Here is a 51,398-nt window from a genome sequence, read left to right on the forward strand (position 1 = left end):
ACCTGTAAAGTTAATATTTTATCAGTTACTCCCCAGCTTTTTTACCTGACCCGAGATTACCCCTGTTCGGTTAGTTTATGAAGAAATAAAAAAAAAGAGTCCTGATTACAAAGTAATCAGGACTCTTTTGCAAAGAAATACGTTTGTATTATACGATATCAGATTTTTTGAATACAGCTGTTTTAGCAACCATATCATGAATTGCTTGTTTTTTTGCACCTAAAACCATGAAGCAACCAACAAATATGATTAACCCGACATAGCCACCAATTGAACCAAGTATAGAAATACCTAAAATAGTACCAAGTATGGTTAAAATGTTACCACTAGATTTTACCGCCCAACGTGTCATTAATGTACCTACTGGAGCAGCCGTACCATCTTGGTTGGCAACTTTAATTCCTAAAATTAACTTTCCTAATGTAAGTCCTGTTAATCCTTCAATTAAATAATAAACCACATAAATTGTAGGTACAACGACCATTAATGCCATTAAGGATCCTAAAAATCCACCAACTGCTGCTGCTGCTGCTGGGTCTGTACCTCCCATAGTTTCAGCACCTGCTGTAGCTACAGCAGCGCCTAAAAATCCACCAATAATTGGTGCAGCTACAAATGAAATACCGAAAATAATTAGTACATCTAATAAGAGTGCTGCTAATCGAGTGCCAAAATCTACGCGTGTTACTTCTGTTGTGTTTTCCATTTTTGAAATAAAAGTTAAAAGTTAAAATTGAATATCTATGTGCTTAAAACGTAAGAAATGAAATTTTGTTTTGTAATTATGTTTTGCTCTAATCCAATAGCCAATAAAAGAGTAAAATATTTTAATTATTTTTCAGCTTCTTCTTTCAACTTTTGATTCATAGCATCAAAACCGCACTTGGTATCTGTATCTAATTTTTTATGAAATAGCGGAACAAGAATACCATTAAATGTTTCACGTTGGATGAACGTTGTTGTACCATTTCCATTATCAAAGATTAAGAATGTATGTTCTCCATCAAACAAACCTGGGAATAATAATTGGCCGATCCAGCGAAATTCTTTACAATTATCATAGACAAGAACTTTGGGTTTAAACTTCATTCCATCAAGGCTTACGTTGATTTTATTGCCTACCTGAACATCACCTTTAATAGATTTGATAAACGGATTCCAGCTTAAATAATTATTGAAGTCAGTAAGAATAGCCCAGATTTTTTCAGGAGTAGCGTTTATCATAATTTCGCTTGTGATTTCTTTTGCCATAACTGTAGTGGTTAAAACGGTGCATACTATGAATGTGAAAAACGTTTTCATTGTGTTGTTGAATAAAATGAACAACACAAAAATGCGAAAGAAAGGAATGATTGGTCTTGATAAAAATCAAGAATTTTTCTTTTTGCGTATGCGACTAAAGGTTTCGGGAGTCATGCCGAGCATAGATGCAATGTATTGTAAAGGCACTTGATTGAAGAGTTCTGGATTCGATTCAAAAAAAGTATCGTACCGTTCTTCGGCAGATAAAGAAAGCAAGTTAAATACGCGATCTTCTAACATTAAAAAACAACGGGCAATAAAAAGTTTTTCTAGGCTTATCCAATTGGTTACAAGCGTATGAATGCTTGCATAGTTTTCTTTATCAATGGTATAAAGAGTGCAGTCGGTTAAGGATTGTATGTTCCAACGTGCAGGAGTTTCAAAAACCAAACTCGACAAATCAGTTACGAAATAACCTTTGCTAGAAATCCATTGTGTAATATCTTTGTTACCAGATTCAGCATACATCCGAATGATTCCTGTTTGGACAAAACTTAATTTTTCACATAATAGTCCTTTCTTTACAAAATATTCTCCTTTAGCTAATTTCGTTTCGGTAAAAAGAGAAACGATTTTTTGTAAGTCCTCAGTGTTGACTCCAAAGTATGATTTAATGTAGTTTTCAAGTTCAGTCATTAGCTTCAGTTTTGAGATTTTTTTTATCTAAAAATTCCAAATATGTTCGTATGTTATATTCAATTTGGTCTGGCTCATTATCACGATGCGTTTGATAAATAACAGCAATTTTTTTATTTTCATCAAAGATAGACAATACAGGTATACGAGTTCGACTTGCTTTTGCCCACCGTAGAAATAGTTTAATATTTTTTACTCTAATTTCTATAATCTCAAGCTTTTCTTTCTTTAGAATATGAAAAGTGAAAGTGCCATTTGAAAATGTTATTAAAGAAATTTTTATTGACTCAAATTTATAATGCATTCTAAAAAGTCTAAAAATAGAAAATATAATAATTGAATACCAAACCATTATAAAGCTAAAAAATAGAGAGGAAGTATCTACATTCTTAAAAACAGAAAAAGAATATATAATAAGAATAAAAAATACAGCTGATTCGATAGCAAAAGATTTAAATACTCTTTTGCTGAAGGGGCTAATTTCTTTTTGAAAAATAATTTCTTTTTTCGATGACATAATTTCAATAATAATGGCATTATTATATTTAGTGCTTAGCTTATAATGCTTTCCGCCAACATAATATAAAACATCACCTAAAGCAAAAAAGCCAACGAATTGTAAATGCGTTGGCTTTTTAAATATTTAATAAATAATTTCTTATTCATCATCAGAAACAGCTTGTTCAATTTCAGCTAATTTTGCTGCTGTGTATTTGCCTTTTGTGACATGTGCAATAATGCCACGTTCATCTAAAATGAAAAAGTAAGGCTCATCTTTTTCTGTAATGTTCAACATCGTTTTATACGAGGCAAACTCACCGATATAGGTTAATACGTAAGCTTGCAATTCTTTTTGCGTATTTTGTTTAATTTTTTTAACGATGGCATCGCCAGAAACTTTGTTGCTTCCTGTAACAACAGCAACAAAATAGGTATTTACATTATATACCTCAGAAGCAAACATCGTTTTCTTTTTTTGTATGAATGTTTGGTATGCTGGCTCATACCAGGTCACTAAACTTTCTTCTGCTTTTGCAGAAAATGCAATTCCGATAATTGTGAATTTCCCTTTAACGCTGTCTGGCAAAGTAAAGGATTGCCCCGTTAATTTTTTTGTCTGAAAATTTGGGAAGGGCTTACCTGTTTGTGCTAAAGCCGAAGAGGCAGCGAAGACAATGCTTATAAATACGATTAGATGTTTCATAATAGATTATTTAATACTTTTAATTAACGTTTGAATGCAGTAATCTATTTCTTCTTTGGTATTATTTCTTCCAAACGAGAAACGTACATAACCCCAGTCGTCTTTGGCGCCAATGGCTTCTAATACATGAGAGCCAATATTCGTGCCACTTGTACAAGCACTACCAGCAGAAGCAGAAATTTTTGCTATATCCAAGTTCATTACCAACATTTCATTGTTTTCCGATGGAGGCAAACTTACATTCAACACATGCATTAAACTGGTATCAACATTCGCAGATTCGCCATTGAATAATAAACCTGGGATGCCATTCAGTTCTCCGATCATGTATTTTTTCAAAGCCGTGATGAGCACACGATCTTCTTCCATACGTTGATAGGAAAGCTCTAAAGCTTTTGCCATGCCGACTATTGCGGCGGTATTTTCCGTACCTCCACGCATGTTGCGTTCTTGTGCACCACCGTGTAGATATGGGTTAATGCTGGATCCTGATTTTAGATATAATAAACCAATGCCTTTGGGTCCGTGGAATTTGTGTGCTGAACCTGCAATAAAGTCAATGGGTAATGAATACAAATGCAAAGGATAATGTCCGATGGTTTGGACGGTATCGCTATGAAATAAAGCATTGTAACTGTGACACAGCGCACCTACTTTATTAAGATCTAGCATGTTTCCGATTTCATTATTGCCATGCATCAAACTTACCAAGGCCTTGGGAAATTCTTGTAACAAGGATTCTAGATGTGCTACATCAATAATGCCGAGTTCATTTACGTTTACATAATGGACCGATACTCGATTTAGTTTTTCTAAATATTGAGCCGTATGCAATACGGCATGATGTTCCAGTTTGCTGGTAATGATGTGTTTGATGCTGTGATTTTCAACAGCACCAATAATTGCCGTGTTATCTGCTTCTGTTCCTCCAGAAGTAAAGAAGATTTCAGCTGCTGTGGTATTTAATAAATCGGCAATTTTTTTGCGTGCAATTTCTATGGCCGAACGTGTTTCGCGTCCATGACCATGTATCGAAGATGCATTGCCAAAGTGCGTCGTAAAATACGGCATCATCGCTTCAAGAACCAATGGATCTAGAGCGGTGGTGGCTGCATTATCTAGATATACACGCATTGGTATCGAGAACTTCTTTGATATCGCTAATGATTTTATGTGCTAAATTATCTGCAATGGCATGTGTTTCAGCCTCTGCATAAATTCGAATGATGGGCTCGGTATTGGATTTACGTAAATGTACCCAGCCTGCATCAAAATCGAGACGTACTCCATCTACTGTAATCATAGGAGTTTTGGAATAGTGTTCTTTGATTTTTTCTATTACACAATCAACATCTATTTCGGAAGTTAATTCAATTTTGTTTTTTGACATAACATAGTTGGGATAACTTGCACGCATCATGGAAATAGATTTTCCATATTTTGCTAAATGAGAAAGAAATAATGCAATACCCACTAAGGCATCTCTACCGTAGTGTAGTTCTGGATAAATAACGCCACCGTTGCCTTCTCCCCCAATTACAGCTTTATTTTTTTTCATAGCAGTAACCACATTTACTTCACCTACTGCTGAGGCTACGTATTGTTTGCCATGTTTTTCTGTAACGTCTTTTAATGCTCTGGTTGACGACAAGTTTGATACAGTATTGCCTGGCGTATGCTTTAATACATAATCAGAAATAGCAACTAAGGTATATTCTTCTCCAAACATGCTTCCGTCTTCGTTGATGAAGCATAAGCGATCTACATCAGGATCAACCACAATTCCCAAATCGTACTGTCCTTTTTCAATTTCATTTGAAATGAACGAAAGATTTTCTGCTAATGGTTCAGGATTGTGTGGGAAGTGTCCATCGGGTTCACAATAAAATTCTGCTACGTCTTTCACGCCCAATGCTTTTAATAAAATTGGAAGAGCAATACCGCCTGTAGAGTTTACACAATCAATTGCAATCTTAAAGTTTTTATCACGAATTGCTTGTACATCAACCAATGGCAAAGTCAATATGGCATCTATGTGTTTTTGAATATAGGTGTCGTCTTTGCGGTATGCGCCAAAGTGTTTTACGTCAACAAATTCGATGTTTTCTTTTTTTGCAAGCGTAAGGATTTTTTTGCCATCACGTTCAGATATAAATTCTCCTTCGGCATTTAATAATTTTAAGGCGTTCCAATTACCTGGGTTGTGACTTGCCGTGATAATGATTCCGCCAGCTGCCTTTTCCCAAACAACAGCCATTTCAACAGTTGGTGTAGTTGACAAGCCTAAATCAACAACATCAAAACCCAAACAACGTAATGTTTCAGTTACAATGGATGACACCCAAGGGCCAGATAAACGTGCATCACGACCAATAACGATGGTATTACTGGCAGAATTTGATTTTGCCCAGGTACCATACGCAGCAGCAAATTTTGCTACATCTATGGGTGTTAGTGAATCGCCTGGTTTTCCACCAATTGTACCCCGAATTCCAGAAATAGATTTAATTAAAGTCACAGATAAAAAGAGTTTGTTCTAATCAAATTTACAAAAATGTAATGGGATACAGACTTTTCTTATTAAAATTTATCCGAATTAAAATTTTATCAACATCACATGAAATTATTCGCTGCAAAAACGCATATAAGTAAATAGAATATAGTTATTTGTTGTGTTAAACGTCTTATTACCTATGAATTCGAGAGCAGAACAATTAAAAGCATTTGATCGATTATTAACCATCATGGATGAATTGCGTGAACAATGTCCTTGGGATAAAAAGCAAACCATCGAAAGTTTACGCTATTTAACGATTGAAGAAACCTTTGAACTCTCAGATGCCATTGTTGAAAAAGACATGGTTGAAATCAAAAAGGAGCTGGGTGATGTGATGTTGCATTTGGTTTTTTACGCCCGCATTGCCTCCGAGACAAACACCTTTGATATAGGAGATGTATTGAATTCACTTTCTGAAAAAATGATTCGTAGACATCCGCATATTTATGGAGATGCAGTAGCTGAAGACGAAGAAGCAGTGAAACGCAATTGGGAACAAATAAAAATGACGGAAAAATCCAAAGAAGAATCCATTTTGAGCGGTGTTCCGAAATCGTTGCCGGCTATGATTAAAGCAACCCGTATACAAGAAAAAGCTCGTGGAGCAGGATTTGATTGGGATGAAAAAAAACAAGTGTGGGAAAAAGTAGAAGAAGAACTTGCAGAATTTAAAGCAGAATTTAATATTGAAGACGAAAATAATATTGATGTAGATAAAGCAGAAGGTGAACTGGGCGATTTATTTTTCTCACTGATTAATTATGCACGATTCTTAAACATCAATCCCGAAGATGCATTGGAGCGAACCAATAAAAAATTTATTAAACGATTTCAATATTTAGAAGTTGAATCTAAAAAAGATGGCAAGCAATTGAATAAAATGACTTTGGCGGAGATGGATGAATATTGGAACGAAGCGAAGAAGGTGTGATTTCAAATATTTATATGGCAATTCATTTTGTCAACAAAACTGAAACGATTAAGATTTTAACTATCCACCTAAAAAGTATAACTTCTTGTACACCTAACAAGAAGTTATACATATACTTAACCAACAGTTAACATACCTCCATTCACTTGAATGGTTTGCCCAGTAATATATGAAGCTAAATCAGAAGCTAAATATACTGCTGTATTGGCTACATCTTCACCAGTTCCAAATCGATTTAATGGAATTTCTTTTTTCCATTCTTCCATCAATTTTTCATCTAACTCAGCGGTCATATCCGATTCGATAAATCCTGGTGCTATAACATTAGATCGGATATTTCTACTTCCTAATTCTAATGCTACTGATTTGGAAAAACCTATAATTCCAGCATTAGAAGCTGCATAATTTGCTTGTCCGGCATTTCCTCTAATACCAATTACAGATGAAATATTATAATAGATGCCGATCGTTGTTTTATCATTGTACGAAGGGCTGCCTTTACAATATTAAAACAAGAGCCTAAATTAACAGTTATTACTTGCTCCCAAGATTCTGGGGTCATACGCATCAATAAACTGTCTTTAGTAATTCCTGCATTATTTACAATAATGTCAATACCTCCAAAATTATTTACTAATTCATTAATCAAATCTTGAGCAGAATCAAAATTTGAAGCATCTGAACGATACCCTTTTGCCTGGACACCTAATGCTTTAAGCTCATTTTCAAAAGCAATTCCTTTTTCAATATTTGATAAATAGGTGAATGCAACATTTGCTCCTTCTTGTGAAAATTTAAAAGCAATTGCTTTACCTATACCCTTGACGCACCTGTAACCAATGCAATTTTTCCTTCAAGAAATTTCATTCAATTTTAATTTAATTTTTTTTATTTATTATATGCATGATGAGATTAAACAAATAGTATAATTTGCATTATAGTATATGTCTGAATGTGGTTTGATATATTAAGAATCTTGATAATGCAATTCAAAAAAAATGGTTTATCTAATATTATAATGATTCATTATAATAGTTTCAAATATTTTTCCTGATACAATCTTTTTCACCTGCACAGATAACTTTTGTATAAATGGTCCTATCCGATAGCGGACCTGAGGAGATTTTTTATTTAATATTTTTAAGATCTCTTCTCCAAGAACACTTGGATCTGCAGCTTCAATCATCTCCGAATTTACCTGATCATTTATTTTATCAAATATGTCTTTGTACGCCGAATCAGCAGTTAACGTAGCGGTAGGTCTGTTAGCACTAATGTTGGTTGCAAAATCACCAGGCTGCACAATACTCACGCGCACATTGAAATTTTTTACTTCCATGCGTAACGCCTCTGTAAACATTTCAACTGCCGCTTTTGATGCAGAATAATATCCCCTCAAAGGCAAACCAAATTCACCTGCAAATGAGCTGATATTTATAATAAACCCCGTTTTCACTTCCCTCATGTGAGGTAATACGCTTTGTGTTGTTCTAACGATACCAAAAAAATTTGTCTCAAAAACATCTTTAATCATTTCTATTGGAGTTTCTTCAATCGGACCGTTAAGTCCAAGTCCTGCACAATTAATCAAAACGTCAATTCTTCCTTCATCTTCGATTACTTTTTTAATAGCATCTTTAACAGAAGCATCATCCCGTACATCCATTTTTAAGAAAATGAATGCATCATTTTCTTTTTCTTTTTTAGGATTTCTACTCGTTGCATATACTTTATAGCCATTTTCAGAAAGAGTATAAGCAATCGCTTCGCCGATTCCAGAACTTCCTCCTGTTATTATCGCAATTCGTTTTATCATTGAATTCAATTCGTTTTTAAATATTCAAGATACCACCAATGTGTTATAAAACGTATTTGTGGTATCTGAGCAAATTAGTTATATGAAGGATATTTCTCCTTCATTATTGCTAAGATTTTTCTCTCGTCGCCTTCATGTGGGTTTTTTCCATGAAAACAAAGCATATTATCAAGCACCATAAAATCACCTTTTTCCCATATAAAGCCAACTTTCTCTTGTGAAAATATTTCACATATTTCTTCTATAATATCATGTTCAATAATAGAGCCGTCTCCATAATACGTATTTGTAGGTAAATCAGTATGCTCTAAACTTAAGAGTTGTTTTATTTTTTCTGGGCCAAAAGAAACTTCAGCCATTTTTAATGTAGGTGTAAGCTCACCCTGTTTGCCACAAAACAAATTATAAACATGCGCATGATTGTGCCAGACTTTTTCTTTTGTAAATGGATGAAACGCTACTCCTTGAGCAACATTTTTGGTTTTCAGCTTTTCTCCATTCCATTGAAATTCGAATCCCATATTGCGTACAATGTCTTCTACTACACGTTTGTCTGTAGTATCATAGGATTTTTGCCAAGAAGAATTAATACCCTCAATATAATTTCTGACATACGATACCTCTCTCTTTTCAAATGTATTCAGGATTGCAGGGTCTAGTCTTTTATGGAAAGTTCTGGTGCTTACCAATGTTGTTTCTCCTCCGCTCAGTGATGGCTCTGCACAATAGAAGAAAATTTTCATAGGCCAATTTCTGAAATAAGACATCTCGTGATGTTGCGGTATTTCACATCGTTTATCAATTGTTGTAGATAAATAAACACCCGTGCTATGCTTTTCACGCGGTGCAATTCCAGCTGTATAATCTAAAGATTCATCTGTGGAAATAAGATCAGAAATTTTTTGAAACTCTTCTTGAGAAAAAGAAAACCCTCTGAATACAATACCGCAGTAGTCTAAAAGAGATTTTTCAATGAAGCTTAAATTATTTTCTAACCATTTAAAAACTAAACCCGGATCATTTTTAGGTCGAACTTCAAGAATAAAATTTTGATCTGGAAACATAATTTCCAAATTCACATAATCATTTTGTATTTTCATAGTTATTGATAAAAAACAGTTTTTATAGGATTTTTTTCTGAGTACTCTTTTGAAATTTTATCTGGAAAAATGTGTATTTCATCTAGTAATAAACTTTCAATAATTTCGCGAGCTACATTAATCGGCTCTTCTTTTTCATAAGCTACTTTTTCCGGAACCATTTTCGTATTGACATAGCCCATGTACACACCACTTACTAAAATATTTTTTTCTAAAAGTTCCTGACGTATTGATTCAGTTAAAACATGTGCGGCTGTTTTTGTTGCACAATAAGTAGCTAATCTTTTTACTATGACTAAACTAGCCATAGAAAGAATATTGACAATTTTGGCTTTTTTATTCTGTTCAAGAATCGGTAAAAACTCAATGATCATATCAATCATACCAAAATAATTAACCCTCATTTCTAAGGCGCCAGCTTCACTCGCGCCTTCATCTAAAAATGATTTCTTTAATTCTATACCTGCATTATTAATCAGAATAGATACATCTTTAGCAATTTCCGCGCATTTCTTGATTTGTACTTTATCTGTAATGTCCAATTGTACCGGAATTATTTTATCTGGAGATAATTCTTTAATTACTTGAAGCCTATCCATATTTAGTCCTGTGGCATAAATTTTATTTACACCTTTTTCCAATAAAATATTGATAAGCGCTAAGCCAATTCCACCATCTGATCCGGTTATTAGTACATTTTCATTTTCTATCATATTTTGAATGTTAAATTATAGGTTCCATAGTGATTTCCTTCATTGTCAGTAATTATAGAAGTAAACATGTGGTAATTATTTTTAAAAGATTTAACATCTGTACAAATCGTTACGGAAGTAGCTGGACTTAATGGTAAGTCTGCAAAAGCCAGCATTTCTTTTAAAATAAATTCTTTTTTATTGTATTCTTCGGTTATCCATTGTTTGTTATGAAAAAATATTTTTTCAATAATCTCAACTGCCGGAACAATTGGAATACCTTTAAAATGCCCATCACAGTTCTTAAAAGCATACCTGTCTAAATAAATTTCAAACTTTGTGTCACTCAATTTATTAAACCTGTTTGTATACTCATGATCTAAACAAGCAGGATTTGTTTTAGCTTCAAAATGTTTGAATCTGTTTTTGAACAAAGCTTCATTCATGATTGTACACTCTAATTTAAACGTATACACTAGCGTTTTTTCACTGAATACTTCGCAATACATCAAAGCTGTTCTCTTCCCTTTAAATTGAGGTCTAATTTTTACCTCTATCTTATCTGAAGTTAATAAATTTTCAAAGTTAATTTTATTCAATACCAGATAAGAGCCTAAACAAACAATTTTTTCGTCTATGTCAAACTCCATGGCTATAGAATAACTGCCTAGTAAGGCTAGTCTTTTAATAAGTATCGAGACATTGTCATTATAGAAATCCTGACTATTAGGTATTAAAAATTTGTAGAAACTATCTTCTTTTTGTAAAAATTCAAACGAATCTATATATGGTCTTGACTCAAGAATTTTTTCTTCGATATCAACCATTATTTCTATTTATTATAGTGTAAATACATTTTGTTTCTCCAGTTTCTTTCATATAAACAAGATCCGAAATAAATTCAAAATTATTTTCTAACTGATCTATAATGCCTTTTAAAAATTGTCTCTGAGCTGGCCATTGTATGTATTGATCAATATTAAGCTCTTTACAAACTTTGTAATAACGGTCTATTCCAGTAATTTCAATGCTCGATTCTTCCTTGCTTAATTTTTTGACATTAAATACAAAATCCGGACTTGCAGAAAATATGGAGTAAATAATTATTTCAATGACGTTAATAGTTCCTCTATCTTCCATTCCAATGTTGGATTGATAGTCCATTGCTTTCATTTTTCCAATCCTATAATTTAAAGAAGAGGAAATTAAGTCTATTTTGTCTTTTCCAAAATTATCTCCAATAAGATCCATGGTAATCCCATAAAAAGCGGCTGTAACATTGGATAGTCCATTCACTAATTCTCCTAGTTCAGATGGAAAAGACCCCTTGATTTCATCTTCAAACTCATTACAACAAAAAATGTCGTTTTTTCTTAATTCAATTACATTCATACTTTATTTTTATTTTAAATAAAACAACTTTCAAACTTTACTTCAACGAAACGACAAAACGTTTGAATTCCCAATAAAAATGTAACTATATTTTTAATTTTTATCATATTTATACGTTGTAATACAATAAACTTGCTATTTTAAAGGATTATAAACAATTGTATTCTAAATCAAAAATTCAACATATTGAAAATATGCACTTTTAATTTCACAAAAATGAATTATTTTATTATTAATAGCAAATATTTAACAATTTTATTACAACAAGTTCTTGGTGGTAAACATGTAAGGGTTAATAAATTTAATTCGTTTCAGTTAAGCTAATGTGTACTATTCTAGCGTTAAAATCAGGCAAAAAAAATTTTAAAATACCTTGACTAACATGTTGCCTTCAACTTCAGGCTAAAACAAATTCAACTCTGATAACAAATTATTGTTTGTTCTTAAACAGCATATTCAACAACATCCCCAACACAACCAGTCCAATACCAATCGACGATTCCCAGCTGATGTATTCATCAAAGAAGAAAATCGTATAGAAAAAAGATAAGACAATGCCTAAGTAATACACGAAGGAAACATTTTTAACTTCTTCGTATTTATAGGCTTTGGTTAAGAATAATTGTCCGATGTGTGTGCTAATACCAATCAACAACAAATACATCCATTCGCGTGCATCCGGCGTTTTCCATTGTAGGATGCTGAGTGGTAACATGAACGGAATGGTAATAAGCGGGAAATAAAACATGATCACCGCTGTGTGGTCGGTATCGCGGAGTTTACGTACCACAAAGTGTGCCGTTGCTGTAAAGAATGCAGCACCTAAACCCAAAAGAATTCCGAGTGTATTTACTTCAACATCTAATCCTTTTATGACTAATACACCACAAAACGAAATGCCAAAATAGACCCATTTTAGTAGCGGCACTTTTTCTTGTAAGAATAAAAAAGCCAATACCAATGTGAAGAAAGGAATAAGGTTGCCTATTGTTACTGCTGTGGCAAGGGGAAGTAATTGTATGGAATAGAAAAAACAAATCAGCGATAACATACCAACAATACCACGCAATATCAAGATTGGTTTGTTGTTTCCCCATAAGTTTACTTTGGCTTGTTTAATGGCAATCCAACAGAATACAATTGAAAAAATCGATCGCAGGAAAATCGTTTGTACTACGGGAATCTCCGGTATCGCTTTCACACACAAATGCATGAGTGAAAACGATAGGATAGAAAAGAGCATGTAACGAACGCCTTTTGACATAGTAGTACGGAGTATATAGTACTAAGTACTTAGTACAAAAATCTTTTGATAATTATGGATGCGTTTAATACGTGAAACCATTTGTACTATATACTATGTACTCCGTACTCTATACTTTTTTATTTTTCCTCCCCCACATAACGTTCCCACTTATCCAACACGGCTTGCATATCGGCAGGTATTTCGCTATCGAATTTCATAAACTCTTTTGTTGTTGGATGTATGAAACCTAATGTTTTTGCGTGTAGTGCTTGACGGGGTAAAAGCTTGAAACAATTTTCAACAAACTGCTTGTACTTGCCTGTAACGGTGCCTTTTACAACCGAATTTCCACCATAACTCATATCGTTAAATAAGGAGTGACCAATGGATTTCATGTGTGCACGGATTTGATGCGTACGACCTGTTTCCAAGTTACACTGTATCAATGCTACATAATGGTAAGCTGCAAGGGTTTTGAAATGTGTGATGGCAAGTTTTCCATCTTCTTCGCTTTCGTAGGTTGTTACGAGTTTGCGATCTTTTACACTTCTACCTAAATAATTTTGTATGGTGCCACTTCTTGGATCGGGAACGCCCCAACATATGGCATAGTAGGTACGCTCAATGCTGTGGTCTGCAAATTGTTTTGCCATAAACGTCATGGCATAATCTGTTTTTGCAATCACCAATAAACCAGAAGTATCTTTATCGATACGGTGTATCAAACCCGGACGGATTCTACCGTTTACATGCGTAGGTAAATTTTCGAAGTGAAACGCCAATGCATTCACAAGCGTGCCAGTCCAGTTGCCGTGTGCAGGGTGCACCACCATGCCCGGTTTTTTATTTACAATCAGAATCTGGTCGTCTTCATATACTATGTCCAGCGGAATATCTTCCGGAATCAATACATCTTCTCTTGGCGGATGCGGTAGCGAAATAGTAATGACATCGCCCGGTTTAACTTTATAACTTGCTTTGGTAGACTTGTCGTTTACTTTAACAGAATCGATTTCAATACCATATTGTATGCGCGAACGTGTTGCGTATTGTATACGCGACATTAAAAATACATCGATACGGATAGGAGATTGCCCCGGATCACAAACTACTCGGTGATGCTCAAATAATTCGTCTTCACTAAAGCCGTCTTCTAATTCTTCTGAAATGTCATTTTCTGCCATAGGTGCAAAGATACGGAAACCCTTTGGTTAAACGAACTGTTTGGGTTTTTGATACAGTAGAGGGTTGTCATATAAAATTCCAAATTCCAAAAAACAAATTCCAAACGGCTGTCTCTAAGGTTGGGCTAATATTACAAATGAGCAGTTTATCTTTTTCAAGCAGGAGCACTATAATAGCCAAAATCCCAAAAAACAAAAAACAAATTCCAAACGGCTGAAAACACAATAAGACTTAATCTGTTGCTTTTAAATTTTTGAAAAAAATGAATGTCAAATTCTAATTCTTTGGTTTGTAGAGTAGTTTGGAATTTATACACCAATCTATGCTCTCTGGCGCTAGTCTGAGCGCAGCGGGGACTAGTGTCTTTTATTTTGCTAGTCTTTGACTAGTAATTTAGATTGTTTGAATTGTACACAGTCGTCAGACCACTATTTTTGTGGTCCGACGACTTGTTCGAAAATGATACTATAAATTTTCAAGGACGTTATTGACTAGGGGCGTTGCCCCTAGCTACTCTATTTCAGACTTTCAGCCTGATAACGCTTCGTTTAGGCAGTAGTTCTTAAATCGTAAAACCAATAAAATAAAACCTTTATCTTTACAGCATGCAACTAAGTCCACTTCAACGTATCAATCTTCCCCAAACCGAAAAGGCTGGTGTACAATTGTATTTGAAACGCGACGATCTCATTCACCCTTTATACGGCGGAAATAAAATTCGGAAACTGAAGTACAATGTGTTGCAGTGTTTGCGGGAAGGTAAAACAGGCCTGTTGACTTGTGGTGGTGCGTATTCAAACCACATCATTGCAACGGCTGCCTATGGTAACGAACATGGTTTGAAAACCAAGGCCATAATTCGGGGTGAAGAATTGTTGATTGAAAATCCGACGCTGAAAGATGCCGCTGCATTGGGAATGGAATTCGTTTTTGTTTCAAGAGAAAATTATAGAAATATTCGAGAGCATAATTTGTTGGCGTTTGAATTAAGCAATTCGAATGCGTCCGCCGCGGCGGAGAATTTTTATTTTATTCCCGAAGGTGGAACAAATGCATTTGCAATTGAAGGTGTTGCCGAATTGGTAAATGAAATTGAAATTCCGTTCGATTACCTCGCTACGCCCTGTGGTACGGGTGGTACCTTTGCCGGTTTGATGAAAGGAATTAAAAATAAAGATGCGAAACTGTTGGTTTTTTCAGCCTTAAAAAATGGCGATTATATCATAGATGAAGTAGCACAATTGTTAAAAGAAGATTTTGACCGAACGAAGTTAGCGCACTTTACTTCCGATTACGTATTTGGTGGCTATGGAAAGATGAAACCCGAATTGATCGATTTTGTAAAATCTTTTAAAAAACAAACCGGTATTTTACTTGATCCAATCTATAATGGTAAAATGATGTTTGGTTTATTAGATAAAATTGAGCGAGGTTATTTTACAAAAGGATCCGTGATTGTTGCCTTGCATACGGGTGGTGTGCAGGCTTGGAGAGGGTTTGGGGAGCTTGGAATTAAGGTCTAAGCAGAAATTCCAAATGGATGGAATGACTTGGTATAATTTATTTCTTGTGTACGAATCAACTTGTTGTCATATTATAAATATTTATAATAATTTCTTAAATGAAAACTAAATTACCATTCAGCTTTAAAATTCTTATGACGGGGCTCTTAGGAATAATTTTACAATATAAAGTTATTATTGATATGCTAGAAGCAAAGAAGTTTTTGATAGTATATTCAATTCCAGGTTTAGTAGTATATGTTTTAGCTTATTTCTTTTTTAAGAACAAAAAGGGTATAAAATATGATGTTTGGGGATCTATTGGTGCAATTTTAGTGAGTGTTTTTGTTTTTTGTTTTATAAATTATATAACTAAAAAGGATGAAAAAAAGATGACAAGAGTTAAAATTGAAAAAATTGAATCTGTACAAAGGTCCAATTCTAGCGTAAATTATATTTATATTTTAAATGAAAAGACTCAAAAACTAGAACGTTTTAATGTAGTAAAAGATAAATGGGTCACTATGCATTTAAACGATACTATTAATATGTATACTCAAAAAGGAATACTCGGGTATGAAATTGTTAAAGAGTTTAGAAAATAAAATATTCATAAGAAATAATTTTTTATTTAAACTGTTTGCATAAGCAACTAAGTATTTTAGGTTTGTTAAATGCTTTTATTCTTAACTAATTCAGCCAAAAATCGTTATATTGTATAAGTAAATCTGAAATTTATGGAAAACAACGAAAAGAATTCTCTGATTAAAAAGTTAATCGATACCGAAGAGGATGCTATTCTTGACCAAGTAAAAGTTATTTTGGGTGTGGACACGAAAGACTTTTGGAATGAACTCCCTGAGCAGGTAAAAGATTCTGTTAAACAAGCAAAAGAAGAACTTCAACGTGGTCATGGTATTCCGCACGATAATGTAATGACAGAGATCAAGAATAAATTTTTAAAAAAATAGATGTCTTATCAAATTATTTGGTCATTTGAAGCCAATCAAGCATGCATCCTGATAAATACCGTTTTTTTAAAATGAAAATTTTATTGTATATTAGATATAAATAAATTACCTATTTAGGTGTAGTAATAAGCGAATAAGTAAATCTTAAATTTCGCATTTAAATAAAAGAAATATGAAAGTACTACTTGATATTAAAGACAACAAGGCGGATTTCGTATTGGAATTGCTTAAAAATTTTTCATTTGTAAAAGCTGAAACCATCACGCCTTCTAAAGCACAGTTCTTAAAAGGATTGAAAGAAGCTGTTGAGGAAGTAACTCTTGCAAAACAAGGCAAAATCAACCTCAAATCTGCCGATCAGTTACTTGATGAGTTATAAGATTGAGGTTACTGCTCTTTTTGAAAAGCAGGTTAAAAAGCTGGCTAAAAAATTTCCTTCCTTAAAAAAAGAATTTGCACAGTTGATTGTTTCCCTAAAAGAGAATCCACAGCAGGGGACTCCTATAAGTAACCATTGTTATAAAATACGTTTGGCCATTGCTTCAAAAGGTAAAGGTAAACGCGGTGGTGCTAGAGTTATTACTCATATACAGGTTATCAATAATAAAATTTTCTTACTTACTATCTATGATAAATCGGAACTTGAAAATTTAACGGATAAGGAAATTGAAAGCATGATAAAGCTGATTCCGTAAATGCGATTTATCATACTTTCAGTAAAAGACCTCTCTGATTTTTAATCTGAGAGGTCTTTTATTTTACTCTACAACAAAAATATTTAATGCAACATTATGAAAGTAATTTTAGATATTGAAAACAATAAAGCTCCATTATTTATGGAATTGGTTAAAAGCCTTGATTACATTCGGTTGTGAAAGAAGTAAAAAATAAAAGGGAAAGTAAATTTATAACTGATTTAGCAGAGTCTTTTAATGATGTAAAACTTCATGAAGCGGGTAAAAAGAAATTGAAATCAGCTATAGATTTATTGAATGAGCTTTCATTTAATAAGTACTAAACTAATAAATTCAGCTACATTCAAATTAAATGTAGCTGAATTTAATTTTTATTGTAATTGGAATTTAACACAATTATTAATACCAATAGTTACTGTACCATTCCATGTATAAGTTCCATCTGTAGCGGAATAAGAATGATTTCCACTACTTAGGTAAAAGTTTGCATAACCTGTACCTCCACAAGCAGTAATTCCAGACGGAGAATATATTGTAATTTGTCTTGAGACACCACCAATTGTAACCGTAGTTATATTATATCTTGGTGTTCCACTTTCCCAAAAAGTAACATAACCCATTGCAGGAATTACAGTTATAACTTGAGAGGTAATATTTGTTTTTCCATTACCTTGAGCAGTTAATTTTAAAGTGTATGTGCCTGCAGAGTTATATTTAATGGATCTATCAGTACTTGTATTTGAAAACCCATCACCATCTTCCCATAAATACGAAGTTGCGTTTGCAGAGCAATTAGTGGCAGTAAGGCTTTCTCCAACCATTACTGTAGTTTTAGATGTTGTAAAACAAGCTACTGGATCTGGTACTACTGGAACTGGATCATCCTTTTTTTTACAAGACAAAATTGTGATAAATGCTAAAAATACAATTAGCAAATGCGTGGTTAAAAGTTTTTTCATTTTGATTTTTTGGTTTTACCTCAGTACCAAAAGGCGGTTATAAAAAAGATGCGTGGCACTCAGTCTATCCATACCAGAGGTCCTGAGAAACCTGTACACAGAGTAAACCAAGCCCACGCATGCGTGAGCATTGAGTTTAAACTCCGTGTACTTAAAATTTCTCAGGTTCCCAGTACGGGTTTTAACTAACGCAAATATTTTTCGGTATCCTTTACCGATTATCAAAAATAACTATATTTAGTTAATTATTAATAAAATAGCCTCATTTTTTACTTCATGTTGGCGCTCACCACTCTCACCTAATCACGCCATAACCCGTTGTTGTGTCTTTTCTGACCAACAACTCACTGATCTTAGGTCTTATTTAAGCGCTTATGATAAGATAATTTTAGTTGCTGACATATTATCAATATCAACAGTTATTAATTTGTGATTTTCTACATTAGTTAATGATTGAAAAATCAAACAGCCCATGGTTGTTGGCCGAATGGCACAACAACGGGTTGAGCAGTGGTAAAAGCAAAAAACAAATTCCAAACGCAGGGAATAAGAATATAATTTAAAGCATATTTGAGAAACGAATTACACTTTTACACTTTTTACTTTACACTTGGCTTTCTATCTTTACATACGATAACACAATAACCAACACCCCTATGTCTCAACTTACTGCTGCTTCTGTTTCTGCTTATGTAGAACAACATAAAGATCGTTTTATTGGTGAACTATGTGACTGGTTGAAAATACCGTCTGTTAGTGCGGATAAGAAATTTGAGAAAAAAGTTGGTAGAAACTCAACTAAGACAGAATATTAGAGTATAAAAGAATATAAGAGTTTTAACCCTAATTTTTAACTGAAACGGAATAAATATATCTCGTTTTAACTTACAATGAAATTTCATATATTTGATAAATAATACACTTTAAATCAACTTCTTGTATGAAGATATTATTAGACATACCCGATAATATGGCAGCTTCTTTAATGGAGGTATTAAAAAGTATACCACGTATTAAAGCACATACGCTTACTGATAGCAAGGCCCAGCTTATGATTGAAATCAGAGATGCTGTAGAAGAAATGAAATTAATACGCGGTGGTAAAAAGAAAGCTCGTAATGCTAAAGATTTTTTAAATGAGCTATAAAGTTAAGTCCATTAATATTTTTGAGAAGCAGGCAAAAAAGCTCATTAAAAAATTCCCTTCTCTTAAAAACGAATTACTTCAACTTATAGATCAACTCGAAGATAAACCACAACAAGGTACTGCAATTGGAAAAAGTTGTTATAAAGTTAGAATTGCTATTGCTTCAAAAGGCAAAGGTAAATCAGGCGGTGCACGATTGATTACCAATTTTGTAGTAACAGAGAAAACAGTTTATTTGCTTTCCATATATGACAAATCAGAGCAGGAAAACTTAACGGATAAAGAACTGGAACAACTTTTAATGTTCATTCCTTTTTAAAATTAATATAGGCACTATTTCCCCATGCTTTCCCGTCACTCTCACTGGCGCTAGTCTTAGCGCAGCGGGGACTAGTGTCTTTTGTTTTTCTAGTCTTTGACTAGTTTTTCTTAAAACTTAATACCTAAAACTATTTTTTCTATCTTTACATACGATACCTAACAACCACCCCTATGTCTCAACTTACTGCAGCATCTGTTTCTACCTACGTCGAACAAAATAAAGATCGCTTTATTAATGAATTATGTGACTGGTTGAAAATACCGTCTGTAAGTGCCGATAAGAAATTCAAAACAGATGTATTACGTGCTGCGGAATTTGCGAAGGCACAATTTTTAAAAGCAGGTGCCGATAAAGCAGAATTATGTGAGACAGGCGGAAACCCTGTAGTGTATGCAGAGAAAATGGTTGATCCATCGAAGCCAACAATTTTGGTGTATGGTCACTACGATGTGCAGCCTGCAGATCCGTATGAGTTATGGACTTCGCCGCCCTTCGAACCTGTAATTAAAGACGGTAACATTTATGCTCGTGGTGCCTGCGACGACAAAGGACAAGTATACATGCACATCAAAGCCTTGGAGATTTTGACTGCAATGAAGGACGTTCCGTGCAACATCAAATTCATGATTGAAGGCGAAGAAGAAGTTGGTTCCGATAACCTTGGTCCGTTTTTAGAAAATAATAAAGAGAAACTGAAAGCAGATGTGATCTTGGTTTCAGATACGTCTATATTTTCTGTAGAAACGCCTTCCATCACTATTGGCTTACGTGGCTTGAGTTATTTAGAAGTTAAAGTTACGGGCCCGAATCGTGATTTACATTCCGGTGTATATGGTGGTGCAGTTGCAAACCCCATCAACATTTTGTGTGACATGATTGCGGGCATGAAGGATGAAAACAATCACATTACCATTCCTGGTTTTTACGGTGATGTTGTAGAATTGTCTGATGAAGAACGTAAAGCATTTAATATGGCGCCGTTCAATTTAGATACGTATAAAAATGCACTCGACATTGCAGATGTAGAAGGCGAAAAAGGATATTCAACATTGGAACGCACGTCTATTCGGCCGACCTTAGATGTAAACGGGATTTGGGGCGGTTATACAGGCGAAGGAGCGAAAACGGTTTTGCCTTCTGTAGCACAAGCAAAAATTTCAATGCGTTTGGTGCCGAATCAAAGTCCTGATAAAATCACAGAATTATTTACAAACTATTTTAAGTCTGTTGCTCCAGCATCGGTAAAAGTAGAAGTAATTCCGCATCACGGTGGCGAGCCTGCCATTACTCCAACAGATAGTGCTGGTTACAAAGCAGCTGAAGCAGCTTTTGCGGAAGCATGGAATAAAAAGCCAATCCCAATGCGCGAAGGTGGAAGCATTCCGATTGTTGCCTTATTCGAGAAAGTATTGGGTTTGAAAACCGTATTGATGGGCTTTGGTTTGGATTCTGATGCGATCCACTCGCCAAACGAACATTATAATGTTTTTAATTATTTAAAAGGAATTGAAACGATTGTATTGTTTCACAAGTATTTCGGGAAGCAGGATTAGGATTTATTGGATTAAAGTAGATTGTTGGATTTTCGCCGCTAGCGGAAATAACGCTCAAACCAATGAGGTTTTTAAAAACCTCGCAGTCTCCAGTCTTCAGAAAAAAAGCCAATTAAGTTGGCGGCTTTGGTGTGTCGCAGAACATGGTGCAGGAGGAACAGCTCATAGGAGGTTTCGTATATCAGAAATGTGGTCAAAGACTATAAAAATAAGCGACACGAGTTACGATACGCTTAACACCAACGCCAGAAAAGTTTAGAAGGCACTGTAAACCTATGAGTTCTCTAAATTAAGAGAACAAATATCACGAATGGGTTGAGGTATTGGAATAAAGACCTCATAGGTTTCCTTCAGGATTATTTCCATCTCTTTGGAATTTATCTTTTGCTATTTGCAATATCCTTTATAAAGCTGTCGGTTTTAGCATACCTTGCCGACAAATCCTTCGTTAGAAACTTTATAGCCCTTATATTTGTCTATTATAGAATATGAAACGAATTTTAATACTTAGTTTTTGTTTGTTGTCTGGTTTGGTTCAGGCGCAAAATACAGATCCCATTAAATGGTCTTTTGCCTTATCTTCCAAAGAGATACATGTTGGCGATACAGTTGAAATTGTTGCAAGCGCTACTATTATACCAGATTGGTATTTATATTCCAATGATTTTGATAAGGACTTAGGTCCGTCTCTAACTCAATTTGATTTTGAAGAGCAAGTCGGTTATCGCTTATTGGCTAAACCAAAGGCAATAAATCCGAAGAAAAAGTACGATAAGATCTGGGAAGGGGATGTTACGTACTTTGTCGGACATGCAGAATTCAGACAAAAAATAGTTGTCACCTCAGTACAACCAAAGATTTCTTTCACAGTTAATTTTCAAACCTGCAGCGATGCAGCAGGACGTTGTATTCCAGGCGAAGTTGATTTCGAGTTTTTTAATCCAACGATTCTTCCAGCAAAAAAAAATACTAAAGCACAGGTTGAAAAAGGAAGTGGCGTACAAAGTACTAGTGAGCAAACTGTTGTAGAAACCAAACATTCAGAAACGAATGCAAAAAAGACTTCTTCTTTAAAAGAGTTAGAAGAACAAAAAAAATTGTTGACACAACAAGATTCAAAAGGCAATGATGTAAGTGTTGGTTATTTAAAAAATTTCGTTAAAAAATATAGTAAATAATGAGAGCATACATCCTGTACCTTTTCAGTTTTCTTTTTTTAGCGTTTAATGTTCAGGCGCAAAAAAATGTAAGCATTCCAGAATCGGAATTGCAAACAATTGCCAAACACATTGACAATCTTGTAAAGCGAGATAGCATCAACGAAGCGATTATTCAGTTATTGAAAGATAGTTTGGCTGGAGAAAGCAAAGAATTAACGAAAGCACAAAAGAAAACAGTTGTTGCTTCCACCATAAAAATCACAGTGAAAGAAAGAGGCGGCGTCAATGAAGACACATCTTTATTGTTGTTTGCAATCTTTGCCTTTGCTGCTGGTTTTGTATCCATTATTACGCCTTGCGTATTTCCGATGGTGCCAATGACGGTATCGTTCTTTTCAAATACCTCAAGTTCTAAAAAAGAATCTGTGCGCAAAGCAATCATTTATGGTTTGTCCATTGTTACCATTTATACATTAATCGGGGTAGTCATAGCAAAAATCAATGGTCCGGAGTTTGCCAATTTCTTAAGTACCCATTGGTTCCCAAACATATTATTTACGGTAATCTTTATTGTTTTTGCCTTATCGTTTTTTGGCCTGTTTGAAATAACCTTACCCAATAATTTCATTAATAAGGTTGATAAACAATCTGATAAGGGTGGATACGTGGGGATATTCTTCATGGCATTCACCATTGTATTGGTTTCGTTTTCGTGTACCGGTCCGATTGTGAGTACGATTTTATTGTCTGCTGCGGGCGGAGAAATTATTAAACCGATTGTAGGGATGGTTGCATATTCGTCTGCCTTTGCCTTGCCGTTTACCTTATTTGCTTTATTCCCAAATTGGTTGAAATCATTGCCTAAATCTGGCGGTTGGTTGAATACCGTTAAAGTAACCTTAGGTTTTATTGAATTGGCATTGGCACTGAAATTCTTAAGTATAGCCGACCAAGTAATGCATTGGAATATATTGAACCGAAATACGTTTTTATTAATCTGGATCATCATATTCTTCTCACTGGGATTATATTTATTGGGCTTAATAAAATTCACGGAACATGACAAAGGAGAAATTAGTTGGCCAAGAAGAGTTTTAGCAATCTTGTTTATTGTCTTTGCAGCATATTTAGGAACAGGAGTTGCTGGCGGAAGTTTAAAACAATTGTCTGGTTATTTGCCTCCTTTAGAAGATTATACAGAAGCGACGGATAAAATTTGCGGCACCCCAAAATACAGTGAATTTTTGCATTTGCCTTTGGGCTTGCAAGGATACTTCGATTATAAAGAAGCCGTTGCCTGTGCGAAGGAACAAGGAAAACCTCTCTTTGTAGATTTCACGGGTCATGGTTGTGTTAATTGTAGAGAAATGGAACGCAACGTTTGGGCAGATTCTACGGTTCTCAAACGGTTAAAAGAAGACTTTGTAATAGTAGCCTTATATGTAGATGATCGCACCGAATTGCCAGAAAATGAATGGTATACATCAACAAAAGATGGTAAAGTTAAAAAGTCAATTGGAAAACAAAATCACGATTTCCAAAATACCCGATTTAATTTCTTAGCGCAACCATTTTATGTAATCATCGACCCACATTCTGAAATGGAATTGACAGCGCCTATAAATTATGAGCGAAATGTATCAATCTATGTTGATTTCTTAGAAGAGGGCAAAGCGAATTATAAGAAGCTCTATAAATAATAAATAGATACGAAATTAAAATATTGAAGCCTCACTATACTAGTGGGGCTTTTTTTTGACTTAAGATTGAAACAAAGGGTAAGCAATTATGGCAATTTATTCTACCAATAAATTTAACGTTTACTAAGGTTGTACGGCGTTTTATGTGGAATGTGCTCATGTTTCATAATTCTTCTGATTCACTAAGGGAGTAATTTGGGAGCAAAATTTTCTATGCAAACAATTAAAGGATTTGTTACTTCAATCCCATGGTTTTAAAATGCGAATTTAATATTCTCAAAAAAACTACTCGAAAAAATCAACATGTAGTATAAATAAGCTTGAAAAATTCTTTTTACGTTTTCCAACAATTAATTATATTGCATTACAATCTGATTATGAAAACAATTCGTTCATTATAATTACTATGTCAAGAGTTAAGTCGAAAAGCCTATTTGATCTCATTCATTCCTTAAGTCCGAATGAAAAAAGACATTTTAAACTGAATCATACCAGCAGCGGAGATTTAGAAGATAAAAAGATGCTCTTATTGTTTGATTATCTGAACAAACAAAAGGTTTTTAACGAAGAACGTATTTCCGAAGTCATACCCAGTATCAAGGCTTCACAGCTATCTAATTTGAAAGCATATTTGTATGAGAAGATATTATTCTCTCTTAGACAATACAATCTTCCTAAAATATTAGACCTGCAAATCCGGGAGCAGATCGATTTTGCGCAACTTTTATTTGAGCGTCGGCTATATCAGCAAGGCAAAACATGTCTTAAAAAAGCACGACGATTATCTCAGGTACATGAAAATTTAGAGCTTACACTAGAAATTATTAAACTTGAAAAAAGCATTTTGATGCTTACCATTGATGAGGATATTGAACAAACGGTTGATGCCATTATTGAGGACGTGCAAAAAATCAACGCACAGATTCACAATGTCAACATGTTTTCCAACCTCAACATCAAATTAAATTCCTATTATACCCGTATTGGCTTTATTCGAGATGAAGAAGACTCCGTTCGAGTAAAAGAATATTTTATCAGCCATTTGCCTGATTATAAAGAAGAAGATCTATCTGTTGGAGAAAAAATTACCTTGTATCTTTTATACATCGGTTATTACTACTTTTTACAAGATTTTTCTAATGGACACCTGTATGCCAATCAGTTAGTGCATTTGTATGAGGAAAATCCGGACCGTATTAAGTTTTCCCCAGAAAATTATGTTAAAGCATTGAATAACTTAATGATAGCAGAATTTAAGTTGAATTACTTTAATGCTTTTGTCGAAAGTAAACACAAGCTTATTAACTTTACAAATGATAGTACTGTTTATTTTAATGAAAGATTGAAAACCAGTTTATTAAAGTATTATTTTATACATGAATTGAACCTTTTCTTCCTTACAGGAGAGTTTCACGAAGGTGTTAAAAAGCTATTTGTAGAACGGAAAGAAGACATAGATGAATTGCTTAAAAAACTCGATACACACTCTGCTTTAATTTTAATGTATAAAATCGCATGCTTGTATTTTGGAGCCGGATTATACAACCATTGTTTGCGTTGGTTAAATAAAATTATCAATATTCCGAACGTAGATATTCGAGAAGACATCCATTGCTTTGCTCGGATAATCAATTTGATTTGTCATTATGAATTGGGCAATTTTGATGTGATTAAGTACTATATAATTTCCACCTATCGCTTCTTATGGAAACGAGACGATTTACGAATGTTTCAAAAATTCATTCTCAAATTTTTAAAAGATTTAAATGACGATGTGGATGTAACAGAATTGGTTGGCAGATTTAGCACCTTAAAAAATCAATTGGTCCCTATCGAAAATAGTGCCTATGAAAAAAGAGCATTTATCTATTTTGATATCATAGCCTGGCTAGAAAGTAAAATTGAAGGATCTAGTGTACAGATAGTAATAATGAACAAGGCTAAAGCACGGGGGTTTTTCTTGAGTGCTGAAGAATAAAATTTAAACGTATTCACTATTAGGGAAATGTGGGTACAAACGTAATCCATTTAAAGATGTGATTATTCTGGATTATACCAATTTATTATAATTTTATTTCAAATTTATAGTAGTTGAATCAATCCACAATAAATAAAAAATATGTAAATTATATGTTATTCAGAAACTTAACTTAATTTATCAAAAAATGATTCTTCATCCTCACTTAAAGGTAATATCACTTTTTTAGTAGTTTTGGCTTTTTTAACTTCAGGCTGGGCTAATCCTCTACCATATTTTTCCAGAGATTTAAGAGCAGGCATTATTTCAAGCGCTTTTTGCGTTAATTTATAATCAATTTTTGGTGGTGTTGCTTCAGTAACAATACGTTCAACAAAATTATTTTCCTCTAATTCTTTTAATTGCAAGCTCAACATTCGATCTGTAATTGCTGGGATATTTTTTCGTAAATCAGAGAACCGTAAAGGTTTATCCATTAAGTTCCAAATAATAATAAATTTCCACTTACCATAGAGAACTTCATTCAATACATCAAGACCAGACTTGAACCATTTGTTATTAAATTTAATATCACTCATATATTTAAGTTATTATATATTTATATGTAAATATAAAAAGAATAGTTAAAATTACAATTCTAATTTTAGAATGGGCAAAAAAAAACCTGTACTATATGTACAGGTTTTAATAAATAAAATTTTTGATTAAGAATTAATAAGGGCAAGTATAGCTGTTTGGTGCAACTACAATATATTGACCAAGCAAAATCATGAATCCAGCGACAACAATAATTGCTGCAAACATCACTTCTTTTGATTTAATAATTGCTCCATTAGAATCTTTCATAATTTTTGTATTTGAAAGCATGTAGCCACTGAAGTTTCCAATGATAAAACCTACTACGATTAATATTGTTCCTATTGCACCCATGATATATAGTTTAATGATTGATTACTTATTCGTCGTTTTATAATTTATAATAAAACGATTAAAGCAAAAATAATAGATACAAATGAAATCATCCTTATCTTTTCCGTAATAATTTAAGAAATTCGGACAAAAAGGGTAAAATAAATTCATTCCAAATTGTATATCTTCTCAATCTGCTGTGCATTCACAAATTATTAAGTAAATTTGACTATAAACCTAAAAAATTATTTTCTGTGAGAAAGTTCATAACAGTACTATCTATTTTTATTTTAACGTTATCTGTTTCATTTGCACAATTTAAGAGACAACGCGAGTATTCGGGATTTTTCGATACATATTATTATAGAGGTCCAATTACGTTTACCTTAGGTGGCGCTTTGACTACATATAGAGGCGACTTAACCGATGGTTTAGGTTTGAAAGGACTTAGTTATGGATTTTCAGCTGGTGCAAATTACAAGGTTTGGCCACATATGGTTTTTGGGGCTGAGTTTACGTATATGAATTTGCAATCAACTGACTTTAATACTACTAGAAATTTATCTTTCAAAACAACAGGTTATGAATTTCAGATTTATGGTCGATTGTATTTGATTGATGAAATTGTGCGCGTAGCACCTGATAGAAAAAAAGAATCGCAGTATACATTTTGTAAGCCTTATATTCATTATGGTATAGGTGCATTAATGTTTTCGCCAACCTTAAATTATAACAATCCGTCTGCACCGATTCCATCCATTCCAGGTGGCAGTTCAATTGCAATGGTTATTCCTGCTGGTCTAGGTTTGCAATTTACAATCACGCAACGTTCTTCCTTATGTGTGGAATATGTATATCGTTTTACAACGACAGATTATTTGGACAACCTAACATTTCCTGGTTCCAAAAAAGATGGCTATGGTTTGATGCAAGCGAAGTTCCAATTTGCACCAACAGCACCAAAACGCAGAAAGAAATATTCTTTACCCCCACCGGCACAATATGATGGTGCAAAGGGAACCGAAACGTGGAAAACTCGTAAACAACAAAATCAAAACAGTAGACCTCAGAAAGAGGAGTATCAACTTCCGGATCAATATCAAAATCAAGATGGAGAAAATCAAGGAGATGAAAATCAAAATCTAGATGAACAAAATCCGGACGATCAAAATCAACAAGAACAACCAATTGAAGAAGAGGTGGCTCCAGAATAAAACCAAGATTACTGCGTAAACTGGGTTGAAAATTTATTTTAGACATGAAAGAGACAATTGATTTCCTTGCTGAGATGCCTTGGTGGGTGTATGCTTTAATCATTCTGGGTATTATAACTATTAAAGATATTTTCTTTAATAGACATCATACCATCAAGCATAACTTTCCTATTGTAGGACACTTTAGATACTTATTAGAAAAAATCGGTCCAGAGTTACGTCAATATATTGTAGCTAATAACAGAGAAGAACTTCCTTTTAATAGAAGGCAACGTTCTTGGATTTATGCATCATCAAAACAAGAAAATAATTATCAAGGGTTTGGTACCGATCAGGATCAAAATAGCCCTGGTTTTGTGTTTATAAAACCTTCCATGTTTTCCTATGCGGTTAAGGAAGGGCATCCCAATAAAAAACAACCCGATTTTGTGCCTTGTGCAAAGGTGATGGGTGCGTATAATAAAAGAAGAAAGCCGTATCGTCCCCAATCTATAATTAATATATCGGGAATGAGTTATGGTTCTTTGTCTGCGAAAGCTGTAGAATCATTAAATAAGGGAGCATTAAAAGCAGGCGCGTATCAAAATACCGGAGAAGGTTCTTTGGCTCCGCATCACAAACATGGCGGAGATATTATGTTCCATTTTGGGACCGGTTATTTTGGTGTACGAGATGAACATGGGAATTTTTCTATGGCTAAAATGAAAGCCTTGGTGGAAGCGAATCCGTGTATAAAAGCAATTGATTTAAAACTTTCTCAAGGTGCAAAACCTGGGAAAGGAGGGGTTTTACCTGCATCTAAAATTACGAAAGAGATTGCAGAGATTAGAGGAGTGCCTATGGGAGTGGATGTAATATCTCCTGCCTATCACAGCGCATTTTCCAATGTTGAAGAGATGATGGAATTCATCGAAAAAATTGCTGCTGAAACGGGTCTTCCCGTTGGCTTTAAATCTGCAGTAGGTAAGATGGAAATGTGGGTTGAATTAGCAGACAGAATGCTAGAGAAAGGATATGGCCCAGACTTTATTACCATTGACGGCGGTGAAGGTGGTACTGGTGCGGCACCTCCCGCTTTTGCAGATCACGTTTCGTTGCCATTTGTATACGCGTTTAGCAACGTATATAAAATATTTGCTGAGAGAGGATTAACCGATCGTATTGTTTTTGCTGCATCTGGTAAATTAGGTTTTCCGGAAAGTGCCTTGATGGCATTTTCCTTAGGTGCTGATGTGATACATGTTGCACGTGAAGCGATGATGTCTATTGGTTGTATACAAGCACAGATTTGCCATACCAATAAATGTCCTTCTGGAGTCGCTACTCAAAATAAGTGGTTACAAGGTGGAATTGATATTCCACTAAAATCGGATCGTTTATTCCATTATGTTAAAAATTTGAGAAAGGAAATTTTAGAAATTACCCATGCCTGTGGGTACGAACATCCATCTCAAATGACAATGAATGACATAGATATCAGTATGGGTGATAATAATCTAACCATGCCTTTAGTTGATGCGTATAAGTATAAGAAAGTTCCCGTTCCGTTTGAATCTATGGAGCAACTGCAAGCGTGCCCTTATTTAGGTAAAGCAGAACCAACTAAAATATTTGATTAGTATACAGAATAGGTTTCATTCTGTATTAGAATGAAACCTATTATATCCATACAATGAGAATACGTACATTACTTTTATATTTTATTTTTTCAAGTGTTGTAATTCATGGTTATTCAAACCCGATTGTTTTAACAGATACCACCGAACGATTTGATTGGGATAAGGGATATTGTAACATATATATAAATTCACTTCAATCTAAATCATTCTCTCAAATCAAAGAACTTTCGAATGAGGGGAAATTTAAACCAACCAAAACCGATGCACCTCGCTTGCAATCTTTTAATAAGGAGATGTGGGCACGTGTGGATGTTGAATATACTGGTAAAAAACCAAAAGAGTTTTTAATTGAACTGTACGATTTCCATATTGATCTTTACGACTTATATGTGCTGGTAGGAGATTCTGTCTGTTTACATACCGTTGGCGGGGATTCTTTTCCGTTTGATCATCGGAAAATTAAACATAAAAATTACCTACACGAAATTCGTTTTCAACCAAATACAGCATATACCATTTTTGTTCGAATACAAAGTAAGCAATCTGTTTCTGTCTTTGGATCTATACGTACTTATGCTGATGTGGTGTATTATTCGGATAAAGAATATATGCTCTTATCCATTTTTTATGGTTTCTTATTGTTGATGTCACTCTATTGTATAATTATTTCAGTTGTTACGTTACAAAAAACATATTTATATTTTGCCGTAAATATATTGAGTGTTGCCTTATATAGTTTATCCAATGATGGATTGGGCTATCAATATATTTGGTACGATCATGTAGTTTTAAATGAATTTGTTCAGAGTTTTTCAATTGCATTGTTCTCTGTAACTTCATTATTATATGCTGCTTCTTTTTTAAAACTCCCATTCTTTTCAAAAAATTATTGTAGAACTGTTTGGATACTTTTAACACTTCGGATTGCTCTTTATGTTTTTGGTTTTATTTTTTATGGCCCATTACTATATATGTATCAAATAGACATTCTTATATTGATATTTATATTCTTTATTGCTGTCTATAGCTTTTCTAAAAACTACTTACCTGCACGATTTTTTATTATTGCGTATACACTTTTGTTTGTAGGTTTTACAATACATATTTTAATGGTATTGGGTTATATTAATAATACTTTATTTGCTGTATATGCATTAAATTTTGGAACCATTTTTCAGTTGTTTATTTTTTCTTTTGCATTGGCAGATCAAGTAAGGATCGTGATTAGTGAAAACCGAGTTAGCCAATTTAAATTAATCAGTCAATTAAAAGAAAATGATTTATTAAAAGACAAGCTTACCAAAGAATTAGAAGATAAAGTTAGAGAGCGTACCAAAGAATTGGAATTTAAGAATCAACAGCTCGATGCCTTTGTATATAAGGCTTCGCATGATATAAAGGGACCATTAAAATCAATTATAGGGTTGGCAAGATTAGGTATTTTGGATATAGATGATTTAGAAGCGCGAGAATATTTTCATCACATCGAAAAAAGCTCTACCCGCTTAGATACCCTTGTTGCAGATCTATTACAGGTTTCAAAGATCAATAATAATGTTATTCAACAAACGCAAATTGATTTTCAGGAAATTATTGAAGAAGTACAATTTAGCTTAAATAATATCGTAGATTTTGAGACGTTTAAAATAGAAATTAATGTTACTCAAGATCGTGACTTTTATTCGGATCGGAACATGGTCTATTCTATTTTTCAAAATTTAATAGAAAATGCATTCACATATAGAGATAGAGAAAAGGGGAATTCATTTATTAAAATTCGAATTGAAATTGATAAACAAAAAACGGTTTTTGAATTTGTAGATAATGGTATAGGGATCAATAAAGATTTAAAAGACAAAGTATTTGATATGTTTTATAGGGCAAGTGACATTTCAGGGGGATCGGGTTTGGGCTTATATTTGGTAAAAATGGCGGTAAATAAAATTGGTGGTAGAATTAATGTGGAGTCAAAAATGAAAAAAGGAACCACCTTTACTATAGTTATCTAAACTATAATTTTTATCTTTATTAAATAATTCAGATTAGTATTTACTTATAACGAATAATCCTGTGAATCAACGTATTTCTCTACTTATAAATGGCGTATTGGCCATTGCGGTTATTATTTTATTTATTCTTCATTTTCAAGGTCAAAAAGCTCAAGTTGCAAATGTTGCAGTTGGAGATTCTACAATAATTGTAGAAGACGATTTAGTTATTGATAGTTTGCCAAATTTGGGATCTAATAATGGTGCTATTGCCTTTATTGATTTTGAAGAACTAACAAAGAAATATCAATTTTATAAAGATGGAATCTCAAATCTTGAAAATGATTTTAAAAGAAAAGAGACTGAATTTGCTAAAAAACAAAAAACCTACGAAGAAAATGTGGGTCGCTACCAACAGTTGGCTCAAAGCTTAGCTCCAGAAGTTAGAGAAAAGAGAGAAAAAGATTTGATGCAAGAAGAGCAAACGTTGTTGGAGTTAAGAGATCGTTTGCGTAGTGATTTAGCGGATAAGGAAGAGAACTTCAACAAAAACTTTCTGAAAAAATTAGATGAGTATTTAAAAGTATTAAGTAAAGAAAAAAATTATTCTTACGTGTTTACCTACGTTAAAGGAAACCCCGCAACTATTGTGTATGCGAAAGATACCTTAAATATTTCAAGTCAAGTAATTGAAGCCTTGAACCAACAATACAAAAATAAAAAGTAAATCAATTTTAATTAAAATTGGTATTAATAAAAAATGCGACTTTTATAGTCGCATTTTTTATTAATACCAAGGCTGAACTTATTTGTTCGGCTGCGGCGTCATACGTAAGTATGGCTTAATACGCGTGTGTCCTTTCGGGAATTTTGCAGGGATGTCTTCATCCTTAATTGCAGGAGAAATAACTACATCTTCGCCTTCTTTCCAGTTGGCAGGAGTAGCTACACTGTAATTAGCCGTCAATTGAAGTGAATCAATAACACGTAAAATTTCATCAAAATTTCTACCTGTAGAAGCAGGATACGTAATGATTAATTTTATTTTTTTATCATTTCCAATTACAAACAGCGAACGAACTGTTAAGGTTGCACTTGCATTTGGGTGAATCATATCATACAATTCAGATACTTTTTTATCTTCATCCGCTATGATTGGGAAATTAACAGTTGTATGTTGTGTTTCGTTAATGTCCTTTATCCAACCTTTGTGAGACTCTACTCCGTCAACACTTAGTGCGGCAACTTTGACGTTACGTTTTTCAAATTCTTTTTGAAGTTTTGCAGTAGCGCCAAGCTCTGTTGTACAAACAGGTGTATAATCTGCTGGATGTGAAAATAAAACACCCCAACTATCACCTAACCATGAATGGAAAGAAATTGGTCCCTCTGAAGTTTCTGCTTTGAAATCTGGAGCAATATCGCCTAATCTTAAACTCATAATAGTACGGATTTTTAAACGGTTAAACTTATGTATATGTAAAATTATATTCTGAATATAGCAATTTTTATTAATTAAAACAAAATTATATTCTGATTAGTAACAATTCTGTATTCTTAAAGGTTCACCTTCTTATTCTTTTTTCTTTTGGATGTAATTCTTATACACGAGGTATCCAAAATATACCAAACTCATAAAAACCAACACATTCACCATAAAACTAAAACTACGTTGAAACCCTGCATAGGCAGAATTATTCGTAATCTGAATTTTAATAAAGAATAAGGTTGACAGTATCAGAACAATAAATCCGAAGTTATTTAGGATATCTTTTTTCATTTTTTCTTATTCAAAACAATCTCGTTAATTTCTTCCGATTGTTTTTTGGTAAATCCTGTAACAACCATATTTGTGCTGTTGGTGTAAAATGTTAAGGTGCTATAGCCAACAAGAGGGTTATCTATACTTATGGATACAATATCTATATATGCAATAAATGTTGACTTACTATTGAAAACACCAGGGTTTTTAATTTTGATGCCGGTGTCTTCGATGTGAATTTCTGTAGGAAATAGTTTATTACCTGAAGATAATCGGGATGATGTAAATTTCATGAATGTTTTTATTTTAAATAAACAATATCGTTTGTACAGCCATTTTCATCACACGATTTACACATCAACATTCCTTTAAAAAACTGTGGTTTTAAAACAGATTTTCCCAATAACATGCGCATGCATTCTTGTATGCCTTCAATAATTGAAGGGTGCGGGTGTATCATATCGGCCAATTCTTCTACCCCTTTATCCATTGAAATAAGTAATGCTACAGCTTGAATGGCACTGGAGGCATGTACTCCCACGGCACGCATACCTAAGATTTTCATTTCATTATCGTTGGTTACTAAGATCTTAAAAAAGCCGTCGTTATTTCTCATAGCAATGGCACGAGGGATCATATCATACCGAATTTTAACAACTTTGTAAGGAATTTTTTCTTTTAAGGCACGTTTTTCATTCATACCAACTCCAGCAACTTCCGGTTGTACAAACATGATAGTGGATACGTGATTATACGTCAGATCTTCGTTGCTAAGTCCATACATTCTCTCAATGACATGTCTGCCTTCAAGTTCTGCAACGTTTACGAGTGCCACATCCGAAGAAATATCACCTGCAACATAAATGTTTGGTATATTTGTTTGTCCGTCGTTATTATAAATATGTCCGTTTGGCAACAGAGTAACACCGACTTCTTCTAAACCTAAATTTTTAGTATTGGGTACGCGTCCTACTGAAACGAGTACCTTTTCAACGCGATGCATTTCTTTTCTGCCATCGGTATATTCAATAATGTATTCTACTTCACCATCTGCAATTTTCATGCTCAGCAAGTTCGATTTTTTATGAACCGTTATACCTTGTTTGCGCATGTTTGCTTCTACCACATCAGTTACATCATCGTCTTCGAAAGATAAAATGCGATCTGCTTTATCGATGATGTTTACTGCCGTATATCCAAAATTTGAAAATATGGTTGCCCATTCGCAACCGATAACACCTGCACCTAGAATAACGAGACTTTTTGGGAAGTTTTCAAAATTCTCTACGCCATCACTTGTTACAATTATTTTTTCATCGATGGGAATATTTGGAAGTTTTCGGGGACTACTACCTGTGGCAATAATAATATTTTCAACTTCAATAAGTTCTTTATCAGTACCTGTTTGAACTTCAACAGTATGTGCATCAGTAATTCTTGCGTATCCTTTTAGATATCGAAGGCGTATTCCTTCTTGTTTTAATAGGCCTTCTATTTGTCCTTCAAGGTGAAAACGTCTGTTGGCAATGCCTCCACGTACTTGTCCCAAAACTTGTTGATAGGTAACAGAAAAATGTTGATCCGGACTATATTGAGCGAGCCTTCTACGGGCAGTTTGAATATCTTTTGAAAGTTCCCAGAATGTTTTTGAGGAAATGGCACCATTATATAAACCCGCACCTCCAACTTTTTCTTTTTCAATTAATATGACAGATTTGTTCAAATCTAAGGCTCTCATTGCTGCCGCATAACCTGCTGGTCCAGCGCCTATAATACACACATCATATTTCATGGTTTCCTGTCTTGTTATGGTTTACAAATTGCAAAAAAAACGCACAGTTACCAATGATTATTAAAAACAGTATTAAAATTCTTTCTTTTGAAAAAGGAAGCTGGCACAGTTGGATTTGAGACCCACGAATTGGCAATTTTAGATGTCCTATAAGGTGGGAGGAATAATGACAGGTATAAATGGAGTTCACCTTAAGCCAACTCACTGTTCTAATTTAATCGTTCAAATGCTGGTAACAATATACTATTCGATTGTAAACGATTGAATGTGTTTGGATATAGTTTGTAAAGGGTAGGTTTTTGGAAGAAGGGGCTAGATCAGTCTTTTCAATAATTCAACTAAAAGAATCATTACCCTATTGGAATACTTAAGTTTATTTGAGTATATTTAATATACTATAAACTATAAATGACAAACTTTTAAACTAACTAACACTTATTATGGCACAAGAAGAAAACAAAAAAGGGAACAATTTAATTTTTATCTTAATCATACTTGCTTTACTAGGCGTGATTGGATATTTATTATTCAACAACAATCAAAAATCTACAAAGATTGAACAACAAGAACAATCAATTATCTTAAAAGATGATTCATTGCAGACTAAATTAAGTGAATTAGAAGCGTTACAAGTTCAATTTGCAAGTTTACAAGCACAATCTGCTGAACTTGGTTTATCGAATGATTCATTAGCTTCTAAAATTGCTGAATTAGACAAAGCAATCGTTGGTTTGAAAAATGGTAATGCAGTTAATATGAGAAAATTAAACGCTCAAATTAATGGTTACAAAAAAGATTTAGCTGATAAAGAAGCTGAAATCATCAAATTACGTGAAGAGAATGTAGGCTTAAAATCTTCAATAGATACGTTGAATCAAGAAAAAGTATCTATGAATGATTCTATCAATAGCTTGAAAACAGTTCGTTCTGACTTACAACAGAAATATGAATTGGCTTCAATCTTAAAAGCTGAAAACTTAAAAGCTACTGTAATCAATGCAAAAGGTAAAGAGTTGATGGATGATGAATACAAAGGTAAAAACATCGACAAAATCAAAGTAGCATTTACATTAGGCGAAAACAAAGTTGCTCCTAAAACAAAGAAAGTAATTTACTTACAAGTAATTGAGCCAAGCGGTGCACCATTATTTGATAGTTCTTTAGGTGGTGGTTTCTTCAAAACATCTGAAGGAAAAGAAGTACCATTTACTGAAAAACAAAACATTGATTTCTCTAATACAAATCAACCTGTTTCATTCACATACTCTAAAGGTTCTGAATACAAAATTGGTACATATACATTAAAAGTATGGCAAGATGGCAACTTAATTGGTACAACTACTTTGGTAGTGAAGTAATTAAGAGCCTAATGCGAAAGGCTTAAGGCCTAAAGTTTAAAAGAAGTCTCGTTATTGATTTAACGGGACTTCTTTTTTTATGCATAAAACAGTCTACAATTACATAGCATAGCAACTAATATACCGTTGGCTAAAGCCGAACGACAATGAAAGCTGTGAGAAGTTTTATAAAAATAGCAGTGTTAATTAGTAGTTGGTTTGCCGAAAAGGCACAACCAAGACGAATTGTACTGTTACATAATTAGTCGTGCCTTAAAAAGGCCTTGAAGCTAGCATTGGCCTATTGTATAGCGGTAAAAAAGGATTAAATTTCCCCTAGTAATTTAACAATACCACTATTTTGTAGGGGAAATGCAAGGAAAACATAAACACGAGCCTCAATTGAACATGTTCAAAATTCAGCTAAAAACCTTAATTCTAGATACTCACGCACTCGTTGTTTTGTCACATAGAATTGATTGGCCTAGTATTGATAAAGAGTTTGAGCAATACTATTCAGACTTAGGTAGACCGAGTGTCCCAACCCGCACAATGGTTGGTTTATTAATGCTAAAAAGCATGTTTAATGAATCTGACGAAAGCCTTATTCCTAGATGGGTTGAGAATCCTTATTGGCAATATTTCTGTGGCGAACAATTTTTCAATCATGCCCCACCTTGTGATCCAAGTGACTTAGTTCATTTTAGAAAAAGAATACAAAAGACAGGTGTAGAATACATTTTAAAAGTTAGTGCTTCCTTGCATTGTAAAGCCATTAAGGAAGAACAAGTATTAATAGATACGACTGTTCAAGAAAAGGATATTACGTTCCCTACGGATGCAAAACTTGCTGTTGGTATTTTAAAAGAATGCTGGCGCCTAGCTGGTAAAAGTAATGTTAAGTTGCATCAAAGCTTTAGTAGAAAAACAGCTCAAGCCAAGTTGAAATTACGGTTCAGTTCACATCCTACAAAAAAAACAATAGCAAGCCAAGCCGTTCGAGATTTGCGTAAATATGCCAAGAAAGTAATCATGCAATTAAGAAACCATCTACCCGAAGAAATAAAAAAACATTCCGAAGACAGGTTCTTGTTTTATGATAAAATATTGGCGCAAAAGAGAGGAGATAAAAAGAAAATTTATTCGTTACATGAACCTGATGTTTATTGCATGAGTAAAGGCAAAGCGCATAAGCTATATGAATTTGGATGTAAAGTATCTATTGGTGTTACTGCCTACACAGGTATAATTGTTTCTGCAACTTCATTTGAAACAAATGTAAGTGATGTACATACTTTAGCGCAAACCTTAGAACAAATAAAATATGTAACAGAACGGAATCCTACTGAAGCAATTTGTGATAGAGGCTATAGAGGTAAGAAAAAAATAAATGAAACAATCATAACTATTCCAAAGCCTTTGCCAGATAGCAGTACCAGATACCAAAAACAAAAAGTAAGAAATAAATTTAGAAGGAGAGCTTCGATTGAACCTGTGATTGGACATCTCAAATACGATCATCGAATGCAACGAAATTTCCTCAAAGGCGTGTACGGCGATTTTGTTAATTGCGTGCTCGCAGCGGCGGGCTTTAATTTAAAGAAGATGCTACGTTTGATAGCATCTTCTTTAGACAGCATGAAACGCTGTATCTACTCAATAATCTATGCACTAATAAATCTATTTCCGAATTTGAAAAAAGTGGCTTTTTAAGGCACGACTAATTAGGACACATTGACATATAACACACAAACCTATAACGATTCGTTTGTGTGATACATTAGGTGAACGGTATATTTGTTGTTCATTTTAAATTAACACGATCGAATTAAAAAACCATATAGGTTTAAAAAAGAAATGTCCCGCTAAACGAATAGCGAGACATTTCTTTTTATAATTAAGAATTAATAAAAAGCATAAATTACTTATAAGAAACATTTATTGAGAAAGCCGGACTTTGTACTCAATACTAAGTACTCTATACTTCCTTATAGCAACTAATATACCGCTACCTTCTGAACCTTCACTTTATCATCTTCCAAGTATTCCTCATACGTCATTGTTTTATCAATGAAGCCATTTGGTCCTAGTTCGATGATGCGATTGGCAACGGTATTAATGAATTGGTAATCGTGTGAGTAGAACAACATGGTACCTTTAAATTCCATAAGCGCATTGTTTAATGCTGTGATGGACTCAAGATCTAAGTGGTTGGTTGGATCATCCATTACTAACACGTTAGAGGATTCCATCATCATTTTAGAAAGCATACAACGCACTTTTTCTCCACCCGAGAGTACCGTACATTTTTTCAAGGATTCTTCGCCTGTAAATAACATACGACCTAAGAAACCACGAATAAAGCTTTCGTCTTTATCTTTAGAATATTGACGCAACCAATCAACTAAGTTTAAATCGCCGTCTGAAAAGAATTCCGTATTGTCTTTTGGGAAGTAGGATTGAGTTGTGGTAACACCCCATTTGAATTCCCCTGCGTCTGGTTTTTCAATACCCATTAGTACATCAAACAAGGCTGAAATACATAGTGGATCTTTACTTAAAATAGAAACCTTATCTGCTTTATTGATGGTAAAGGATAAATCTTTAAATAAGTAGTTTCCATCTGGTCCTTTTTTGCTTAGGCCTTCAATTGTAAGCAATTGATCTCCCGCTTCGCGTTCAGAACGGAATTGGATACCTGGGTATTTTCTACTTGAAGCGGTAATTTCATCAATCACCAATTTCTCTAATAATTTCTTACGAGAAGTTGCTTGTTTTGATTTAGAAGCATTGGCAGAGAAACGCTCTACGAAGTCTTGCAATTCTTTACGTTTGTCTTCAACCTTTCTGTTTTGATCTGCTTTTTGTTTGGCAGCCAATTGAGAAGATTCGTACCAGAACGTATAGTTACCTGTATATAATTTAATTTTTGCGTAATCAATATCTGCAACGTGTGTACATACGGTATCCAAGAAGTGACGATCGTGAGATATAACGATTACTGTATTTTTAAAATCAGCAAGGAAGTTTTCTAACCACAATACGGAGTCAACATCCAAGTCATTGGTAGGCTCATCTAACAACAATACATCGGGGTTACCAAAAATAGCTTGCGCAAGCAACACACGTACTTTTATTTTTCCGTCCACATCTTTCATTGGTGTGGCATGCAACTCTTCTTTAACACCTAATCCACTTAGCAATTCAGCAGCTTCTGCTTCTGCATTCCAGCCATTGATATCAGCAAATTCAGCTTCCAATTCAGACGCTTTGATACCATCTGCTTCAGAAAAATCAGGGTTTGCGTACACTTCATCACGCTCTTTCATGATTTCGTACAAACGCTTGTGGCCCATGATTACGGTTTCCAATATCGTAAACTCATCAAACTCGTAGTGATTTTGTTTTAATATCGCCATACGTTCACCTGGAGACATTTCAACTTTACCAGAAGTTGGATCAATTTCACCAGAAAGAATTTTTAAGAAGGTCGTTTTTCCGGCACCATTTGCACCGATTAAACCATAACAGTTACCCGAAGCAAAACGAATGGAAACTTCTTCGAAAAGAGTTCTCTTACCGTATTTAAGAGAGATATTAGAACAACTAAGCATGTGGAATTTTTTATTGAAGCACAAAGGTACGAAAATACCTACAATCAATTAAATCGAAGCTCTAAAAAAATCCTCGAATGCAAGAATATGAGCGAAAGTGATGGATAAAAGTGTAATTATTTGTCTTGATTGTGTATATAAGCAGTTATTGCAATGCCATAAAATTTATACCGTATTTTTTTAGGCAGAATAAATTGAAAAATAGTATAAGAATCGAACATCTTCAACCAAAACGGGTATTTTAATAGTTTATAGATTCCGACTAAAAAGATGCTATGTGCGTGATTCAAAATGGGATCATTTTTATACAATTCGGGTTTTAATTGTTTGGCTAATAATCTATTTTTTAAATACGCTTTAGAACGGTCTGCATATTTTTTGAATGTGAAATCATCTTGATGTTCAGCAAAAGCACTTGCTAGATAATACGTTTGAATTTTTTCACGTTTTGCTCGAAGTGCAAAATCATAATCTTCGATGTCTCTTAATGCTTCGTCAAATCCATTTAATTGGTTAAAAATCTCAATGCCCAAAGACATATTTTGAGCGCTTAAAATCGTTAGTTCTTGTGGGAAGAAATTTGCTTTATATGGATCAATTACGATAGACCATGTTTGATTTAAATAGTTTTTATACTTTTTAATTTCTTTATCCGAAATGCTACTTGGCTCTATCACCTGACCCATTAAGATAACATTTGGTAGTAATGCAAAGGTTTCTACATGATATTTTACACAGTTTATATCTGCAATCATATCATCGTCTAAAAACAAAATTTGTTTTGATTTAGCTATTTTAACTCCCGCATTGCGAGCACCTGCACGACCTTTATTTTCTTGTTCTAAAATGATAACTGAAAATTGTTTCCAATCTGTTTTAAGGATTTCATTTGCACTATCATCTGTTGAACCATCTAGTACAACAATAACCTCAAAATTCAGATAGGTTTGTTTTTCTAAAGCATGTAAAAGTCGAATAGCTTTTTCTTTCCCGTTATAGCTCGGAATAACAATTGATATATCTACTGATTCCATCAAAAATGTGCGTTATGTTCTGCAAATACCTAAATTAATATAGTAAGTACAAATTTTCTAGTGATTACAGTATTAATTTGGCATGATATTCGATTCTTTGTGAATCAATTCGTAGAATGTATCTTGCATACATAAATTCAAAAGATGAATTATATTAAAAAGATCTTAAAAGCGTTTTTAATTATTATTTTAATTGCTGTGGTTACTGTCTTAGCTGTTTTCACAACAGTGGATCGTACACCTTATAAAGAAATGCCTTATTATGCATCCATGAGTGCAACGTTGGATTCCTTTAATGTTACAGAGGATGAAGTAATAGCTGATACGCTGCAAGCAGGTTGGTTTAAAGTAGCACTTACGCCAGATATACTTCCGTATCCCTTGGCTGGCTATGGCTTAAGAGAAAAGGCAGTTCGGGTTGCGGATACAACATTTGTTCGAACATTTGTATTTGATAATAAAAAAACACGCGTAGCTTATGTGTGTTTAGATTTATTGATTTTTCCCCCAGACTTAAAAGACCGAGTACGCAAAGCATTAGAAGAAAAATATCATTTACACATTTATTTAACGGCTACGCATACACACAGTGCCCCGGGTGGCTGGGAGCCTAAGATTGCGGGTAAATTTTTAGCAGGCGAATATTCTGAGGCATATGTAGACCTCCTTTTTAATGCCATTGAAAAATCCATCGAAGGTTCCATTCATAAATTAGCCATTGTGCAGCAATCCTACATTCGTGTTGCTGCTCCAAGTGCTGTACACAATCGGTTAAAAGGTGTTGATGCACCGAAGGATAATTACATTCGAGGATTAAAATTTAAAACGAAAAAAGGAGAAGAAGCCTGTTTATTTACTTTTGCAGCACATGCAAATTGTTTGGATTCAGATATTACCTACATATCAGCAGATTATCCGGGTGAGGTTTCTTCCATGTTAGAAAAAAATGGTTGGGCATCTTTTGTAAGTTATGCAGCTGGTGCAGTTGGTAGTCATGGTCCTGGCTTTCCACTTATTGGGAGTGCAACAAAACAACTGGATACAATTTCGAAAGTGTTAGTAGCTAAACTAATGGAAGCGCCTGTTGATTATTCCTATACCTCAACGTTGTACTATAAACGTATCCCTTTATATTTAAGAGAGCCACATTTACGTCTTCAAAAAGATATTCGAATTCGACCTTGGGTTTTTCATACAATACTTGGCTCTGATCAACCAGATATTCAAATAGTAGAAATAGGCAATACAGTTTTGTTGGGCATGCCCTGTGATTACTCTGGTGAATTAATGCCTCCATTAGAAAAGATTTGTAGCGATCATAATGCGCAGTTGATACTGAGTGGTTTTAATGGTGGATATATTGGCTATATAACCGATGATGCATGTTATGATTGGGATCGGGGTGAAACAATGGATATGAATTGGCATGGACCGTATAATGCAGCTTATTTGACGGAAGTGAATGAGCGGATTTTGAAGAAAGTGTTGGTTCGTGATATGTAAAAAAAGTGGTGTGGTAAAAAGTGGTCAGTGGTCAGTAAACAGTGGTCAGGCAAAAAAAGAAGCTTTCTAATTACGCTAGATTTTTTAAAGTTAAAAAGAAGCGGTTATTTTCATCATTGTAAATCAGTTGAATCATCTTAATCAACGGTTCAGATAATTTTAATCAGCTGTCAGTCTACGAGCAATTTTTTGATGTCTGTTTGGAATTTCGCCTGATGTTGTATCTTTTTTACATTCTAACATTATGTAATAAAACAACATATGAAAATTTTATTCAGTACAGGCATTTTTATTTTGATGTGTATTTCGTGTGGACACGAGCAAAATACGCCAATTCAACAGCATTCAGATTCAACAACAACTAATGTGTCTAGCAAAGTAGATTCTACTCCAGTCGGTAGTGTCATTCCAGATGTATCTGCAGAGAATTTTTCAACTTCCTATACTACCTTACGGAAACAGATTAACACAAAACGTATACGGATGTATCAAGATTATTTAAATGCTTCAACCAAAGTAGAAAAAAATAGGTGTTTGGATTCTGCCTCACATTATTTACATCAGGTTTTGAGAGAAAATATTTTACCATATTGGTATGGAACGGAATGGGATTTTAATGGTATCACGGATGAACCGCAACGTGGAAAGATAGCCTGTGGTTATCTTGTATCCACAACCTTAAAACATTCAGGGTTTGTTTTAAATCGATATAAACTGGCACAACAATATTCACATGCTATTGTGAATACCTTATGCAGTGATGTAAAAAAATTTACCAGTATTGGATCTATGCTAGCATATATTGAATTGCAACCAAACAATCTGTATGTAGTGGGATTAGATAATCATGTAGGATTTATTTCAAAGAATGATATGTCTATAAAATTTATTCATTCAACATTTGTTGAGGCTGCTTGTGTGGAGTCTTAAGATGCATCAGAATCAGCAGTCTTGGCTTCATCGCATTTATACGTTTTGGGTAATCTAACCAGTAATACTCAAATAATTATGAATTGGTTAAAAGGCTCAATGATAGAAATCGTTCCTTAGATTCATAGGTCAAAGATAGGCATGAAAAAATTTATGTCAATTAGGGATAGTTTGTGTGGCGCAAACTATGAAGTAAAACATAAAAAACATACAACCTACTTCAAAAAACTAATTTAAACCTACAAAAAAAATTAGGCTTGTTCTGAGAGGGTATTAAACACACGTCCTTTAAGATTTGGAATTGATAATGTAAAAATAGATCCCACTCCTTTTTCAGACCAAACGTTTATCGTTCCTTCAATTTTACTAATGGCTTCTTTTGTAATGTACAAACCTAAGCCACTGCCCTTCGTCTTTTCATCTGTTTTAAAGAACATATCAAAAATTTTATCCATATATTCTTTATTAATACCAACGCCATTATCTGCGATTGATATTTCTAAAACGGGAAATTGATTTTTGACTTTTATATGAATTGTTTTATCGACATGTGTGGTTTTAGAGTATCTGAATGCATTTGAAATGATGTTGTTTAAAATCATCCGCAATCTATTTTTGTCGGTATAAAACTCTCCTTCAAAATCACAATCAATGCTTACAGATACCTGTTCGTTATAAACAGAATTCATCTCTATACAATTTAAAATTTCTTCTTTGATGTGTACTTCAGAAACTTCGACTTCTAAGCGGTTATTTTTTAAGTAATTTAAAATGTCATAAATAAAATTATCTAAACGTCTAAGGCATGCTTCTTTTAACGTTTCATAATATCTTAATTTTTCTGGATCAGTTTCAAGTTTACTTATTTCAATCAATCCAAGTGCGGAAGCTATGGGAGCACGTAAATCATGGCTAATACTGTATACCAGATGGTCCATCTCTGAATTTGTCTTCTGAAGATGTGCATTTTTATATTCAATTTTTGCTTTAGATAGCAATATCAATTTACTGGATATGGTGTGATCTCGAATAATGAACCAGGCGAAAAATCCACATTGGGTTAAGGCACATAGAAAGTTAATTTTACTATTGGTGCTTTGAAAGCCTTCAGACAACTGTCTGTAGGATTCATCTGAAGATTGATGAAAAAACATGACATACGTGCACAAAAGGATAGGCAAAATCATGTGAAATAAAATCAATCCTATTTTTCTGTTGTCAATTATAAAAGGAATACCAATCAATAAAGGCATATAAAAGCAGAAGATCATTGAAGACAAGCCTGTTTGTATGCATTGTACAAAAACTAAAGACGTAACCGTTAATATTACGAGGTTGGCCGCACTGTTTGTATGTTTTTTATTCAAAAAATAACATACGCCAAAATTGATTAAAATAACAGAAACAACGATAAGTGTATCTGTTACCCAATAAATAAGTTCAGGAATGGTTGCTAAGATGGCGATTAAAGAGGCGCCTTTGATTAAGTAATCTAATAGACGCTTTCGTTTCTCGTAACTTTCTAATGTGTGCGCTTTGAAGGCTCCTTCCAACTTAGTTTGAATTAAAAATATGTTTCTCTAAGTTCAGCAAAGTTTTTTATTTCTGCAATGATTACTTTTTAATAACAGAAGTATTCTGAATTTTTTTGAGAAATAGTGCAGCAAGTTCGACAGTTTGAATTTCTGAAATGATTAATAATAATTTTTTATTAATTTCTTTCATTTTACACTGCTTGGGATGTGCTTGCACGAAAGATAAAATAGATCCAAACACGTCGGATGTGTAATAACTCGTTCTGTCTGAAGGGACAAACTGACAACGCATGATTTCGTTTTTAATCGTAAGTTTTTCAAAGCCCAGCTCTTGAGCCAACCAACGAAGCTTTATTGTTTCGGTTAAATCAATAACTTCTCTAGGTAATGGTCCAAAGCGATCGATGATTCCATTGGTAAATGCAGCCAATTCGGTTTCATTCTTTATACTGTCAATGGTAGAATATAAAGAAAGGCGTTCCGAGATATTGTTGACGTAGTTTTCTGGAATCAAAATAGATAAGTCGGTTTCGATGACACAGTCTTGCACCAAGTTTTTCAAGCGTTGTTGATCCAACTCATCTTTAAAGAGATCGGCAAATTCTGTTTCTTTTAATTCTTGAATGGCTTCATCCAAAATTTTGTGGTACATATCAAAACCAATATCGGTAATGAAACCACTTTGTTCGGCACCCAACATGTTGCCAGCACCACGTATATCTAAGTCGCGCATGGCAACTTTAAAGCCATCGCCCAAATCCGAAAATTCTTCTAATACACTCAAACGTTTGCGCGAATCGCCGTTCAATGCTTTTACAGACGGAGTTAACAAATAACAAAAAGCTTTTTTATTTCCTCTACCTACTCGTCCACGCATTTGATGCAAGTCTGACAAACCAAACATGTGTGCCGAGTTGATGATGATGGTATTGGCATTTGGAATATCTAAACCTGATTCAATAATGTTTGTTGAAATTAATACATCAAATTCGCCGGCAACAAATTTCAGCATTACCTCTTCAAGCTTATCCCCTTCCATTTGTCCGTGTGCAAAATTAACACGTGCATCGGGTACTAATTTTTTAATCATGAAAGCCATGCTTTCAATATCGCGCACACGGTTGTGTACAAAGAATACTTGTCCGCCGCGTTTCAATTCAAATGCAACTGCATCCCGAATCAATTCTTCATCAAAAACATGAATCTCTGTCGTAACAGGCTGTCTGTTTGGTGGTGGCGTAGCTATAATCGATAAATCACGCGCCCCCATTAAGGAAAAATGTAGGGTACGAGGTATCGGTGTTGCCGTAAGTGTTAGCGTATCAATGTTGATTTTAAATTCGCGTAATTTTTCTTTCACCTTCACGCCAAACTTTTGTTCTTCATCAATAATCAAAAGACCAACGTTTTTAAATTCAACATCTTTACTGATTACGCGATGCGTACCAATTAAAATATCTGTTTTACCTTCTTTAACACGTTTTAAGGTTTCTTTTATTTGCGCAGTTGTTTTAAATCGATTGATGTATTCAACCACACAGGGTAAGTTGGCCAAGCGATCGCGAAAGGTTTTGTAATGTTGCATCGCCAAAATAGTCGTTGGCACCAATATCGCAACCTGTTTGCCATCCGCTACTGCTTTGAAGGCAGCACGAACCGCAATCTCTGTTTTGCCAAAGCCAACATCGCCACAAACTAGGCGATCCATTGGGTGTGGCGCTTCCATGTCTTTTTTAACGTCTGCAGTAGCTTTTCCTTGGTCGGGTGTGTCTTCGTACATAAACGAAGATTCCAATTCTACTTGTAAAAATGAATCGGGGGAATAAGCAAACCCAGGCGCCGCTTTACGTTTGGCATACAACTGAATCAACTCTTTGGCAATGTCTTTAACCTGTTTTTTAACCTTGCTCTTTTTATTTTCCCAATCGGGAGAGCCAAGCTTCGTCATAACAGGCGCTTGCCCGTCTTTTCCGGTATAACGCGAAATTTTATGTAAGGCATGAATGGATAATACCATCAAATCATCGTCGCGGAAAACCAAACGAATGGCTTCTTGCGCATGCCCGTTGTTGTCTATGCGTTCTAGTCCAGCGAAACGAGCAATACCAAAATCGGTATGCGCTACAAAGTCGCCTGGTTGTAAGGTACGCAACTCTTTGAGTGTAATGGATTTTGATTTTGAAAAGCGCTCTTTGGTTTTGTATCGGTGAAAGCGATCGAAGATTTGGTGATCGGTATAGCAGAGTACCTGTCGTTGCAAATCAATAAATCCTTCGCGCATGGGCGAAATCAATTCTTCAAACCGCACATAGGGATCCAACTCTTCTAAGATGGAATGCAAACGTTGAATTTGCTGGTGCGATTCGGAAGCAATAATGACTTTGTATCCTTGATTGATGCGTAATTTTAAATCGTCAAGAAGTAGATTAAATTCTTTATTGAAAGAAGGTTGTGGCTTCGCTTCGAATTCTATTTTTTCTGATTTCGCAATATGCGATCTTGAACCGAACTCTAAGATTGTAAACCCTTTAAGACTTTTTTTAAACGAATCGGATTGCTCAAATAAGGCTTCGGGTGAAGTGATTAATGTACTGTTTCCGCTAGCAGCAAGGATGCTATCAAATTGGACTTCTACTTTAGAGAAGCATTCATCTATAATGGAATTCGTTAATTCATAATCTTTTATCCAAATCAGTGCATTGTCTGGCAAAAATGTAAATAGCGCTTCGCGTTCTTCTTTTAACAAACGTGTTTGTACGTTTGGCGTAATCGATAAGGTCGGATAAGTTGCAATCGATAATTGTGATTCTGGATTGAAGGTACGGATGCTTTCAATTTCATCTCCAAACAATTCAATCCGATAGGGATATTCGTTGGAATAGGAGAAGATATCGATGATACCACCACGGATGGCATATTGACCGGCTTCGTAGGCAAAATCGGCACGTTCAAAGGAATAGCTTTGTAAAAACTCTTCCATAAACTCTCGGTTGAGTTTTTCACCAACCTTTGCAATAAAGGTATTTTCTACTAAAGAGCGTTTATTAATGACTTTTTCAGAAAGCGCAAGCGGATAGGTAACAATGAAAGATGCTTTATCTTGATTGTTGACAATGTAATTTAATGTTTCAGCACGTTGTAAAATGTTGGCATTTTCAACTTGTTCGTAGTGATAGGGTTTTTTGTAGGAAGCCGGAAAAACAAAAACAGGCTGTCCGATTAGCTGTTGTAAATCGTTTTGAAAAAAATAGGCTTCGTCTTTGTCGTTTAAGATGAAAACTTGGGTTTGGTTGCTTTTTTGGGCAAGGGAAGCAGCCACTACGGCATCCATACTTCCAGATAAACCTTTTAAAAAGAGACTATTTGTACCCCTTTCTTGAAGCTTTTGTTTCAATAGCTGAATATGAGAATCGTACTCATATAAACTCAATAATTCCGATACTTTCACGTGTAGATGGCTGCGTATTGATGTAAAAATACAATAAAAAAATTAAAGAGTGGTCGGTGGGTAGTGTACAATGGTCAGGAAAAAAATAAAACGGTGTAGGGTTTTTCTACTCTATTTTGGTGCTCTACTCTCTTACCCAACCACCTGCTACTCTGTAATGTTGCAAAAATTGTCTGAACTCCCGCCCAAAAGCTGTACAGGTTATGATTTTTTTAATTAAAATGATTTGTATGATTTAATTTGACATTATTTATTTCCTTTTAATTCTTTAAAAATTGTAGTTCAGACAATATGAAAGAATTACAAATGAGCGGCATTTTTTTTTTACAGATGTTTATCGGGACAATATCCATGAAGAATAATTTTATCATCAACAACATTTGATTGAGTTTATTGATAACACTAATTTTATATTTCTCGGGCTTCAATAAAGCTTTCCATCCTTTAATAATCGCAGTTAAGAAAACTGCAGGTGAATAATTTTTTCCATGTGTAGCTGATATGATAAAAACATTTTAAATTTAAAGTGGTGATGTGATCATTCCAAATAATTTCTCTTTAAATTGATTGTGTAACATCATAGAGTAGCAGGTGGTTGGCCGAAAAGGCGCAACCACGGCGGGGTTTGTGGTGAAGGTGAGGAGTGATACCAACAACGGCGGAAAATATACTATAAATTTAAATGGAGGTGCTACACTACCATTAATAGATCTAACAGTAACTGGTGAGCCTGCTTTAATAAATTATGATAAAAATCTTCGAAAAACACCGGATATAGCTCCGTCTATTAATTTATCAGGAGGAAGAATCACAGGAACATATAATCGTTCTTTTCCTGATGGTTCTCCTGTGCAATTTAACATTGCAATAAGTCTCATTGTTGATTTTCAATCACCTTGTATACAAAATCCTAATCCATGTTTGATAGAGGCGATTATTAGTTTACAGCTAACCGTTAGTCTGGTTAGTAATTCGGTGTTTATTCCCCAAAGTTTATTACCTCCTCTTCCACCTATACCACCAATTACAATAGGTTCAAAAGTACTTACTAATAAATAATAATAATATTATGTATATAAAATTAATCACTTTCCTTTTATTCCTTAGTTGTCATTTTAATTTGGTTGCACAAATTCAGGAGAATAAAGTAGTTGAAAATAAAGGAGGCTTGTATCATTTGAGTGATCCATTATATCCTCAACGTTATTATGCACCAAAAAATGAACTGCTAATATCCAGCAAACCGTATAGTAAATTTGAAACAACACAATTGAATGATATTAATACAACCCTCTGCTCTTATTTTAGTTGCAATTCAATTGAGTGGTTAAAAAAAATATCTGTAAAACAAGAGTATCCTGCAAATTACGAACAAGCAACATTCAATTATAGAAAAGAAAAATCCTTTGCTGAACAGTTTAAATTATACTTAAGCTCACAATTTTATTTTACATATCAGAAGGAATCGTATTGTATATCTATGGTACATGCAGTGTACGTGTATAATACCATGCGCTTGTTTCCAGTAATACTGGTAAAAAGAAACAATGTCTGGATTGTCAGCGACAATGTGGATTTTTTAATATTCTCAGCATATTTAAGAATTAAACCTGAGTATTGGGCTAATCTTTTTAGAAATCAAAAAACGTTACCAGCACCGATCTTAAAAAATATAGATTATTTCGGATCCAGATTTTTACTTTCGTATGATTATTATTATGCGAATATTGTTTTTGATACTGATTCGATTGGTAAAACAACTAAAGTGTCATTGGATAAATTAAACGAAAACAAATCGGATATAGATATTAGTAATTTTCAACAGTCATTTTTTAGATTAATAAAAAAGGCTGGGTATAGCATAACATTGAATATGTATGAAAAAGGATCAAACGATATAACTCAATTTTTTTCAAACGTAAGTAAACCCCACAGCGACACTACTGCAGAACAAGCAATAGCATATTGGTTGTTCTCAAAAGATAGCATATACCAAAGGAGAAATAGTATAGGATATCCGTATATGAAAAAGGAATTTGTGAATTATATGCAGGTGAGTGGCGTAAATAATAGACTATCCTTGAAGTATAATATTTCCTTAGACTTAGATGGTAGTAATTATAAAGTAATTTATTTTGATGAATGGCATGGAATTAAAAATCCGGATGGTCCTTCTTATAAAGAGCATTGGGTTGGAATAAAAAGTATCGTATTAAAAAAGGAAGAGGAAGATTGGTTTGTTTATCTTGATAAGGCTGGAGATATTTTTAAAGTATTAAGAGGATTTGATGTTTTAAATGAACAAGGCGTTAATTTTTGTTTAACAGCAAAACTTTCAGGGAATCCAGCGTATGATTTTTTAATAGATGGTCAATTTGTGGCGCCACCAGATGGAAGAATTTATATTGAAAATACAATATTCTTATGGCCAGATTATATTTACAATTATACAATTCCTGAGGATTTAAAAAATGGCTTTGGAGTAGTAGCTCCTTATGATACCTATGAACAGAGAACTCCTACATATTGGCAGGATAGAAAAAATTAAATTATTTCTTAATCCTTTTCGCCTTGGTTTGTAACTATCTTCGTTTCCTAACCGCCCCAGCCCGCCGTGGATTTCTATGGTTTATGCAAGCGGACTTGTATAAATATATTCATATTT

49 protein-coding genes and 1 pseudogene are annotated in these 51,398 nt (G+C 34.1%); 24 read left to right on the forward strand and 26 right to left on the reverse strand.

Annotated elements, in window-relative coordinates; translation table 11 throughout:
- Nucleotides 1–148 precede the first annotated feature (148 nt).
- From Q0543_RS05350 to glmM, 7 genes are all read right to left on the reverse strand, one after another.
- Nucleotides 149–706, reverse strand: a complete 558-nt coding sequence (locus tag Q0543_RS05350) for an RDD family protein (protein WP_299250143.1) — start codon at nucleotides 704–706, stop codon at nucleotides 149–151.
- Between the two features lie 125 nt (nucleotides 707–831).
- Nucleotides 832–1,251 carry an SRPBCC domain-containing protein gene (locus Q0543_RS05355; RefSeq protein WP_299250145.1) on the reverse strand — a complete coding sequence of 140 codons (420 nt, stop codon included), beginning with the start codon at nucleotides 1,249–1,251 and terminating at the stop codon, nucleotides 832–834.
- Nucleotides 1,252–1,368: 117 nt separating this feature from the next.
- Nucleotides 1,369–1,938 carry a Crp/Fnr family transcriptional regulator gene (locus tag Q0543_RS05360; RefSeq protein ID WP_299250147.1) on the reverse strand — a complete coding sequence of 190 codons (570 nt, stop codon included), beginning with the start codon at nucleotides 1,936–1,938 and terminating at the stop codon, nucleotides 1,369–1,371.
- On the reverse strand, nucleotides 1,931–2,455 hold the full coding sequence (locus Q0543_RS05365) for a hypothetical protein (RefSeq protein ID WP_299250149.1): 525 nt from the start codon (nucleotides 2,453–2,455) through the stop codon (nucleotides 1,931–1,933). Before Q0543_RS05365 ends, Q0543_RS05360 begins: the two co-directional genes overlap by 8 nt.
- A 141-nt stretch (nucleotides 2,456–2,596) precedes the next feature.
- Complete coding sequence (locus Q0543_RS05370) at nucleotides 2,597–3,142, reverse strand: hypothetical protein (protein WP_299250151.1); 546 nt, start codon at nucleotides 3,140–3,142, stop codon at nucleotides 2,597–2,599.
- 6 nt (nucleotides 3,143–3,148) lie between these two features.
- Nucleotides 3,149–4,276: a cysteine desulfurase family protein gene (locus tag Q0543_RS05375; RefSeq protein ID WP_299250153.1), complete on the reverse strand. Its 1,128-nt coding sequence runs from the start codon at nucleotides 4,274–4,276 to the stop codon at nucleotides 3,149–3,151.
- Nucleotides 4,257–5,660: a phosphoglucosamine mutase gene (gene glmM, locus Q0543_RS05380; protein ID WP_299250155.1), complete on the reverse strand. Its 1,404-nt coding sequence runs from the start codon at nucleotides 5,658–5,660 to the stop codon at nucleotides 4,257–4,259. The genes Q0543_RS05375 and glmM overlap by 20 nt, the downstream gene beginning before the upstream one ends.
- A 175-nt stretch (nucleotides 5,661–5,835) precedes the next feature.
- On the opposite strand from glmM, the gene mazG reads away from it, so the two are divergent.
- A complete protein-coding gene (mazG, locus tag Q0543_RS05385) occupies nucleotides 5,836–6,630 on the forward strand; it encodes a nucleoside triphosphate pyrophosphohydrolase (RefSeq protein ID WP_299250157.1) in 795 nt (264 codons plus the stop codon).
- A 116-nt stretch (nucleotides 6,631–6,746) separates the two neighbouring features.
- Here mazG and fabG read toward each other — a convergent pair.
- The 8 genes and pseudogenes from fabG to Q0543_RS05425 all read right to left on the reverse strand — a co-directional run bounded on the left by fabG (nucleotide 6,747) and on the right by Q0543_RS05425 (nucleotide 14,060).
- Nucleotides 6,747–7,497, reverse strand: a pseudogene (fabG, locus tag Q0543_RS05390) (3-oxoacyl-[acyl-carrier-protein] reductase).
- A gap of 136 nt (nucleotides 7,498–7,633) precedes the next feature.
- Nucleotides 7,634–8,446, reverse strand: coding sequence for an SDR family oxidoreductase (locus tag Q0543_RS05395; protein ID WP_299250159.1), 813 nt, complete (start codon nucleotides 8,444–8,446; stop codon nucleotides 7,634–7,636).
- A gap of 74 nt (nucleotides 8,447–8,520) precedes the next feature.
- Entirely contained in the window at nucleotides 8,521–9,546 is a 1,026-nt protein-coding gene (locus Q0543_RS05400) for a TauD/TfdA family dioxygenase (RefSeq protein WP_299250161.1), read from the reverse strand.
- 2 nt (nucleotides 9,547–9,548) lie between these two features.
- The gene (locus tag Q0543_RS05405) at nucleotides 9,549–10,259 is read right to left on the reverse strand and encodes an SDR family NAD(P)-dependent oxidoreductase (RefSeq protein WP_299250164.1); all 711 of its coding nucleotides are present in this window, start codon (nucleotides 10,257–10,259) and stop codon (nucleotides 9,549–9,551) included.
- Entirely contained in the window at nucleotides 10,256–11,065 is an 810-nt protein-coding gene (locus Q0543_RS05410) for a hypothetical protein (protein WP_299250166.1), read from the reverse strand. The genes Q0543_RS05405 and Q0543_RS05410 overlap by 4 nt, the downstream gene beginning before the upstream one ends.
- Entirely contained in the window at nucleotides 11,058–11,630 is a 573-nt protein-coding gene (locus Q0543_RS05415) for a hypothetical protein (protein WP_299250168.1), read from the reverse strand. Before Q0543_RS05415 ends, Q0543_RS05410 begins: the two co-directional genes overlap by 8 nt.
- Nucleotides 11,631–12,060: 430 nt before the next feature.
- Nucleotides 12,061–12,894, reverse strand: coding sequence for a DMT family transporter (locus Q0543_RS05420; RefSeq protein ID WP_299250170.1), 834 nt, complete (start codon nucleotides 12,892–12,894; stop codon nucleotides 12,061–12,063).
- 119 nt (nucleotides 12,895–13,013) lie between these two features.
- Nucleotides 13,014–14,060 (reverse strand): RluA family pseudouridine synthase, encoded by a 1,047-nt coding sequence (locus Q0543_RS05425; protein WP_299250172.1) that lies wholly within the window; start codon nucleotides 14,058–14,060, stop codon nucleotides 13,014–13,016.
- 606 nt (nucleotides 14,061–14,666) lie between these two features.
- Here Q0543_RS05425 and Q0543_RS05430 point away from each other — a divergent pair.
- From Q0543_RS05430 to Q0543_RS05455, 6 genes are all read left to right on the forward strand, one after another.
- Nucleotides 14,667–15,584 carry a pyridoxal-phosphate dependent enzyme gene (locus Q0543_RS05430; protein WP_299250174.1) on the forward strand — a complete coding sequence of 306 codons (918 nt, stop codon included), beginning with the start codon at nucleotides 14,667–14,669 and terminating at the stop codon, nucleotides 15,582–15,584.
- Between the two features lie 98 nt (nucleotides 15,585–15,682).
- Nucleotides 15,683–16,168, forward strand: a complete 486-nt coding sequence (locus Q0543_RS05435; protein WP_299250176.1) for a hypothetical protein — start codon at nucleotides 15,683–15,685, stop codon at nucleotides 16,166–16,168.
- Between the two features lie 132 nt (nucleotides 16,169–16,300).
- Nucleotides 16,301–16,534, forward strand: coding sequence for a hypothetical protein (locus Q0543_RS05440; RefSeq protein WP_299250178.1), 234 nt, complete (start codon nucleotides 16,301–16,303; stop codon nucleotides 16,532–16,534).
- 172 nt (nucleotides 16,535–16,706) lie between these two features.
- Nucleotides 16,707–16,913, forward strand: coding sequence for a hypothetical protein (locus tag Q0543_RS05445; RefSeq protein WP_299250180.1), 207 nt, complete (start codon nucleotides 16,707–16,709; stop codon nucleotides 16,911–16,913).
- Entirely contained in the window at nucleotides 16,903–17,229 is a 327-nt protein-coding gene (locus Q0543_RS05450; protein WP_299250182.1) for a type II toxin-antitoxin system RelE/ParE family toxin, read from the forward strand. Before Q0543_RS05445 ends, Q0543_RS05450 begins: the two co-directional genes overlap by 11 nt.
- A 176-nt stretch (nucleotides 17,230–17,405) precedes the next feature.
- A complete protein-coding gene (locus Q0543_RS05455; RefSeq protein WP_299250184.1) occupies nucleotides 17,406–17,552 on the forward strand; it encodes a hypothetical protein in 147 nt (48 codons plus the stop codon).
- 48 nt (nucleotides 17,553–17,600) lie between these two features.
- Here Q0543_RS05455 and Q0543_RS05460 read toward each other — a convergent pair whose 3' ends face one another.
- The gene (locus tag Q0543_RS05460) at nucleotides 17,601–18,188 is read right to left on the reverse strand and encodes a PKD domain-containing protein (protein ID WP_299250186.1); all 588 of its coding nucleotides are present in this window, start codon (nucleotides 18,186–18,188) and stop codon (nucleotides 17,601–17,603) included.
- Between the two features lie 656 nt (nucleotides 18,189–18,844).
- Here Q0543_RS05460 and Q0543_RS05465 point away from each other — a divergent pair.
- The 7 genes from Q0543_RS05465 (at nucleotide 18,845) to Q0543_RS05495 (ending at nucleotide 26,048) form a co-directional block, all read left to right on the forward strand.
- The gene (locus tag Q0543_RS05465; protein ID WP_299250188.1) at nucleotides 18,845–19,003 is read left to right on the forward strand and encodes a hypothetical protein; all 159 of its coding nucleotides are present in this window, start codon (nucleotides 18,845–18,847) and stop codon (nucleotides 19,001–19,003) included.
- 125 nt (nucleotides 19,004–19,128) lie between these two features.
- Nucleotides 19,129–19,335, forward strand: coding sequence for a hypothetical protein (locus Q0543_RS05470; protein WP_299250190.1), 207 nt, complete (start codon nucleotides 19,129–19,131; stop codon nucleotides 19,333–19,335).
- A complete protein-coding gene (locus tag Q0543_RS05475; protein ID WP_299250192.1) occupies nucleotides 19,325–19,654 on the forward strand; it encodes a type II toxin-antitoxin system RelE/ParE family toxin in 330 nt (109 codons plus the stop codon). The genes Q0543_RS05470 and Q0543_RS05475 overlap by 11 nt, the downstream gene beginning before the upstream one ends.
- A gap of 173 nt (nucleotides 19,655–19,827) precedes the next feature.
- Nucleotides 19,828–21,210: a dipeptidase gene (locus Q0543_RS05480; RefSeq protein WP_299250194.1), complete on the forward strand. Its 1,383-nt coding sequence runs from the start codon at nucleotides 19,828–19,830 to the stop codon at nucleotides 21,208–21,210.
- Nucleotides 21,211–21,698: 488 nt separating this feature from the next.
- Nucleotides 21,699–22,388: a protein-disulfide reductase DsbD N-terminal domain-containing protein gene (locus Q0543_RS05485; RefSeq protein ID WP_299250196.1), complete on the forward strand. Its 690-nt coding sequence runs from the start codon at nucleotides 21,699–21,701 to the stop codon at nucleotides 22,386–22,388.
- Entirely contained in the window at nucleotides 22,388–24,070 is a 1,683-nt protein-coding gene (locus Q0543_RS05490; RefSeq protein ID WP_299250198.1) for a cytochrome c biogenesis protein CcdA, read from the forward strand. Before Q0543_RS05485 ends, Q0543_RS05490 begins: the two co-directional genes overlap by 1 nt.
- A 406-nt stretch (nucleotides 24,071–24,476) precedes the next feature.
- Entirely contained in the window at nucleotides 24,477–26,048 is a 1,572-nt protein-coding gene (locus tag Q0543_RS05495) for a hypothetical protein (protein ID WP_299250200.1), read from the forward strand.
- Nucleotides 26,049–26,215: 167 nt separating this feature from the next.
- Here the strand turns inward: Q0543_RS05495 and Q0543_RS05500 are convergent, their stop codons facing one another.
- Nucleotides 26,216–26,626 carry a helix-turn-helix domain-containing protein gene (locus Q0543_RS05500; RefSeq protein WP_299250202.1) on the reverse strand — a complete coding sequence of 137 codons (411 nt, stop codon included), beginning with the start codon at nucleotides 26,624–26,626 and terminating at the stop codon, nucleotides 26,216–26,218.
- Between the two features lie 133 nt (nucleotides 26,627–26,759).
- A complete protein-coding gene (locus tag Q0543_RS05505; protein ID WP_299250204.1) occupies nucleotides 26,760–26,978 on the reverse strand; it encodes a hypothetical protein in 219 nt (72 codons plus the stop codon).
- Nucleotides 26,979–27,211: 233 nt separating this feature from the next.
- On the opposite strand from Q0543_RS05505, the gene Q0543_RS05510 reads away from it, so the two are divergent.
- The 4 genes from Q0543_RS05510 (at nucleotide 27,212) to Q0543_RS05525 (ending at nucleotide 32,505) form a co-directional block, all read left to right on the forward strand.
- Nucleotides 27,212–28,171 (forward strand): hypothetical protein, encoded by a 960-nt coding sequence (locus tag Q0543_RS05510; RefSeq protein ID WP_299250206.1) that lies wholly within the window; start codon nucleotides 27,212–27,214, stop codon nucleotides 28,169–28,171.
- A gap of 44 nt (nucleotides 28,172–28,215) precedes the next feature.
- A complete protein-coding gene (locus Q0543_RS05515; protein ID WP_299250208.1) occupies nucleotides 28,216–29,790 on the forward strand; it encodes an FMN-binding glutamate synthase family protein in 1,575 nt (524 codons plus the stop codon).
- 53 nt (nucleotides 29,791–29,843) lie between these two features.
- Nucleotides 29,844–31,799, forward strand: a complete 1,956-nt coding sequence (locus Q0543_RS05520) for a sensor histidine kinase (RefSeq protein ID WP_299250210.1) — start codon at nucleotides 29,844–29,846, stop codon at nucleotides 31,797–31,799.
- Between the two features lie 61 nt (nucleotides 31,800–31,860).
- Entirely contained in the window at nucleotides 31,861–32,505 is a 645-nt protein-coding gene (locus tag Q0543_RS05525; RefSeq protein WP_299250211.1) for an OmpH family outer membrane protein, read from the forward strand.
- A gap of 78 nt (nucleotides 32,506–32,583) precedes the next feature.
- On the opposite strand, the gene Q0543_RS05530 is transcribed toward Q0543_RS05525, so the two are convergent.
- The 4 genes from Q0543_RS05530 to Q0543_RS05545 form a co-directional block, all read right to left on the reverse strand.
- The gene (locus Q0543_RS05530) at nucleotides 32,584–33,219 is read right to left on the reverse strand and encodes a peroxiredoxin (RefSeq protein ID WP_299250212.1); all 636 of its coding nucleotides are present in this window, start codon (nucleotides 33,217–33,219) and stop codon (nucleotides 32,584–32,586) included.
- 132 nt (nucleotides 33,220–33,351) lie between these two features.
- Complete coding sequence (locus Q0543_RS05535) at nucleotides 33,352–33,558, reverse strand: hypothetical protein (RefSeq protein ID WP_299250213.1); 207 nt, start codon at nucleotides 33,556–33,558, stop codon at nucleotides 33,352–33,354.
- The gene (locus tag Q0543_RS05540; protein ID WP_299250215.1) at nucleotides 33,555–33,833 is read right to left on the reverse strand and encodes a hypothetical protein; all 279 of its coding nucleotides are present in this window, start codon (nucleotides 33,831–33,833) and stop codon (nucleotides 33,555–33,557) included. The genes Q0543_RS05535 and Q0543_RS05540 overlap by 4 nt, the downstream gene beginning before the upstream one ends.
- 8 nt (nucleotides 33,834–33,841) lie before the next feature.
- Nucleotides 33,842–35,332 (reverse strand): NAD(P)/FAD-dependent oxidoreductase, encoded by a 1,491-nt coding sequence (locus tag Q0543_RS05545; protein ID WP_299250216.1) that lies wholly within the window; start codon nucleotides 35,330–35,332, stop codon nucleotides 33,842–33,844.
- 440 nt (nucleotides 35,333–35,772) lie between these two features.
- Between Q0543_RS05545 and Q0543_RS05550 the strand changes: the two genes are divergently transcribed.
- Nucleotides 35,773–36,690 (forward strand): hypothetical protein, encoded by a 918-nt coding sequence (locus Q0543_RS05550; RefSeq protein ID WP_299250217.1) that lies wholly within the window; start codon nucleotides 35,773–35,775, stop codon nucleotides 36,688–36,690.
- A gap of 351 nt (nucleotides 36,691–37,041) precedes the next feature.
- Complete coding sequence (locus tag Q0543_RS05555; protein ID WP_299250218.1) at nucleotides 37,042–38,382, forward strand: IS5 family transposase; 1,341 nt, start codon at nucleotides 37,042–37,044, stop codon at nucleotides 38,380–38,382.
- A 284-nt stretch (nucleotides 38,383–38,666) separates the two neighbouring features.
- On the opposite strand, the gene Q0543_RS05560 is transcribed toward Q0543_RS05555, so the two are convergent.
- Nucleotides 38,667–40,283 (reverse strand): ATP-binding cassette domain-containing protein, encoded by a 1,617-nt coding sequence (locus Q0543_RS05560; RefSeq protein ID WP_299250220.1) that lies wholly within the window; start codon nucleotides 40,281–40,283, stop codon nucleotides 38,667–38,669.
- 116 nt (nucleotides 40,284–40,399) lie between these two features.
- The gene (locus Q0543_RS05565; protein ID WP_299250222.1) at nucleotides 40,400–41,317 is read right to left on the reverse strand and encodes a glycosyltransferase family 2 protein; all 918 of its coding nucleotides are present in this window, start codon (nucleotides 41,315–41,317) and stop codon (nucleotides 40,400–40,402) included.
- 144 nt (nucleotides 41,318–41,461) lie between these two features.
- On the opposite strand from Q0543_RS05565, the gene Q0543_RS05570 reads away from it, so the two are divergent.
- Together Q0543_RS05570 and Q0543_RS05575 are read left to right on the forward strand one after the other, a co-directional pair.
- Nucleotides 41,462–42,820 carry a neutral/alkaline non-lysosomal ceramidase N-terminal domain-containing protein gene (locus tag Q0543_RS05570; protein ID WP_299250224.1) on the forward strand — a complete coding sequence of 453 codons (1,359 nt, stop codon included), beginning with the start codon at nucleotides 41,462–41,464 and terminating at the stop codon, nucleotides 42,818–42,820.
- A gap of 261 nt (nucleotides 42,821–43,081) precedes the next feature.
- Complete coding sequence (locus tag Q0543_RS05575) at nucleotides 43,082–43,750, forward strand: hypothetical protein (protein ID WP_299250226.1); 669 nt, start codon at nucleotides 43,082–43,084, stop codon at nucleotides 43,748–43,750.
- Nucleotides 43,751–44,001: 251 nt separating this feature from the next.
- Here the strand turns inward: Q0543_RS05575 and Q0543_RS05580 are convergent, their stop codons facing one another.
- Nucleotides 44,002–45,303 (reverse strand): HAMP domain-containing sensor histidine kinase, encoded by a 1,302-nt coding sequence (locus Q0543_RS05580; RefSeq protein WP_299250228.1) that lies wholly within the window; start codon nucleotides 45,301–45,303, stop codon nucleotides 44,002–44,004.
- Between the two features lie 61 nt (nucleotides 45,304–45,364).
- Nucleotides 45,365–48,733, reverse strand: a complete 3,369-nt coding sequence (gene mfd, locus Q0543_RS05585; protein ID WP_299250230.1) for a transcription-repair coupling factor — start codon at nucleotides 48,731–48,733, stop codon at nucleotides 45,365–45,367.
- A gap of 591 nt (nucleotides 48,734–49,324) precedes the next feature.
- Here mfd and Q0543_RS05590 point away from each other — a divergent pair.
- Nucleotides 49,325–49,792: a hypothetical protein gene (locus tag Q0543_RS05590; protein WP_299250232.1), complete on the forward strand. Its 468-nt coding sequence runs from the start codon at nucleotides 49,325–49,327 to the stop codon at nucleotides 49,790–49,792.
- Between the two features lie 10 nt (nucleotides 49,793–49,802).
- Nucleotides 49,803–51,281, forward strand: coding sequence for a hypothetical protein (locus Q0543_RS05595; protein ID WP_299250233.1), 1,479 nt, complete (start codon nucleotides 49,803–49,805; stop codon nucleotides 51,279–51,281).
- The last annotated feature ends 117 nt before the right edge of the window (nucleotides 51,282–51,398 follow it).

This window comes from uncultured Cytophaga sp., from assembly GCF_937863595.1.
Classification (GTDB): Bacteria; Bacteroidota; Bacteroidia; order Cytophagales; family Cytophagaceae; genus Cytophaga.

Excerpts from the sequence above, each read along its gene's own strand:
- Q0543_RS05350 (WP_299250143.1), bottom strand. The coding sequence starts at position 706 with ATGGAAAACACAACAGAAGTAACACGCGTAGATTTTGGCACTCGATTA.
- Q0543_RS05355 (WP_299250145.1), bottom strand. The coding sequence starts at position 1,251 with ATGGCAAAAGAAATCACAAGCGAAATTATGATAAACGCTACTCCTGAA.
- Q0543_RS05360 (WP_299250147.1), bottom strand. The coding sequence starts at position 1,938 with ATGACTGAACTTGAAAACTACATTAAATCATACTTTGGAGTCAACACT.
- Q0543_RS05365 (WP_299250149.1), bottom strand. The coding sequence starts at position 2,455 with ATGTCATCGAAAAAAGAAATTATTTTTCAAAAAGAAATTAGCCCCTTC.
- Q0543_RS05370 (WP_299250151.1), bottom strand. The coding sequence starts at position 3,142 with ATGAAACATCTAATCGTATTTATAAGCATTGTCTTCGCTGCCTCTTCG.
- Q0543_RS05375 (WP_299250153.1), bottom strand. The coding sequence starts at position 4,276 with ATGCGTGTATATCTAGATAATGCAGCCACCACCGCTCTAGATCCATTG.
- mazG (WP_299250157.1), top strand. The coding sequence starts at position 5,836 with ATGAATTCGAGAGCAGAACAATTAAAAGCATTTGATCGATTATTAACC.
- Q0543_RS05395 (WP_299250159.1), bottom strand. The coding sequence starts at position 8,446 with ATGATAAAACGAATTGCGATAATAACAGGAGGAAGTTCTGGAATCGGC.
- Q0543_RS05400 (WP_299250161.1), bottom strand. The coding sequence starts at position 9,546 with ATGAAAATACAAAATGATTATGTGAATTTGGAAATTATGTTTCCAGAT.
- Q0543_RS05405 (WP_299250164.1), bottom strand. The coding sequence starts at position 10,259 with ATGATAGAAAATGAAAATGTACTAATAACCGGATCAGATGGTGGAATT.
- Q0543_RS05410 (WP_299250166.1), bottom strand. The coding sequence starts at position 11,065 with ATGGTTGATATCGAAGAAAAAATTCTTGAGTCAAGACCATATATAGAT.
- Q0543_RS05415 (WP_299250168.1), bottom strand. The coding sequence starts at position 11,630 with ATGAATGTAATTGAATTAAGAAAAAACGACATTTTTTGTTGTAATGAG.
- Q0543_RS05420 (WP_299250170.1), bottom strand. The coding sequence starts at position 12,894 with ATGTCAAAAGGCGTTCGTTACATGCTCTTTTCTATCCTATCGTTTTCA.
- Q0543_RS05425 (WP_299250172.1), bottom strand. The coding sequence starts at position 14,060 with ATGGCAGAAAATGACATTTCAGAAGAATTAGAAGACGGCTTTAGTGAA.
- Q0543_RS05430 (WP_299250174.1), top strand. The coding sequence starts at position 14,667 with ATGCAACTAAGTCCACTTCAACGTATCAATCTTCCCCAAACCGAAAAG.
- Q0543_RS05435 (WP_299250176.1), top strand. The coding sequence starts at position 15,683 with ATGAAAACTAAATTACCATTCAGCTTTAAAATTCTTATGACGGGGCTC.
- Q0543_RS05440 (WP_299250178.1), top strand. The coding sequence starts at position 16,301 with ATGGAAAACAACGAAAAGAATTCTCTGATTAAAAAGTTAATCGATACC.
- Q0543_RS05445 (WP_299250180.1), top strand. The coding sequence starts at position 16,707 with ATGAAAGTACTACTTGATATTAAAGACAACAAGGCGGATTTCGTATTG.
- Q0543_RS05450 (WP_299250182.1), top strand. The coding sequence starts at position 16,903 with ATGAGTTATAAGATTGAGGTTACTGCTCTTTTTGAAAAGCAGGTTAAA.
- Q0543_RS05460 (WP_299250186.1), bottom strand. The coding sequence starts at position 18,188 with ATGAAAAAACTTTTAACCACGCATTTGCTAATTGTATTTTTAGCATTT.
- Q0543_RS05465 (WP_299250188.1), top strand. The coding sequence starts at position 18,845 with ATGTCTCAACTTACTGCTGCTTCTGTTTCTGCTTATGTAGAACAACAT.
- Q0543_RS05470 (WP_299250190.1), top strand. The coding sequence starts at position 19,129 with ATGAAGATATTATTAGACATACCCGATAATATGGCAGCTTCTTTAATG.
- Q0543_RS05475 (WP_299250192.1), top strand. The coding sequence starts at position 19,325 with ATGAGCTATAAAGTTAAGTCCATTAATATTTTTGAGAAGCAGGCAAAA.
- Q0543_RS05480 (WP_299250194.1), top strand. The coding sequence starts at position 19,828 with ATGTCTCAACTTACTGCAGCATCTGTTTCTACCTACGTCGAACAAAAT.
- Q0543_RS05485 (WP_299250196.1), top strand. The coding sequence starts at position 21,699 with ATGAAACGAATTTTAATACTTAGTTTTTGTTTGTTGTCTGGTTTGGTT.
- Q0543_RS05490 (WP_299250198.1), top strand. The coding sequence starts at position 22,388 with ATGAGAGCATACATCCTGTACCTTTTCAGTTTTCTTTTTTTAGCGTTT.
- Q0543_RS05495 (WP_299250200.1), top strand. The coding sequence starts at position 24,477 with ATGTCAAGAGTTAAGTCGAAAAGCCTATTTGATCTCATTCATTCCTTA.
- Q0543_RS05500 (WP_299250202.1), bottom strand. The coding sequence starts at position 26,626 with ATGAGTGATATTAAATTTAATAACAAATGGTTCAAGTCTGGTCTTGAT.
- Q0543_RS05505 (WP_299250204.1), bottom strand. The coding sequence starts at position 26,978 with ATGGGTGCAATAGGAACAATATTAATCGTAGTAGGTTTTATCATTGGA.
- Q0543_RS05515 (WP_299250208.1), top strand. The coding sequence starts at position 28,216 with ATGAAAGAGACAATTGATTTCCTTGCTGAGATGCCTTGGTGGGTGTAT.
- Q0543_RS05520 (WP_299250210.1), top strand. The coding sequence starts at position 29,844 with ATGAGAATACGTACATTACTTTTATATTTTATTTTTTCAAGTGTTGTA.
- Q0543_RS05530 (WP_299250212.1), bottom strand. The coding sequence starts at position 33,219 with ATGAGTTTAAGATTAGGCGATATTGCTCCAGATTTCAAAGCAGAAACT.
- Q0543_RS05535 (WP_299250213.1), bottom strand. The coding sequence starts at position 33,558 with ATGAAAAAAGATATCCTAAATAACTTCGGATTTATTGTTCTGATACTG.
- Q0543_RS05540 (WP_299250215.1), bottom strand. The coding sequence starts at position 33,833 with ATGAAATTTACATCATCCCGATTATCTTCAGGTAATAAACTATTTCCT.
- Q0543_RS05545 (WP_299250216.1), bottom strand. The coding sequence starts at position 35,332 with ATGAAATATGATGTGTGTATTATAGGCGCTGGACCAGCAGGTTATGCG.
- Q0543_RS05550 (WP_299250217.1), top strand. The coding sequence starts at position 35,773 with ATGGCACAAGAAGAAAACAAAAAAGGGAACAATTTAATTTTTATCTTA.
- Q0543_RS05555 (WP_299250218.1), top strand. The coding sequence starts at position 37,042 with ATGCAAGGAAAACATAAACACGAGCCTCAATTGAACATGTTCAAAATT.
- Q0543_RS05560 (WP_299250220.1), bottom strand. The coding sequence starts at position 40,283 with ATGCTTAGTTGTTCTAATATCTCTCTTAAATACGGTAAGAGAACTCTT.
- Q0543_RS05565 (WP_299250222.1), bottom strand. The coding sequence starts at position 41,317 with ATGGAATCAGTAGATATATCAATTGTTATTCCGAGCTATAACGGGAAA.
- Q0543_RS05570 (WP_299250224.1), top strand. The coding sequence starts at position 41,462 with ATGAATTATATTAAAAAGATCTTAAAAGCGTTTTTAATTATTATTTTA.
- Q0543_RS05575 (WP_299250226.1), top strand. The coding sequence starts at position 43,082 with ATGAAAATTTTATTCAGTACAGGCATTTTTATTTTGATGTGTATTTCG.
- Q0543_RS05595 (WP_299250233.1), top strand. The coding sequence starts at position 49,803 with ATGTATATAAAATTAATCACTTTCCTTTTATTCCTTAGTTGTCATTTT.